This is a genomic window from Lagierella massiliensis, assembly GCF_001407835.1.
In the GTDB taxonomy this organism is placed as follows: domain Bacteria; phylum Bacillota; class Clostridia; order Tissierellales; family Peptoniphilaceae; genus Mediannikoviicoccus; species Mediannikoviicoccus massiliensis.
Genome location: NZ_CYUO01000004.1, coordinates 660,687 through 718,357 on the forward strand (window position 1 = coordinate 660,687; position 57,671 = coordinate 718,357).

Below are 57,671 nucleotides of genomic sequence, written 5' to 3' on the forward strand. Positions count from 1 at the left end.
TATTTCAAGACTTCAGACTTTTAGATAACAAAACCGTTTATGGTAATTTGCAATATGCAATGGAAATATTGGGATACTCAAGAAAGGCTATAAAAAATAAAATTCCAGAGCTTTTAGAAACTGTAAATTTAACAGGCAGAGAAAAAGCATATCCTCATGAATTATCAGGTGGGGAACAGCAAAGAGTTTCTATTGCAAGGGCACTGATAGTTGATCCTAAACTACTCATTGCAGACGAACCTACTGGGAATCTCGATCCAGTTACATCATGGGAAATTGTAGAAGCTTTAGAGACCATAAACAAAAAAGGCACTACAGTAATTATGATTACACACGAGAAGGATATAGTTGATAAGTTGAAGAAAAGAGTTGTACATTTGCAAAAAGGTAAGATAGTAAGAGATGAGATAGGTGGTAAATATGAAGAAGATTAGAGTATTTTTTGCCACACTAAAAGAGGGGATAAAAAGTCTTTGGAGTCATAGAGCCATGGGATTTGCTTCAATTATCTCAATAATGCTTGCACTTGCCATACTTGGAACAATTCTTATTTCTGCACTAACTTTGAATCAATATGTAGTAGACCTGAAAGGTAAAGTAGATCAAGTTATTCTCTACTTAAAGCCTGATGAAGAAGAATATAGAATTGATGAAATACAGACTGAGCTTGAAAACAACGATTTAATAAAAAATGTAAAATTCAAGTCAAGTAAAGATGCACTTGATGAATATAAAAAGACAATTGGAGAATCTGATAGCTACATATTAGAAGGACTTGAAAAGGCATTACCACCTTCATTTGTAGTTTCTCTAAAAAAGCTTGATGATGCAGATAATTTTGCAAAAGAAGCTAATGAAATAGAAGGCATTGTAAAAGTAGAGTATTACAAAGATACTGTAGACAGAGTGATGAAGATTTCTCGATACGTTCACGTTGGAGGAGCTGTAGGAGTAGGAGCACTTGTAATAATATCAATATTTATAATATCCAACACAATAAAACTTACAGTTTATGCCAGAAAAAATGAAATAGAGATAAAAAAATACATTGGTGCTACTAATAGAGTCATTACAGGTCCATTTATAGTTGAAGGTTTGGTTTTTGGACTTATAGGTTCAATGCTTGCATTTTTAGCCATATATTTTGGCTATGATTTTATATTTAAAAAATTTGCCGATTCAATACAGAGAACTTTAGCGGGATATTTAATACCGATGGAGTTTCTAAAGTTAGATATTTTAGTTATATTTTTGACTTTAGGCGGAGGAATTGGTACAATAGGTTCATTAATATCAATAAGAAGATATTTAAAGGTTTAGGGAGGATAAAATTGGAGAGTAATCATTATAAAAAGTTATTGACAATTACACTTGCTGCGTCAATGACAATATCGTCTTGTTTTGCATTTTCAAGTAAATCACTTGCTCAATCAATCAACGAGATGGAATCACAAAAGAATAAAGCTATCCAATCAGTTGACGACTTGAGAAATAATATAGATTCGCTTGAGTCTGAAAAGAAGCAATTAAACAACGAAGTAGTAGATTTAGACGCTAAAATTGCAGAGTTGGAAAAACAAATCGCTGAATTAGAAAAACAGATTGCAGAATTAGAAGCTGATATAGAAAAAACTGAAAAAGAGATAGAAGAACTTGAAAACAAGATTACTGAAAATCAAAAAGAGTTTGAAGAAAGAGTTTCAGTTATGTATATGAATAGTCAAGTTGGATATTTTGATATAATATTTTCATCTAAGGACATAGACGACTTATTATCCAAAGCTTCAACTATGAAATTCATTACACAATACGATAAAGACATAATAAATGATCTTAAAGACAATAAATTACTTATTGATGCTAAAAAAGATGAGCTAAACGGAAAGAAGACAGCTTTAGAAGTTACAAAAACTTCACTTGATGATAAAAATGCTGAACTTTATGAATCAAAGGCTCAAAAACTTGCTCTTATAACAGAAAAATCTGGACAACAAGAACAAAATTTTGAAGAGATAGCAAAGCTTGAAGGCGAAATACAACAATTGGAACAAAGTATTTCAAAAGAAAAACAAGCACAAGCTGAAAGAGAGAGAAGAGCAAGAGAAGAAGCTTTAAGAAAAGCTAATGAAGCTAAAGCTAAAAAAGCTCAATATTCAAATAGAAGTTCTGTATCATCAACAACAGCATATTCAGCTCCATCATATAAAAATTCATATACTGGCAATTTAGGATCAGGTATGTTAGGATGGCCAGTTCCAGGTGCAAGAAGAATTTCAAGTGGATATGGATATAGATCCATTTCAATTCATTCAGGATTCCATACAGGAATAGACATTCCAAGTCCTATGGGAACACCAGCAGTGGCGGCTGAATCAGGTACCGTAATATTTGCGGGCTATAGTGGAAGCTATGGAAACTTAATGAAGGTACAACATTCAAATGGTATAGTAACATACTATGCACATCTATCAGGATTCGTCGCATCAGTAGGAAGTTCAGTATCAAAAGGACAGACCATTGCACTTATTGGTTCAACAGGAAACTCAACAGGACCACATCTACACTTCGAAGTTAGAATAAACGGGGCACATACAAACCCATTAAATTATGTAAGATAAAATAAAACCTCCAGGTTAATCTGGAGGTTCTTTTAATTTAGTTTTGATTTCAAACTAAGATCTATTCTTGAAACTATTAGTGGAACTAATATAAGTTGTATTGCTATTCCAGGGAATGATTTGACGAAAGAACCTGTGAACCACACAAGAGGATTAGCATCAAACCCTGTCATAGTTTGAACGAGAATAAAGACAATAATTGCAGCAACTATCCTACCGATTACAAGTGAAGCCAGTAGAGATATAAATAATCTATTAGATTTCTGATATAAAAAACCTGTAAAAAATCCATATGCTCCAAGTTCAAATATCATAATATAAAGCATTGGAACTGGTGGCATGTTAGTTAAAAAGAAGTTTAAAATAGGAGCTAACATACCTATAATCAGACCATATACTGGACCAAGAAGAAGTCCACCTACGAGAACAGGCAGATGCATAGGCAAAAATATATTTCCAGGAAGAGCTGTAAAGTGAAAAATTGCAGGAATGGCAATTGACAGTGCAAGTATCACTGCAGCATACACTGTTTTTCTGGTATTCATAGAAACCTCCTTTCTAAATTAATTATACATAAATCTATAAGTTTTGTATAATAGATTTAACTGTGTTACAATTCCATTTATATAAAGGAGGCATAATGAGACCTAACTTTTTTAAATCCTCAGTAATGATATTCACAATAGGACTTATATCCAAGGTAATGGGGATATTAAGACAATCACTAATAGGTTATTACTATGGCCAGTCAGTTTACACCGATGCATTTAACTATGCCAACGAAATTGCATTAATTCTAACAGTGGTTTTAAATACAACTATACACTTGGTTATAATACCCATGCTATCGAAGACGAAAGAAAATTACAGTCCAGAAGAAGGAGAAACTTACTTTAGCAAAATTGTAAACCTTGTAACCCTAATCAATATAGCACTTGTTTTATTCGTAATTATATTTGCCAAGCCGATGGTCAATTTAATAATTCCAAATTTTCCAAAAGAACATTTAGAATTAACAGTAAAAATGGTTAGAATAATTGCGCCATCCATAATATTTTTAGGGCTTTGTTCTTGCTTTGGAGCATATTTGAACTCACTTAACATATTTGCCCCATTTGCAGCCTTGGGAATTGTAGTAAATTTAACCTTTTATATTGGACTTTTTACCTTAGGAAAATATAACAATATAATAAATCTTGCATATATCACAACTGCAGGAGCGGTTACACAAGCTATATTTTTATTTATATTCCTTAAGAGACAAAAATATAAACACAAAATAACATTAAATGACGATAAAGGTTATTTAAAAGAAACAATGTATTTGATGTTGCCACTAACATCAAAAGAAATAATATCGCAAGGTGCAAATGCAGTAATAAATAGTATAATATCAGGACTTATGGAAGGAAGTAAGACTATACTTAGAACATCATACAACCTGTTTGGCGCAGTCTTATCACTGTCCATAACATCAGTGTCCACAGTATTATATCCTTCACTTGCAAAAGCATTTAACTCAGGAGATAAAAAATTTATAAAAAAAGTCATAGACAAGGGAATAGTTATAACCATAATGGTTTTAATACCATTTACATTTGGAGTTATAATACTGTCAAAGCCACTTATAGCATTTATTTACGAGGGAGGTAAATTTACAAGAGAAAACACATTGTTAACAGCAACTGCACTAAAACTTTATGCAATTGGATTTACAGCTGCTGGACTTAGGATCTATTTGAATAGAGTCTACTTTGGTCTACAAGATACAAAAACACCATTTGTAAATCAGATAATAACGAGTGGAATATATATTGTTTTAAGTTTCACCTTAACAAAAAAACTTGACTACAAAGGTATTGCAATGGCATTTACAATATCTTGTATAATAGAAGTCTTGATACTTATAACTCTACTAAAAAAGAAAATAAAAGAACTCGATTTAGTATACTACGCAAAGAGTTTTGTAAAAGTATTACTTAGCTCATTAGTAATGGCAACAGCAGTATACTATGGAGACAAAGGACTAAAAACTATACTTCCAAGCTCAAAAAACATATTTTTATTAAGGCTTTTTATAATGGCAATAGTTGGAATAATTTGTTATTCCTTAGTATTAAACTTATTAAAATTAGACGAATTTAACGAATTAAAAAGCGTTGTAAAAAAGAAGTTAAAAAAATAAAAAGAAATCTTAAAAAAGACTTGACAATGATAAATAAAGTTGATATTATAATTAGGCACTCACATGAGTTGCCTTTTTTAATACAAAATTTCAAAAGAAAAAATATTAAAAAGTGCTTGACAATATATTTTAACAATGGTAATATAAAATAGTTGTCACTCAAAGCGAGTGCAAAAGAACCTAAACAAGTAAAAAAGTGTAAAAAACTTTTGAGTAAGTACAACCAAACAATAATTCGGTGAAAAAATAAAAGTCAGCGAAAGAGCTGATCAAACATTTAATAGAGAGTTTGATCCTGGCTCAGGACGAACGCTGGCGGCGTGCTTAACACATGCAAGTCGAACGATGAACCTCGAAATGACATCTTCGGAAGGATTTTCGAGAGGATTAGTGGCGAACGGGTGAGTAACGCGTGAGCAACCTGCCTTAGACAAGGGGATAGCCTCGGGAAACCGTGATTAATACCCTATGAGACTCCGCCTACGAGTGTAGAAGAAGTTAAAGCGATAGCGGTCTAAGATGGGCTCGCGTCTGATTAGCTAGTTGGTGAGATAAAAGCCCACCAAGGCAACGATCAGTAACCGGCTTGAGAGAGTGAACGGTCACATTGGAACTGAGACACGGTCCAAACTCCTACGGGAGGCAGCAGTGGGGAATATTGCACAATGGGGGGAACCCTGATGCAGCGACGCCGCGTGAGCGATGAAGGAATTCGTTTCGTAAAGCTCTGTCCTTGGAGAAGATAATGACGGTAACCAAGGAGGAAGCACCGGCTAAATACGTGCCAGCAGCCGCGGTAATACGTATGGTGCGAGCGTTGTCCGGAATTATTGGGCGTAAAGGGTACGTAGGCGGTTAAACAAGTCAGATGTAAAAACTTGAGGCTCAACCTCATGTAGCATTTGAAACTGTATAACTTGAGTAGTGGAGAGGAAAGTGGAATTCCTAGTGTAGCGGTGAAATGCGTAGATATTAGGAGGAATACCAGTAGCGAAGGCGACTTTCTGGACACAAACTGACGCTGAGGTACGAAAGCGTGGGGAGCAAACAGGATTAGATACCCTGGTAGTCCACGCTGTAAACGATGAATGCTAGGTGTTGGGAGTCAAATCTCGGTGCCGAAGTTAACACATTAAGCATTCCGCCTGGGGAGTACGGTGGCAACACTGAAACTCAAAGGAATTGACGGGGACCCGCACAAGCAGCGGAGCATGTGGTTTAATTCGATGCAACGCGAAGAACCTTACCAGGGCTTGACATATGGGTGAAAAGTATAGAGATATACTCCTCTATTTTATAGACATCCATACAGGTGGTGCATGGTTGTCGTCAGCTCGTGTCGTGAGATGTTGGGTTAAGTCCCGCAACGAGCGCAACCCCTATATTTAGTTACCAGCATTAAGGATGGGGACTCTAAATAGACTGCCGGTGACAAACCGGAGGAAGGTGGGGATGACGTCAAATCATCATGCCCTTTATGTCCTGGGCTACACACGTGCTACAATGGCAAGTACAGAGGGAAGCGAAGTAGTGATATGAAGCGAATCTCAGAAAGCTTGCCCCAGTTCGGATTGTAGGCTGCAACTCGCCTACATGAAGTCGGAGTTGCTAGTAATCGCGGATCAGAATGTCGCGGTGAATGCGTTCCCGGGTCTTGTACACACCGCCCGTCACACCATGGGAGTTAGTAATACCCGAAGCCAGTGACCTAACCATTGGAAGGAGCTGTCGAAGGTAGGATTAATGACTGGGGTGAAGTCGTAACAAGGTAGCCGTATCGGAAGGTGCGGCTGGATCACCTCCTTTCTAAGGAGTACAACAAAGTTTTTTACACTTAACTTAGGTTCAAAACCTTATCCATGTGGGGGTGTAGCTCAGTTGGGAGAGCGCCTGCCTTGCAAGCAGGAGGTCAGGAGTTCGACTCTCCTCATCTCCACCATATGGGCCTGTAGCTCAGGTGGTTAGAGCGCACGCCTGATAAGCGTGAGGTCGGTGGTTCGAGTCCACCCAGGCCCACCATATTGAACATTGAAAACAGAATAAAAGCAATAGACGAAAGCAAAAAATGGAAAAGTAAGAAATATTTCCGGTCAAGCGACAAAGGGCATAAGGCGAATGCCTTGGCACTAGGAGGCGAAGAAGGACGTGACAAGCAACGAAAGCGACGGTTAGGAGCAAATATCCATCGAGCCGTCGGTATCCGAATGGGGAAACCCACTTAGACAAACTCTAAGTATCTGTAGCCCAACCAATTAAGCTACAGAAGCGAACCGGGCGAACTGAAACATCTAAGTAGCCCGAGGAAGAGAAAGAAAACTCGATTCCCCCAGTAGCGGCGAGCGAAGAGGGAGAAGCCCAACTTAAGGAAAAGATAGGAAGAAGTTAGAAGAATCAGCTGGAAAGCCGAGCCAAAGAGAGTGACAGCCTCGTAATCAAAAACAGAAACCTACACCTTAGAAAGAGTACCACGGAACACGAGAAACTTTGTGGGAACACGGGAGGACCACCTCCCAAGGCTAAATACTACCTAGTGACCGATAGCGAATAGTACCGTGAGGGAAAGGTGAAAAGAACCCCGGGAGGGGAGTGAAAGAGAACCTGAAACCTTATGCCTACAAGCAGACAAAGTCGAGCACTCAACTTTGCAAAGATTTGGAGGAGTTAAATGTTTTACGTATACGTACTAACCATGAAAAATGGAGAGATTTATATAGGATTTTCAACAAATCTTAAAAACAGAATCAAACAGCATTACGAAAACAAAGTGATATCCACAAAAAACAGAGAACCAAAATTAGTTTACTACGAAGCATATATGTCAAAAAAAGATGCAATGGAAAGAGAACAGAAACTAAAGCAAAGAGGAAATGCAAAAAGATGGTTAAAAGAAAGAATATCCAATAGCTTAAACCAAGACACAAACAAAGAATAAGATTTGTGTGCAAAGTTGAGTGCTCGATGATGTCGTACTTTTTGTAGAACGGGCCAGCGAGTTACGATATGCAGCAAGATTAAAGATTTAAGATCTGAAGTCGTAGAGAAATCGAGTCTTAATAGGGCGCAAGTTGCATGTTGTAGACCCGAAACCAGGTGATCTATCCATGTGCAGAGTGAAGTAGAGGTAAAACTCTATGGAGGCTCGAACCGGGTAACGTTTAAAAGTTATCGGATGACATGTGGATAGGGGTGAAAAGCCAAACGAACTTGGATATAGCTGGTTCTCCTCGAAATAGCTTTAGGGCTAGCCTTATCGTAGTAATTGAAGGGGGTAGAGCACTGAATAGTCTAGGGGCATATAATGTTACCGAAACTTATCAAACTCCAAATACCATCAAATTAGCGATAGGAGTCAGACTATGAGGGATAAGCTTCATAGTCAAAAGGGAAAGAGCCCAGACCACCAGCTAAGGTCCCAAAATATAGATTAAGTGGAGAAGGATGTAACACTACTCGGACAACCAGGATGTTGGCTTAGAAGCAGCCATACATTTAAAGAGTGCGTAATAGCTCACTGGTCAAGTGGTGATGCGCCGAAGATAAACGGGGCTAAAATCTAATACCGAAGCTGTGGATGCGTGTAAACGCATGGTAGAGGAGCATTGTGTAAGGAGCGAAGACAAGCTGTAAGGCGAATTGGACCAAACACAAGAGAGAATGCTGGCATGAGTAGCGAGAAGGTGAGTGAGAATCTCACCCGTCGAAAGCCAAAGGTTTCCTGGGGAAGGCTCGTCCACCCAGGGTAAGTCGGGACCTAAGCCCAGGCCGAAAGGCGTAAGCGATGGACAACAGGTAGAAATTCCTGTACTATCTTTAGCGTTAAGAGAGAAGTGTTGACGCAGGAGGATATGGGAAGCGTGCGAACGGTAGAGCACGTTCAAGTAAGTAGGAGGTAGAAGTAGGCAAATCCGCTTTTACAAAACTTCGAGATACGATGAGGAGCGAAAAACAAGTAGCGAAGTTCCAGATTCCACACTGCCAAGAAAAGGCACTATCCAGCAAAGAGATACCCGTACCACAAACCGACACAGGTAGGCGAGGAGAGAATCCTAAGACGCGCGGAAGAACCTTTGTTAAGGAATTCGGCAAAATGACCCCGTAACTTAGGGAGAAGGGGTACCGAGAATTGTATATGTAAAACACAAAAAGCAAAACTTGGTCGCAGAGAATAGGCCCAAGCGACTGTTTACCAAAAACACAAGTATCTGCTAAATCGAAAGATGAAGTATAGGTGCTGACACCTGCCCGGTGCTGGAAGGTTAAGGGGAAGACTTAACCGGCATTCAATTCTATGCATAATGTAAGGAGAAAAAAATGTATTACGTTTATGTAATAAAAAATGAAATTGGAGAAAGATATATAGGATACTCAAAAGACTTAAAACAAAGAATAAAAAGTCATAATGGAGGATTCAACAAATCAACAAAAAATCACCAATGGGAATTAGTATATTACGAAGCATATAAAAACGAACAAGATGCAAGGAAACGAGAAAGAACATTAAAGAACTCAGGACAAGGAAGAAGATTCCTCTGGGAAAGAATAGAAAAATCTCTGAAATAACATTGTGTAAGGAATTGAGTGCCGGTGAAGGTTAGAACTTAAGCCCCAGTAAACGGCGGCCGTAACTATAACGGTCCTAAGGTAGCGAAATTCCTTGTCGGGTAAGTTCCGACCCGCACGAAAGGTGTAACGATTTGGGCACTGTCTCAACAAAGGATCCGGTGAAATTGTAGTAGTCGTGAAGATGCGACTTACCCACGGTAGGACGGAAAGACCCCGTGGAGCTTTACTGCAAGCTGACATTGGATTTTGGTATTGAATGTACAGGATAGGTGGGAGACGAAGAAGTTAGGTCCCAAGACTTAACAGAGTCAAAAGTGGGATACCACCCTTTCAATGCTAAAGTTCTAACTTGGCACCTTGAAACAGGTGTGAGGACACTGTCAGTTGGGCAGTTTGACTGGGGCGGTCGCCTCCAAAAGAGTAACGGAGGCGTTCAAAGGTTTCCTCAGAATGGTTGGAAATCATTCAAAGAGCGAAAGAAAAGGAAGCTTAACTGCGACACCCACAAGTGGAGCAGATACGAAAGTAGGACTTAGTGATCCGGTGGTACCGAGTGGAAGGGCCATCGCTCAACGGATAAAAGCTACCCCGGGGATAACAGGCTTATCTCCCCCAAGAGTTCACATCGACGGGGAGGTTTGGCACCTCGATGTCGGCTCGTCTCATCCTGGAGCTGGAGAAGGTTCCAAGGGTTGGGCTGTTCGCCCATTAAAGAGGCACGCGAGCTGGGTTCAGAACGTCGTGAGACAGTTCGGTCCCTATCCACCGTGGGCGTAAGAAATTTGAGAGGAGCTGCTCCTAGTACGAGAGGACCGGAGTGGACAGACCGCTGGTGTATGAGTTGTACCGCCAGGTGCACAGCTCAGTAGCTAAGTTTGGAAGGAATAAGTGCTGAAGGCATCTAAGCACGAAGTCCACCTCAAGATGAGATTTCTTTGTAGAAATACGAGAGAAACCAGGGAGAAAAGCTGGTAGATAGGTCAGAGGTGTAAGAGTAGTAATACTTTAAGCTAACTGATACTAATATATCGAAAGCTTGACCGGGAATATTTGTTACTTTTCAAGAAGTTGCAAAAGAAATGGGCGAAGATAGCGAAAGGGATACACCTGTACCCATCTCGAACACAGAAGTTAAGTCTTTTAGCGCCGATGGTACTATGGGGGAGAGCCCATGGGAGAGTAGGTATTCGCCCGTCTATAATCCTAGGTAGCTCAATGGTGGAGCACCCGGCTGTTAACCGGTAGGTTGTGGGTTCGAGTCCCACCCTGGGAGCCAACCATGCCGGAGTGGCGGAACTGGCAGACGCACAGGACTTAAAATCCTGCGATCCTTAAAAGATCGTACCGGTTCGATTCCGGTCTCCGGCACCAAGGCAATATGACGCGGGATGGAGCAGTTTGGTAGCTCGTCGGGCTCATAACCCGAAGGTCGTAGGTTCAAATCCTACTCCCGCAACCATTGATTATATAGATGTTTTAGTAAGAATTTTATTTTATACTAAACATCTTTTTTTATTGCTTAAAAAGATTGAAGTTATCCTATTTTTAAACTAAAATAGATAGGTGTATTAAAGAAATTTATATAAACATAAAGCGGTATAAAAATAGATGGAGGTAGTTATGCTTACAGTTAATAATCTCTCAGTAGCTTTTCCTGATAAAAAGTTATTTGAAGATGTTAATTTAATATTTAGTGATGGAAATGTATATGGTGTTATTGGTGCGAATGGTGCTGGTAAATCTACATTTTTAAAAATTTTGAATGGTGAAAAGGAACCAACTACTGGAAATATAACTATGGGTGAACATGATAGGCTAAGTAAACTAAATCAAGATCACTTTGCCTTTGAAAATTACAAAGTGATTGATACTGTTATCATGGGTAATAGGGAACTTTATGATATTTCTGTAGAAAAGGATTTAATTTATTCAAAGGAAGATTTCACTGAAGAGGATGGAATTAGGGCAGCAGAACTTGAAGGAAGATTTGGCGAACTGAATGGATATGAAGCAGAGGGTGAAGCATCAACGATTCTTCAAGGTTTAGGTATAAGTACTGATAAACATGGTTTATTTATGAAGGATTTGATAGAGGCTGATAAGGTTAAGGTTCTTCTTGCTCAAGCATTATTTGGAAAGCCAGAAATCCTTTTACTTGATGAACCTACTAATGGTATTGATTATAAGGCTGTTAAGTGGTTAGAGGATTTTCTTTTTGATTTCGAAGGGATAGTAATTGTTGTATCTCATGATAGATATTTTTTAAATGAAGTATGTACTCATATGGTTGATATTGATTATGGAAAGATTCGTATGACCCTTGGTAATTATGATTTTTGGTATGAATCAAGTAAGCTTGCAGAGAAGATGATAAAGGAAGCAAATAAGAAAAAGGAAGAAAAGATTAAAGAGCTTGAAGATTTTATTAGAAGGTTTTCTGCTAATAAATCAAAGTCTAAGCAGGCGACTTCAAGAAAAAAATTGCTTGACAAGATTACTTTAGATGATATTGCTCCATCTCTTAGACGTTATCCTTTTGTTGGATTTGAGCTTTCAAGAGAACCAGGAAATGAAATTTTGAATTTTGAGAATTTGACTATAAAAAATGGAGAAAAAATACTATTAAATGATTTTGATTTGAGAGTTTTAAAGAATGAAAAAATTGGTTTTATAGGGAATGAAATTGCAATAACTGAACTTTTTGAAGTTATTACAGGTAATAGAGAAGAATATGAAGGTTTTTACAAGTGGGGACAAACAATATCATATGATTATTTTCCTAAGGATAACACAAAATACTTTGATACTAAAGGGTTAAATCTACTTGACTGGTTAAGGCAATATTCTAAAGAAAATTCTGAGATATTCATAAGAGGATTTTTAGGAAAAATGTTATTCTCAGGTGATGAAGCATTAAAGGACTCATCAGTACTCTCTGGTGGAGAAAGAGTTAGAATGATGTTTTCAAAGATGATGATTGAGCCAAGAAATATGTTAATTTTCGACCAACCTACTAATCACTTAGACCTTGAAAGTATTGAAGCTGTAAATAATGGACTGATTTCATATAAGGGAAATATTTTATTTACGTCATTGGATCATCAATTTGTTTCCTCTGTTGCAAATAAAATTGTTGAAATATTTGATGATGGAAGTTATAGAGTTGAAGAAGGTGGATATGAAGAATATATTGAAAAATATATGTCTTAAATAAAGTTAGCATAGAAGTTAAATGTATTTTATAATTTAGTCTTAAAAATATGTTAAACTAAGGAGAGAATAACATCGAGGTGGCCTATGAAAAATCTTTCTAATTCTGACGGAAATAAAAAAGAATATATCATCCTTTACGCTTTTGGGTTTTATCTTCTTATATGTTCTTTTTTCCTTAATAATCCAAGGGATATATTTGATGGGATGAAGATAATTTTCTTTTCTCCAAGCAATTTAGTTACAGATTATATTGAAATAGCGAATTTAGGAGCAGCTGTATTCAATAGTGGTATAATGACAATTCTTTCAATATTTCTTTCTAAAAGGTCTGGTTCTATGGTAAATGGACCACTTATAGCAGGTATTTTTATCGTTTCAGGATTTTCTTTTTTTGGGAAGAATATATTAAACTCCATACCTATAACTTTTGGTGTATATCTTTACGCAAAATCTATCAGGATGCCATTTAAAAGTTATATATTACCTGCACTTTTTGGATCTTGCTTAGGGCCTTTAGTTAGTGAAATTGCTTTTGGAATGAATTTACCACCTTTGAAAGGTATATTAATAGGATACCTTGCTGGAATATTTGTTGGATATATTATACCTCCTCTTGCCCAAGCTTTTTTAAGATTTCATAGAGGTTTTAGTTTGTATAATGTTGGATTCACAGCTGGTATTATAGGTATGTTTATAACTGCAACCTTTAAGATGTTTAATGTTAATATTGAAACTGTTAATTATATTTCAAGTGGGCATGATTTTGAACTGTCCATAATACTCTATATTATTTTTACAGCCATGATTTTTATTGGCATATTAAACAGTGGAAATATAGTAAAAGAGTATAGAGAATTATTAAAGAATACAGGACAGCTTGTTGCAGATTTTTTTGACCTTTATGGATATGGAATAACTCTTTTAAATATGGGAGTTATGGGAATAATTTTTACAACTTATATACTCCTAATTGGTGGCGAGTTATCAGGACCAGTTGTTGGAGGTATATTAACAGTTGTAGGTTTTTCAGCTTTTGGTAAACATCCTAAAAACACAATTCCAATTCTTGTTGGAGCAAGACTGGCAGTTCTTTTAAATATTTATGAGGAAAATTCTGCATCATCACTTATGATTATGCTTTTTGGAACTAATTTAGCTCCAATTTGTGGTAAATATGGTTTTATCCCAGGTATGATAGCAGGTTTTGTGCATGTGGCTGTTGTTTCAAACCTTGCTTATTTACATGGAGGGCTAAACCTTTACAACAATGGGTTTGCAGGTGGGTTTGTAGCGGCTACACTTGTTCCACTATTTGATTCGATTATATTGGCTTACAAAAGGAGGAAGTATGATTTTAGACGATGAGGCAATAATTTCAAATAAAATAACGATATCTCTTCTAACCTATATGTATAGCAATGGGGTAAGAGATATTACTGTGAGAATTCAAAATGAGGAAGATAAAATTATTATTGTAGCTGAGGGTAAAGCAGATAGGAAGCCTTCAGATATAGATGAGTTCAATAAGCTTTTGAATAATAAAAGATTACCTTCAATTGCAGGATTTTATAGCAATATGCTGGGTATAAGTGAAGATGTTAACGATATTAATTTACTTAGCTCCTTGGTAGATGAAGGAATGATAATTTATCATGATAAAATACTTTCTTTTTATGCATCAAGATTTAAATAATGTTGAAATGTTGTAGATTTTCATTGTACCTGTTCATGATATAATAAATTCAGGAGGTAGAAATGAATACAAAAATTAAAAAAACTTTAGCAGGTGTTTTTGCATTTAGCTTATTATTTAATGCAACTATGTCAAAAGCTGCTGAAATTGACACAGAAGTTATAAATGAAAGATGGGGTAAACCAACATTTGCATATGGGGAAACCTTAAACGAAAATCAAAAGGAAAGCACAATGAAGTTACTTGGAGTTAAGGATAAGGAAAATATTAATTCCATAAAAGTAACCTATAAGGACTTAGTTAAGTACATTGGTGGGGACCTTTCTAATCCAGCAAATATGATTTCATCTGTACTTGTCACAAAGGAAAATGAGGGCAAAGGAGTGGAAGTTGAAATAAAGACTCCAGAAAACATAACTCAAATAACAGCAGAACAATATAGAAACGCTGCACTAACTGCAGGTGTAGAAGATGCCACAATTCTTGTTGGTGCAATAAGGCCTGTAACTGGAGAGTCTGCACTTACAGGAGTGTATAAGGCCTTTGAAGCAAATGGCGAAACCTTGGATAAGGAGAGAATGGAAGTTGCCCAAGACGAGCTTGACACTGTTAATGAAATTAGCCAAGAGAACAAGGCCAAGGAAGGATTTGACACAGACAAGCTCGACGAAGCAATTACTGACATTAAGTCAAGCCTTGGGGATATAAAAAATAACCAAGACAAACAACCAACCCTTGAAGACATTAGAAGAGTTGTTGAAGAGTCATTGGTTAAATATGACTTGGATAAAGTTGTAACCCAAGACCAAATGGACAAACTTATTTCCTATTTTGAAAAATATGCAAACACTGATGCAATAACTTCAGAAGAAGTTGCAAAGCAATTAAAAAAATGGGGAGGAGCCATTCTTGATGGAGCAAAACAAGCTTATGATGAAGCTGAAAAGAGTGGACTATTAGATCAAATCTCTGCATTTTTAAGAGATGTGTTCGGTAAAATTGTAGAATTATTTAAATAGAATCAAAAAATACCTTTTTTATCATTTAGTGGTAAAGAAGGTATTTTTTCAATTTTTACAAGCTTAAGATTCAATGATATAATAGTATCGAACGAATGTTCATAAGAGGTGAGTTATGGATTTTAAAATACATTCAAAATTTAAACCTACAGGCGATCAACCAGAAGCTATTGCAAAGATCGTTGATGGAATAGAAAATAATATGAAGGCTCAGACTTTAAAAGGTGTTACCGGCTCAGGAAAGACCTTTACCATGGCAAATATTATAGAAAAAGTTCAAAAGCCTACACTTGTCATAGCACATAATAAGACCTTGGCATATCAACTGGCAGGAGAGTTCAGGGAGTTCTTTCCCGAAAATGCGGTTGAATTTTTTGTGTCCTATTATGATTACTATCAACCGGAAGCTTATGTTGTTCAGTCTGACACATATATTGAAAAAGACAGTTCCATAAATGATGAGATAGATAAACTTCGTCACTCTGCAACCATGTCCCTATTTGAAAGAAGAGATGTAATAATAGTTGCTTCCGTTTCGTGCATCTATGGCTTGGGAGACCCAATTGACTATGAAAATTTAGTTATTTCCCTAAGACCTGGAATGATAAAGGACAGAGACGAGATAATGAAGAAGCTAATTGACATCCAATATGTTAGAAATGATATAAATTTTGAAAGGGGAACCTTTAGAGTCAGAGGAGACAGTTTAGATATATTTCCAGCATATGAAGAAAAACATTCAGTTAGAGTTGAGTTTTTTGGTGATGAGATTGACAGAATTACAGAGATTGATGCACTTACAGGTGAAATTATTGCAGAGAGAAATCACGTTGCAATTTACCCTGCATCTCACTTTGCTACTTCACAGGAAAAGGTAAAGAGGGCCCTTGGCACAATTGAAGAGGAGCTTGAAGAGAGAATAAAATATTTTGAAGACAAGGGAAAACTGCTGGAAGCTCAGAGGATTGAACAGAGAACCAGATATGACCTTGAAATGCTTTCAGAAATGGGATTTACAACTGGAATTGAAAACTACTCAAGGCATTTAAGTGGAAGAGCTCCAGGGTCAAGACCATATACATTAATTGACTACTTTCCAAAGGACTTCCTTACCATAGTGGACGAGTCCCATGTTACCTTGCCACAGGTTAGGGGTATGTATGAAGGGGACAAATCGAGGAAGACAAACCTTGTAGACTATGGATTTAGACTTCCTTCCGCATTGGATAATAGACCGCTTAAGTTCAATGAATTTGAGTCAATGATGAATCAAATCCTATTTGTGTCTGCAACTCCAGGACCATATGAAAGGGAACACGAAGAACAGGAAGTTGAACAGATTATTAGACCGACTGGGCTATTAGACCCGATTATTGAAGTTAGACCAACAAAGGGTCAAATTGATGACCTTGTTACGGAGATTTATAAAAATGTTGAAAAGGACGAGAGGGTTCTTATAACCACATTGACTAAGAAAATGGCAGAGGACTTAACCAAGTATCTTGAAGAGCTTGATATAAAAGTAACCTATCTTCACTCGGATATAGACACATTGGAGAGAATGGAAAAAATTAGAGACCTAAGACTTGGAGAGTATGATGTTCTGGTTGGTATAAACCTTCTTAGAGAGGGCTTGGACTTACCAGAAGTATCACTTATTGCAATACTTGATGCAGATAAGGAAGGCTTTTTAAGGTCAGAGACATCACTAATACAGACAATCGGTCGTGCTGCAAGAAACTCTGATGGTAGGGTTATTATGTATGCCGATAACATTACAAAGTCTATGGATATAGCTATATCAGAAACTAAGCGTAGAAGGGAAATTCAAGATGAGTACAATAAAGAACATAATATTACACCTACTACCATTAAAAAGGATATAAGAGACTTAATTGCAGTTACAAAAGTTGCTGAGGAAAATGATACTTATAAGATATATAAAGAAGAGATTACAGCTGATGACATTAAAAAGATTATCATCAACCTTGAAGAGGAGATGTACAGAGCCGCAGAAGTGTTAGACTTCGAAAGGGCTGCTGTGCTTCGTGACCAACTAAAGAAGTTAAAGAGAGAATATTAGGTGATTAATTGAGTTTAAATAAAATTGTAATAAAAGGTGCTAAGGAAAATAATTTAAAAAACATCGACCTAACCATACCAAGGGATAAGATGGTGGTTATTACAGGGCTTTCCGGGTCTGGGAAGTCATCCTTAGCTTTTGATACCATATATGCAGAGGGACAGAGAAGGTATGTAGAGTCATTGTCCAGCTATGCAAGACAGTTTTTGGGTCAAATGGAAAAACCAAATGTGGAATATATAGAAGGACTTTCTCCTTCTATTTCTATTGACCAAAAGACTACAAGCAAAAACCCACGTTCCACAGTTGGAACTGTAACAGAAATATATGACTATTTAAGACTATTGTACTCAAAGGTGGGAACGCCATACTGTCCAGTTTGTGGCAAGGAGATAACAAGCCAAACAGTGGACCAAATGGTGGATAAGGTCATGTCCTACGAAGAGAGGACAAGGCTACAAGTTCTTGCACCAATTGTGTCGGGGAAAAAGGGAGAACATAAAAAACTCCTTGAGAACATGAGAAAGGAAGGCTACATTAGAGCCGTTATAGATGGTGAGATGTTTGAACTTTCTGAAGATATAAAGTTAAGCAAGACTAAAAAGCACGATATAGACGTAGTAATAGATAGAATTATCGTAAAAGAAGGAATAGAGTCAAGACTTACAGACTCAATCGAACAGGGACTTAGACTTTCAGACGGAGTTATAAAAATTTCCATAATCGACGGAGAAGAGTTACTACTAAGTTCAAAGCTTACTTGTCCCGAAGGCCATGTGTCCTATGAAGAGATAGAACCAAGATCATTTTCATTTAACAATCCCTATGGAATGTGTGAGGAATGTAACGGAATTGGCCATCATCTAAAAATTGACCCAGATTTGGTTATACCAAACTACAACCTTTCCTTTGAACAGGGCGCAGTGGATCCATTTGCTACTTCAAAGCCTGGAACCTATTACTATGAAATGATAAAGGCAGTTCTCGATAAACACAAATTCCCAATAGACAAGCCCTTTAAAGAAGCGCCAAAGAAGATGATTGACGAAATTCTATATGGGACAAAGGATGAGATTACAATTTCCTTTGAAAGCCACTTCTCTGGTTTCAAAAGATATCGTGGAAGGTTTGAAGGTGTCGTAAATAATCTTGACAGAAGATATAGAAGTGCTTCAGATAATATGAAGGACAGAATCGGCGAATACATGACGGAGATAGAGTGTTCAAAGTGTAAGGGTAAGAGGCTAAAGGATAAATACCTTTCCATCAAGATAGAAGACAAAAATATCATTGATATTACAGATATGCCTATAACTGAAAGCTATGAGTGGTTTAGCAATTTAAAACTAACAGGAGCAAAGGAAGTTATTGCCCATGATATAGTAAAAGAAATCAAAAATAGATTAAAATTCTTAGATGACGTAGGCCTTGGATACTTGACCATGTCCAGGTCCTCAGGCACATTGTCTGGAGGAGAGTCACAGAGAATTAGACTTGCAACCCAAATTGGATCTGCCCTTGTGGGTGTTGTATATGTACTGGATGAGCCGAGCATTGGACTACATCAAAGGGACAACAATAAATTACTGGAAGCCCTTCGTTCACTAACAGACATTGGGAATACACTTATTATAGTGGAACATGACGAAGACACCATGAGAATGGCAGACTACATTGTGGACATTGGTCCTGGCGCAGGGATTCATGGTGGTCATGTGGTGGCAGAAGGAACCATTGATGACATCATTAAAGTAGAAGATTCCATTACAGGACAATATCTTTCAGGCAAGAAGAAGATAAAGGTGCCATCAACAAGAAGGGAACCGAAGGGTTTTGTTAAAGTAAAGGGCGCCAAAGAAAATAATTTAAAAAACATAGATGTTGATTTTCCCTTAGGTGTACTAACCTGTGTTACAGGAGTTTCTGGGTCAGGTAAAAGTTCCCTCGTAAATGAAATACTTTACAAAGTTTTAGCCAAGGAACTTAATCGAGCAAAGGCAAAACCAGGTAAGTTCAAAGACATAGAGGGAATTGAACAGCTGGACAAAGTTATACAAATTGACCAATCCCCAATTGGACGAACCCCAAGATCCAACCCTGCAACTTACACAAAGGTCTTTGACAGCATCAGAGACTTATTTGCATCTACAAACGAAGCCAAGATGAGGGGATATAAAAAGGGAAGATTTTCCTTCAATGTTAAGGGTGGAAGATGTGAAGCTTGTAAAGGTGATGGTACGGTAAAGGTGGAAATGCATTTTTTACCAGACATCTACGTGCCATGTGAAGTTTGCCATGGAAAGAGATATAACAGAGAGACCTTGCAGGTTAAGTATAAGGGAAAAAATATTTATGATGTGCTTGATATGACTGTTGAAGAGGGGGTTGAATTCTTTAAAAATATTCCAAGCATTGCAAATAAACTGCAAACTTTAAACGATGTTGGGCTTGGATATATAAAGATTGGACAATCTTCTACAGAACTTTCCGGGGGAGAAGCCCAAAGGGTAAAACTTGCAACAGAACTTTCTAAAAGGTCCACAGGAAAGACCATCTACATCCTTGACGAACCAACAACAGGACTACACACTGCAGACATTCACAAGCTCGTAAAAGTTTTAGACATGCTTGTAGAACAGGGCAACACAGTAATTGTAATTGAACACAACCTTGACGTTATAAAGACTGCGGACTATATCTTGGATCTAGGTCCAGAAGGTGGCAGTGGAGGAGGAACTCTAATTGCAAAGGGAACTCCAGAAGAAGTTGCAAAGGTAAAAAAATCTTACACAGGACAATTTTTAAAAGATATTTTAGCAAAATAGGCTTTCTCATTGAGAAGGCCTTTTACACTTTCCCCCTTTTAAACTATAATAAATTCATATGGAGGTTAGTATGATAAGTTTTGTAGTTCCCGTATATAACGAAGAAGACTCGCTAAATCTTTTTAACGAAAGACTTACGAGAGTTTTACACAGCATAGATACGAGTTATGAAATCATCTACGTAGATGATGGAAGTTATGACAATAGTTTAAATATAATAAAGAACTTTGCAAATGACAGCAAGGTGAAATTTATTTCATTCTCAAGAAACTTTGGAAAAGAATCCGCAATGTTGGCAGGGCTAAAGTTTTCAAAGGGAGACTTAGTATGTGTAATGGATGCAGACTTACAACACCCTCCTGAACTAATACCACAGATGCTTAGTGAAATTGACGACAATACAGACGTGGTTGCAACAATTAGAATAAATAGAAATTCCACCAGTAAATTCTACAACTTTGGTGCAAAGAAATTTTATAAGATAATGAATCGAACAGGTAAAGGAGTGAAACTTACCCCAGGCGTTCAGGACTTTAGAATAATGAAGAGACAAGTTGTAGAGTCAATCCTTAGCCTTAACGAAAAGAGACGATTTTCAAAGGGCATCTTCAACTGGGTGGGATACAACACAAAATATATCGAAATAAAGGACTATAAGAGACTTAGGGGAAAGACCAAGTGGAAGTTTATGGATTCCTTCAGATATGGTATAGATGGAATAATTTCCTTCTCCACAGCCCCATTAGATCTTGCAATTTTCTTAGGGACAATACTTTCAGCCATCGGATTTTTTTATGCTCTATACATTGCCATAAAGACCTTGGTACTGGGAAAAGACGTTCCAGGATTTGCAACAATAGTATGTCTACTTTTAATAATCGGTGGAGTAAACCTAATCTTTTTAGGAATCATCGGCTCATACATTGGAAGAATATATGAAGAAGTAAAAAATAGGCCTTCATATATCATAAAAGAAAAATCAGAAGACCTATTTAAAGACAATTAATTTTTGACCAAAATAATTTAAAATAGAAAAAATTCCAAGGCCAATGAGCATTGCGATATTTTCTTGAATTTTAACAGGCTGCCCTTTTAAAAGCCACATGGTAAAAGGCTTAGCCATACCATATGCAACGAGGTAGCAAATTGCAATGTTTAATGCAAAGCGAATTGCCTTTGTTCCGGTATTCCCCTTTGACTGAAAAGTAATGTTCTTATTTAAAAAGAAAGATAAAATACTTGCCATAGAGAAGTTCAAAAACGAGGACAACCAATATCCAAGATGTAGAACATTGTAGGAAATAAACATTATGCTCATTCCAACAATTGTATTTACAACGCCGACAATGGCAAATTTTATAAAAGTTGAATTAATTTTTTTCAATACATTCACCCCACAAGTATTATAGCATAGGGAGGTAATAAAAATGAAAATAGGAATAATATCAGACACACATGGTGACATAGTTCAAGTGGAAAAAGCACTAAAACTATTAGAAGATTGCAAGTACATTATACACTGTGGAGATGTGTTATATCATGGTCCAAGAAATGACCTACCAAAAAATTACAATCCAAAAGAACTTGCAAAACTACTTTCAAAAATAGAAAACATTTACTACATTAGGGGTAACTGCGACTCAGATGTAGATGAAATGGTTATAGGAAAAGACCTAAGCAAAAAAGAACAGCTTTTTAAATTTGATGATATAAAAATCTATGGAATCCATGGCTACGAAGAGAGCGAAGAAGAGAGAGTTCAAAGAGCGAAAGAAAAGGGAGCAAAGTTTTCAGTGTCTGGCCACACCCATGTGAAGGTGTTAAAAGAAGAAGACGGAGTAATAGTAATTAATCCAGGATCAACCACAATACCAAAAGATGAAAGTGCATCAGTTGCAGTTATAACAGAAAAAGATGTTAGGATGATAGATGTTGAAACTGGAGAAATAATAGATACATTAGAATACTAAAAGAAACCCTCACTACTGGAATGGTAGAAGGGTTTTTGTTTTTTCGCTTTCCACTTCTCACATCTCACTTTCTCCCTTTCCAATAAAAAAAGTAGAGCATCTCATCAATACTCTACTTTATAAAATATTAAAATTTGAATTTACTAGCAACAGCAACAACCTGAATTATTATCTTCTCTCACATCAAATGTAGAACAGCTACATTTAAAAGGACCATAGTGGACATCTCTGTTTCCATAGATTGTAAAGTAGTCTTTAAATCTTGTGTTTTCAACCATAGCACAGGTATTTCCACAAACAGGCACTGGAAGCCCTTTCTCGAAAGTATGATGGTCATCTAATTTAAATGAAAATTCTGCACCTTCAATTCCACCATTATATGTTGCAATTTGTCCATATTGTTCACAAATATCCTCTTGTAAATCTGGTAACTTAAATGCTCTAACAGTTCTTGAAGTAAATTTTATATTTTCAACAGCTTCTTCAATTTCTGGATTATTAATAGGTGAATCAGTAATGGACATATATCTAAAGTCTTTCCAGCCACAATTATTTAAAATTCGTCTAAAATCTTCCACATACATTGCTCCACCAAGGCATTCTCCTCTTAGCACAGGGTTATTTGAAATGGACTTAGGAACTCTTCTATCTGCAAAAATATCGGAGAAATATAATTCTCCACCATTTTCAAGAACTCTCCATATCTCTTTAAACACTTTTTCTTTATCTGATGAAAGGTTAATAACACAGTTTGAAATTACTACGTCTACAGATTCATCTTCTATACCTAAAGATTTCAAATCTTCAATATATCCCTTTTTAAATTCCACATTAGATTTTTCGTAATTAAACTTTTCTGCCATTTCATCTTGATATTTTTCTGCTACCATAAGTTGATGTTTAGTCATATCAACGCCAATGACCTTTCCTTTTTCACCAACTAGTTTAGAAAGAGTATATACATCAAGACCAGTTCCACAGCCTAAGTCTAAAACAGTACAACCTTCCAGTTGAAGAGGTATAGGAGAACCGCAGCCATAGAATTTTTTTATAATCTCAGGACTAATTTGATTACGAATTTTTTGAATGTGAGGTGGAAAATCATCAATAGAGCAAGAGCACACTGAAGTTTTCATTTTTCCATCCTTATTAGTAGTTACATCACTATAATAATTTTCAACATCTTTTCTAATATCAGACATTTTATCAATCCTTTCATAATATTTATTATAAGCCTACATTTATAAATTTAACCAATAAGATACAAGGTAAACACAATAATATATTTTTCACTTTCAACCTCCCACTTTCCGCTTCTCACTTCTCATTTGCTTTAACCCCACAGTATTATATAATTTTATTATACAAATAACTAAGGAGCGAAAATGAAAACTTTAATAATAGATAACTATGACTCATACACCTATAACTTATTTCAACTGGTGGCGGAGGTCACGGGAAACAAACCAACCGTTATAAAAAATGATGAGGTTACTTTCGATGAACTTTCTAAACTTGACTTTGACAATGTAATTATTTCTCCAGGGCCAGGGCGTCCCGACCGTGAAGAGGATTTTGGAATTTGTAAGCGTGTTATAGAGAAATTGAACAAACCAATACTTGGAGTTTGTCTTGGTCATCAGGGCATTTGGTACTTAAATGGTGGAGAAATTGCTCTATCACCAAGACCAGTTCATGGAGAAATTTCGAAAATATATCATAACGACAGTGGGCTATTCAGCGGATTAAAACACGGATTTGAAGTGACGAGGTACCACTCTTTAATTTGTAAACCAGAAGAACTTCAAGATATTAATGTGGATGCAAAGACGGAAGATGAAATAATTATGGGAATATCCCATAAAACTAAACCCATTTATGGAGTTCAGTTTCATCCTGAGTCAATCTGTAGTGAATTTGGCAGGGAGATTATAGAGAACTTCTTCAAACTATCAAAGGAATTTTACGGTGAAAACAGATTAAAATATAGCAAAGTAGAATATGATGGTGATGACCTTGCATTTTTCAAATCACTACATGATTACGATCACAATGTTCAGTGGTTAGACAGTTCCCTTGTAAAGGAAGGACATTCAAGATTTTCCATATTTGGTCTTACAAATGGAAAGAGGAGTCATATAATTAAGTACAATGTGGAAGAGAACCAAGTTACTAAAATAGAAAAAGATACTACAACTACAATTGAAAAAGATATTTTCAGTTATTTAAAAGAAAATCTAAAAAATTGGGAATATGTTGATGAAATTCCATGTGATTTTCAACTTGGCTACATTGGCTACCTGGGATACGAACTAAAAGGATGTCATGTGGTAAAAAATAAAAAAGTTTATGAATACCCAGATGCTTATTTAAGATATATTGATAGAGCTGTAATAGTAGACCATAGGGAAAATGAAATCTATATTCTGTCATATAACGATGATGAAGAGTTTCATAATGAAATAGTGGAAGTTTTAAAGAAAAATGTAGAAAGGATTCCAGAAAATATTAAGGGAGAGCTTCCAAAGATTTCACTTGTAAGAAATAGGAAACAATACATTTCAGATATTAAAAAATGTAAGGATTTTATTGTAGAGGGAGAGTCCTACGAAATCTGTTTAACAAATCGAATTGACATTGACTATTCATTCAATCCCATTAGGTACTACGAAATTCTTAGACAAATCAGCCCAGCACCATACTCTGCACTTTTAAAATTTGACGAAATTGCTGTGGCATCTTCCTCCATGGAGAGATTTATAAAGATAGATAAACATGGAGTGATGAATACAAAGCCAATAAAGGGAACCATTAGAAGGGGTGTGGACAAAGAAGAAGATGAAAAGCTAATTGAAAGCATGAGACAGGACGTTAAAACAAAGGCAGAAAACTTGATGATAGTTGACCTTCTTCGTAACGACTTGGGAAAAATTTCAAAAATTGGGACAGTGAAAGTGCCTAAGCTAATGGACGTAGAAACCTACTCCACACTGCACCAACTGGTGACAACGGTGTCGGGGAAACTGGACGACGAATACGATATAATTGACGCGTTGATGGAGGTATTCCCAGGAGGATCCATGACGGGAGCTCCAAAGAAGAGAACCTTGGAGATTATAGACGAATTAGAGCACTGTCCAAGGGGAGTCTACTCCGGGGCAATTGGATATATTTCAAATAACAATACAATGGATTTTAATATAGTTATAAGAACTGCAGTTATAGAAAAGGACAAAACCACCTTGGGAGTCGGCGGTGCCATAGTAAATTTGTCTGACGAAGAGGAAGAATTTGACGAGATACTTTTAAAAGCAAAGGGCGCCCTTGGAGCAGTGAAAGAATATTTTGGATTGGATAGGGATGATGAGATAGAAATGGAATAAAAGAATTATCTTTCAGAAAATAAATCTAAAGACTTATTAAGTGAACCTAAAAACAGTAAGAAAGAGACTATTTAGATAGATCTTTTAAAAGTAAGTGAATAATGATGAATAGATAAAATGAGATACCAACTTTACAAGTTAGCATCTCCAATAGATTATTTAGAGCCATTAATAGAGAGTTTGGGAATTCCTAAGCTCTTTTTTTGTTTTAATTATTCAGGGAGAAAAACGAGATCCTTCGGCTCGCTGTCGCTCGCTCAGTATGACAGGGTGGGTTTATTTTTCTAAACTACCAAATTTATTGATATAATATATTTAACATAATACTGAAAGGAAGTCATATGGAAAAAATAATTTTAGATAGTGGTTTTTTCTTTGGAATGGGTTTTTTTGAAACAATTAAGATTGTAAATGGAAAGCCTATTCTTTTAAAGGAACATCTGAATAGGATTAACAACAGTTTGTCTTATTTTAATATTGATCAAGTGGTTTTGGAAAATGAAATATTTGATTTTATTGACAAGAATGATAAGAAGTCATATGCGTTAAAGATTTCTGTTTCGGACGAAAATAAAATAATCACTACAAGGGAGGACCCTTATAATCATATTATTGAAGAAAAAATTAAATTAAATTTTGCAACAACTTTAAGAAATTCAACGTCGCCTATGGTTTATCATAAGTCTTTTAATTATATGGATAATATTTTGGAGAAGAGAAGGGCTAAGGAACGAGGATTTTTTGAGCCGATTTTTTTAAATGAAAATGGATATATTGCTGAAGGAGCTGTTTCTAATATCTTTTTTATTAAAAATGAAAAATTATTCACGCCAAAGATTTCTGTAGGAATCTTAAATGGTGTTATGAGGGATTTTTTTATAAAACATTTTGATGTTGAAGAAGTCTTTATTAAACCAGAAGATTTAATTGATTTTGACTCGGGATTTATTACAAATTCTCTTATGGGTTATGTTGAGTTTGACAGTTTGGGAGATTTTAATTTTAAGAGAAATTCTCTTGCGAAAGAGTTTGACAAAAGACTGATGGATTTAGGGTTTATTAGATAAATTTATTGAGTAACAACATGTTGATATTTTTATCAATATGTTATATTCTAATAAGTAAGATAAAGGAAAAATTTATATTAAATGGAAGGAATGTTATGAGATATATTTGTGTTGACATCGGTACTACAACTATCAAGGGAATAGTATATGATGAAAAAGGAATTATTGTAAATGAAAGTTATAGAAATTCAAATCTTGTAAAGCCAGAAAATGGATTTATGGAGCAAGAACCGGATTCTATTAAATGGAATCTCAGTTCTGTTTTAAAGGAATTGGTTTCTAAAATTCATATTGAGAGAGAAGAATTGGGCTTTATTTCTCTATCTGCTTACATGCATTCTTTGGTTGCAGTGGATAAGGAAAACAAAGCTTTGACAAATGTTATGCTTTGGAATGACAGGAGGAGCCAAGAATTTGTTGAGATAGCTAAAAAAGATGGAAAAGGTCTTGAGATTTATAAAAAGACAGGAACTCCTGTACATCCTATGAGCCCTCTTTATAAAATTATTTATTTAAGAGAAAAAGAAAGAGAAATCTTCGAAAAATCAAAATTATTTGTTGGTATAAAGGAAATTATTTTACATTGGATGACTGGCGAGTGGGTTGTTGATGAGTCAATAGCTTCTGCTACAGGAATGTACAATATTCATGACAGAAAGTGGGAGAAGACTGCTCTTGATTATGCTGGAATAACTGAAGAGAACTTGCCTAAAGTTTTTAGCACAACCCATGTGATGGATGTGTTAACTGATAAATTTAAAAAGGATATTGGACTTGAAAAAGATATTCCTATAGTTCTTGGAGCAAGCGACGGTTGTCTTGCGAACCTTGGATCTCATGGTCTTAACAAGGGAACTGCTGTATCTACAGTTGGAACTTCTGGGGCTCTTAGAGTTGTTACTGATCACCCTCTTATTGACGAAGATGGTGCGATCTTTTCATATATATTAAATGATGAGTTATATGTTTCTGGTGGTGCTATAAATAATGGTGGAATCTTCTATGAATGGATTCGAAAGAATTTGAAGATGGAAAAGCACCTCGATGAAATTTTCGATGGACTTAATCCAGAAGATTATGGAAATGGAATTGTATTTTTACCTTTTATCTCTGGTGAAAGGGCGCCTTATTGGGATGCAAAGCTTAAAGCTTCAATTTTAGGATTATCTCATGGCCATTGTTCAAAGGATATTTTAATTGCTGGTATTAGAGGTGTTTCATTTTGTTTAAGGGATGTTTTTGAAGTTCTATTAAAAGCAACTGATACAAAAATAAATGAGTTTTATGTAAATGGTGGATTTACTAATTCGGATATTTGGGTTCAATCTTTTTGCAATATAGTTGACAGACCTGTCTTTGTCACTGAGCAGGGAGACGGACCACTTTTTGGTGCTTTTTTACTTGGTATTTTAGCAATTGGAAAGATAAATAATTTGGATGAAGCAAAGGACTACTTCATATCTGGTAAAGAATTTTTACCTATTAAGAAGTACAGAAGAGATAAGGAGTTTGATATATATAAAAGGGCTATAGCACAAAACAGGTCATTATTACATGAACTTGCAGACCTATCAAGTTCTGTAGATGATAAATAAATTTTAAGGAGGACACTATGTCTACAACATCTTTAATACTGTTATTACTTGTAACGGTAGCAATTTTATTGTTTTTAGTTATGAAGGTAAAACTTCATGCGTTCATTTCCCTGTTGATAGTCAGCTTGTTCATGGGGATTATGACAAAGATGCCACTTGGAGATATTATTAACTCTATGGTATCTGGTATGGGAGGAACCTTAGGCTTCTTGGCAACTGTAATTGGTCTTGGAGCGATGTTTGGTAAGATGCTTGAAATCAGTGGAGGAGCTGAAAAACTTGCAAGAACTTTCTTAAAGTCTTTTGGCGAAGATAAAGCTCCATGGGCAATGCTTATAGCAGGGTTTTTAGTTTCTATACCAGTATTTTTTGACGTTGGATTTATTATTTTAGTACCACTTGTTTATGCACTTGCAAAGAGTTCTAAAAAATCAGTACTTATTTATGGTATTCCACTACTTGCGGGTCTTGCAGTAACTCATGCCTTTGTACCACCTACACCAGGACCTATCATGGTTGCTGAACTTGTAGGAGCAGACTTGGGTAAGGTAATACTTTATGGTATCATCTGTGGTATTCCAGCAGCCATCGTAGCTGGACCTATTTGGGGAAATCATATTGGTGGAAAGATAATGGCAGAAGTTCCTGAGTACATGGATATTGATAATAATGTTATTGATGCTAAGGAGCACGAACTTCCAGGATTTGGAACTATAATGTTCTTAATAATATTCCCAATACTATTAATCTTATTAAACACAGCAACAACTGCTGCTCTTCCTGAAGGAAACACAATGAGAACTATATTTTCATTTATAGGTCATCCAATAGTAGCTCTTATAATTGCATGTCTACTTTCATTTATAATTCTTGGAAGATTTAAAGGACTTACAATGGACGAGATACAATCAGTTTCAAACGCTGCTCTTAACTCAACAGGTATTATAATTCTTGTTACAGGTGCTGGTGGAGTGTTCAAACAAGTTCTTGTAGACTCAGGAATTGGAGATGCTGTTGGTAAGTCATTTGCTACACTAAGTTTAAGTCCATTAATCTTAGCTTTTATAATTGCGGTAGTAGTAAGAATTTCAGCTGGTTCAGCTACAGTTTCAATGGCTACAGCAGCAGCTATCGTAGCTCCTATCATCGAAGGCTCAACAGTAGAACCTGCACTTATTGTAATTGCTATTGCAGCTGGAGCAACAGCCTTCAGTCATGTTAACGACTCAGGTTTCTGGTTAGTTAATAGATATTTCGGAATAAGTACAAAAGATACATTACGTTCATGGACAGTTATGGAGACCTTAATAGGTATTGTAGGTCTTATAATGGCTTTGATATTAAGTTTAATTGTGTAAATTAGAAAAATAGTTAGAGGAGGAAAAATGTCTAAAAATCAATTAGGAATTATCGGAATGGCTGTAATGGGTAAGAACTTAGCACTTAACTTTGCAGATAAGGGCTATAAACTTGCTGTATACAATAGGTCAGAAGAACCATTAAGGAAAGCTATAGAAGAAGATAGTACGGGTAACTTAGAGGGTTTTTCCTCCTTGAAAGATTTTGTGGAAAGTTTAGAAAAACCAAGAAGAGTACTCCTTATGATTAAGTCTGGAGATCCAGTTGATGAAATGTGTAATGAGCTTTTAAAATATTTAGATAAAGGCGACATTATAATGGATGCAGGTAATTCGTATTATAAAGACACTATTAGAAGAACTAAAGAGCTTTTAGAAAAAGATATAAACTTTTTGGGTGTTGGAGTTTCTGGTGGCGAAGAGGGAGCGAGACGTGGTCCTGCAATAATGCCAGGAGGAGACCAAGATGCCTACGCTCATGTAAAAGAGCTTCTTGAAGCGGTATCTGCAAAAAATGAAGATGGCGGAGTTTGTTGTAAGTATGCAGGCACTGACGGAGCTGGTCACTATGTTAAGATGGTTCACAATAGTATCGAATATGGCGATATGCAAATCATTGCAGAAACCTATTTGATTCTTCGTGAGGCTTTTGAAATTGACAATGAACTTATGGCAAAAGAGTTTGAGTATTATAAAGATGGTATTCAATCTGGATACTTACTTGATATAGCTGTCAATGTTTTGAGAGAAAAGGATGAAGATGGTTCTTACTTGTTAGAAAATATTAAAGACAAGGCTAAACACAAGGGCACTGGAAAGTGGGCAGCTCTTGAAGCAATTGACTTAGGAGTTGAAACTTCTGAATTGGTAGCTGGTCTAAATGCAAGAGTTGTCTCTTCGATGTTTGATGAGAGAAAAGAATTTAATTCACTCTATCCAAGAGGGGACTATGAAAAACTTGATATAGCTGAGTGGAGAGATGATATTAAAAAGGCGATGCTACTTTCAAAAATCATAGCATATGCTCAAGGCTTTGCACTTTTAAAAGAAGCTGCTAAGGAATACAATTGGGACTTAAATTACAAATCAATTGCTGAAGGATTTACAGCGGGATGTATTCTTCAAGGAAGGTTATTAAAAGTTATTATGAAAGCCTATGAAGAAGATAAAGAGCTTTCAAATCTTTTACTTAGCCCTGTGCTTGAAGATATCGTTAAGGATTGCTATCCTTCACTTAGAAAAGTGGTTTCAAAAGCGATTGAACTTGAAATACCAATACCAGCATTTAGTAGTGGCCTTTCATACTTTGATAGCCTTAGAACCTATCCAGGATCAGCGAATATGATTCAAGGGCTTAGAGACTACTTTGGAGCTCATACTTTTGAAAGATATGACAGAGAAGGAACTTTCCATCACAAATGGAGTAAATAAAATATTATATTAAAAAAGCCCCTCTAATCAGGGGCTAAAACTTTACTTTTTTACAATTCTTTTGATTCCTCTTGTCTTGTCCAAAAGTCCACTTAGTGAAATATCTAAGTTTATATGATGGATAAATGTTGCTAAAAGTTTTGACATATTAACTTGTTTGAACCAAGGTCTATTTTTTACTTCTTCAGGGACATAGGTTAGGTTTGTTGAGTAAACTGCATCAAGAAGTCCCTTTTCATAGAATTCATCAAACTTTGCAGGTCCTTCTGTAAATAGTGAGAATGAAACTGCAGCGTATACTCTCTTTGCACCTTGTTCTTTAAGTTGGGAACAGATGTCAAGTACAGATTCTCCAGAGGCTATCATATCATCTACTATCAATATATCTTTATCAGTAACATCTTTACCAATGTACTTGTGTTCTACTATTGGATTTTTACCGTCAACTATCTTACTGTAGTCTCTTCTCTTGTAAAAGATACCGATGTCTTGTTTTAAAACATTTGAATAATAAACGGCTCTTGCCATCGCTCCAGTGTCGGGGCTTATGATAATCATATCTTTTTTTTCTAATTCATCTTGAGTTATATTTTCGTTTTCCACAAAATTTTTTACAATTTCTGCAGTTGGATATATATTTTCAAAAGTAAGTAGTGGAATTGCATTTTGAACGTTTGGATCATGTACGTCAAATGTATAAATTCCATGTACTCCCATATGTTCAAGCTCATGTAATGCCATCGCATTATCCAATGACTCTCTTGCCTTTCTTCTGTGTTGACGACTTGAATACATTAAAGGCATGATTACATTTATTCTTCTTGCCTTTCCATTTATTGCGGAAATTACTCTTTTGATGTCAGCGAAATGTTCATCTGGACCAATTCTTGTTTCCATGCCATACATCTTATAAGTAAGTCCATAGTTTCCGATATCTGCTAAGATGTAGATATCTTTCCCTCTAACGGTTTCGTTGATCGTAACCTTTCCTTCTCCATTTGAAAATCTTACTTCAGAAATGTCGGTAATAAATGTAAAATCTGGATCCTTTATCCCGTACTGTTCTTTTAGAAATTCATCAACTTCTTTACCTAATTGACAACAACTCTTTAATACTATTAGCCCCAATTCTCCATAAGGGGTATCAGAAAAAAATTCTTCAGACATTTATAGCTCCCTTCAATTTTACTTTAATTTAAGAATATCACAGTTAGTGTTAATTCTCAAACATAAATAGGATAAATATTTCTAAATGTACTATAATAAACAATAGGTGGTTTAATGGAAGATAAAAAAATAATATTTATGAAAGAGGCATTGAAGGAAGCAGAGAGGGCGTTTGAACTAAAAGAAGTGCCGGTTGGATGTGTAATAGTCAAGGATGACGAAGTAATTGCAAGAGCACATAACCTGGTGGAGTCTTTACAAAATCCTTTGAAACACGCAGAGCTTATTGCTATTGAGAAGGCAAGTGAAAAAATAAAAAGTTGGAGACTTATTGACTGCGAACTATACGTTACTTTGGAACCTTGCGCCATGTGTGCCTCTGCAATGGTCTACTCAAGAATAAAAAAAGTTTATTTTGGTGCATATGATATAAAGCGTGGTTTTGTAGGCTCAGTTGACAACATTTTACTTAGACCAGAACTTAATCATAGGGTTTCCTTTGAAGGTGGAATATTAAAAGAAGAATCCTTGAATCTTATGCAGAACTTTTTTAAAGATTTAAGAAAATCTTAAAGAATATGTGTTATATTAATAAAATAAGTGTGAAGATATGCAAAGATATAACAATTTATCAACTTATATGAAAAAAACTTTTGGAGAAAAAATTTTAAAAGTATCCATTGATGGTGGGTTACTTGTCCAAATAGGTTAAACGGAAAAAAAGGTTGTATTTTTTGTGGTGATGAAGGTGCAGGAGAGTTTGCAGGAAGTAGGAGACTATCTATAACTGAACAAATTGACTCACAGATTAAATTTTTAAAACATAAGAGCAAATCCGATAAATACATTGCTTACTTTCAGTCCTTCACGAATACATTTGCACCAGTAGAAGTTTTAAGAAAAAAGTATTATGAAGCTTTAAATCATCCGAATATAGTTGGCATTTCAATAGCTACAAGACCCGACTGTATAGATGAGGACATAAGAAACCTTCTTTCAGAAATTTCGAATCAGTATGAAACTTGGGTAGAACTTGGATTTCAAACTTCAAATGAAGAAACTGCAAAAATAATAAATAGAGGCTATGAGAATAGTATTTTTAAAGAACAGGTTTTGTTATTACATAATAGGGGGATTAAAACAATTACCCATATAATTTTTGGGCTACCCTTTGAAACTCATGAAGACTTTATGAATACTGTAAAGTATATTAACGGTCTTCCCATATGGGGCGTTAAGTTTCACAGCCTTTACATTTACGAGGATAGTCCACTCTATAAATACTATTTAAACACTATGTTTAAAATTATAGAGAGGGAAGAATATATTGATGCAGTTTGTGATGCAATCGAGATTCTAAGACAGGATATTATAATACATAGGATCACAGGTGATCCTGATAAAAACAAATTATTTAAACCAATTTGGCCTAAAGACAAGATTAAGGTCATAGGAAATATCAATAAAGAGTTAAAAGAAAGAGACATTATGCAGGGCAATGCCCTTAGTAGGAGGTAATCGTGACTTATAATGTTGGGCTTGATGTTGGATCAACTACAGTCAAACTGGTTGTGATTGATGAATCCGACAAATTAGTATATAGAGAATACAAAAGACATAAATCAAATGTTGAAGAGACAGTTAAGTCTGTTATTTTTAAAGCATATAAAGAATTTCCTGACGCCAATATAACTATTATGGTTACAGGCTCTGGAGGTATGTTTGTAGAAAAGTATTGGGATATAAATTTCATTCAAGAAGTTGTCTCTGGAACTACTGCTATAAGAACCTTTATACGTGAAACTGATGTTGCAATCGAACTTGGTGGAGAAGACAGCAAGATAACATATGTTACTGGCAACGTGGAACAGAGAATGAATTCGATTTGCGCTGGAGGAACGGGAGCATTTATAGACCAAATGGCATCCTTAATCGAAACTGACGCATCTGGTTTAAATGAATATGCAAAAAACTACAACAATATTTTTTCAATAGCATCTCGTTGTGGGGTATTTGCAAAAACCGATATTCAGGCATTGATAAATCAAGGAGCTTCAAAAGAAGATATCGCAGTTTCAGTATTGCAGTCGGTAGTTAATCAAACTATTTCAAACCTTGCATGTGGAAGACCAATCAAGGGAAATATTGCACTACTTGGAGGACCATTACACTTTTTAGATCAATTAGCTGAAAGGTTTAAAGAGACGCTTGGAAAGGAAAATAATCGCTTTATCATTCCTGATAACTCAGAAATATTTGTTGCTATGGGTGCAGCTATTGCATCAAGGGAATTAAAAGCATTACCTTTTAAAGAACTTCTTGAAAAGATAAATAAGCCTATTGAAGTAGAAGTTGATAAGGAACAGGTTCTTGAACCTCTATTTAAAAGTGAAGAGGAATATGAAGAATTTTTAAAAAGCCACAAGGGAGCTTACAGTAAGAAAAATGATATAAGTAGATATGAAGGACCATGTTATTTAGGGATAGATGCCGGTTCAACTACTTCAAAGGTGGTTCTAATTGATAAAGATGATGACATTCTATTTACTAAATATGGAAATAATTATGGGAAACCCCTTGAACTTGTAATTGAAGTTATTAAGGAAATATATGACAGACTAAATCCGAAGGCAAAGATTGTAAGTTCTGGCATTACAGGTTATGGGGAAGACTTTATTAAAGCTGCTCTAAATGTTGATGTGGGCGAAGTTGAAACTTTGGCACATTATAAAGCTGCCTCATATTTTAAAAATGACGTTGATTTTATTTTGGACATTGGTGGCCAAGATATGAAGGCTATGCACATCTCCGATGGAATAATTGACTCCATACAACTTAATGAAGCTTGTTCATCAGGATGCGGTTCATTTATTGAAACCTTTGCGAAATCCCTTGGATACACCGCTGAAGAGTTTCAACAAGAGGCAATTAAGTCAAGAAATCCTGTAGACCTTGGTTCAAGGTGTACTGTTTTTATGAATTCTAAGGTAAAGCAGGCTCAAAAGGAAGGCGCCAGCGTACCGGATATTGCCGCGGGACTTTGCTACTCAGTAATCAAAAATGCAATACAAAAGGTTATAAAAGTTCGTGATCCAAAGAGACTTGGGAAAAGTATAGTTGTTCAAGGTGGAACTTTTTATGGTGATGCGGTTCTAAGAGCTTTTGAAAAAGTAACTGGAAGAACTGCAGTAAGACCAGAGATAGCAGGGCTTATGGGAGCTATGGGAATGGCTTTAATGGCGAAGGAAAAAAGTACAGGAGCGACAAGCCTTTTAAATAAAGAAGAGCTGGAAGCTTTCACATATACTCAAAAAAATGCACAGTGTAATAGATGTTCAAATCACTGTAAGCTCTCTATAAATATTTTTAACAATGGAAAAAGATATGTAACCGGAAATAGATGCGAAAGAGGAGCGGGAGTAGATGTTTCAAATGATTCTAAGCTTCCAAACATGTATGAATACAAGTACAACAGGCTCTTCAACTACTATAAGCCACTTTCAAAGGAAAAGGCATTTAGAGGGAAGGTAGGTATACCAAGAGTTTTAAATATGTATGAGAACTACCCATTATGGTTTACATTCTTTACATCACTTGGATACGAAGTTGTTCTCTCTGGAAAATCTGACAGACAGATGTATGAAAAGGGAATAGCCTCCATAACAAGTGAGACAGCATGTTTTCCTGCGAAGATGGTCCACGGTCATATTGAAGACCTTATAGAAAAGGGAGTTAAATTTATTTTCTATCCTTCAATATTCTACGAAAAACAGGAATTTGAAAATGTGGACAACAATATAAACTGTCCTGTGGTAACTGGTTATCCTGAAGTGATAAAAAATAATTTGGAGAACCTGGATGAGGAAAATGTTAAATTTTTAAATCCATTCCTTTCACTTCAAAATAAAAAGAAATTGGCGGATAGACTTTTTGAAGAACTACAGTCAGAGGAAATAAAAAAATCTGAAATAAAAAATGCTCTTGACAGGGCTTGGGATGAGTTCCATGCTTTCAGAGAAGATATAAGAATGGAAGGGCAAAAGTCCTTGACTTATATAAGAGAAAATAAAATTAATGCAATTGTACTTGCAGGCAGACCTTACCACACAGACCCAGGAATCAACCACGGTATTCCTGAACTTATAACGTCTTTAGGTTGGGCAGTGCTTTCAGAAGATTCGATTTTGACATATGAAGACGATATAGAAGGTAAACTTAGGGTTTTAGATCAATGGGTATATCACTCAAGACTTTATAGAGCTGCACAGGTTGTTTCCAACTCAAAGGACTTACAACTGGTTCAATTAAACTCCTTTGGATGTGGAATTGACGCTGTAACTACTGACCAAGTTTCAGAAATTTTACAGTCAAAGGGAAAGATATACACTTTGATTAAAATAGATGAAGTTTCAAATCTTGGAGCAATAAAAATAAGATTAAGATCGTTAACACAGGCTCTAAAGGATAAGAAACCAAGTTTAAAAGATGAAGACTTCCAAATTGAGGCAATTGACTTCACAAAGGAAATGAAAAAGTCATATACTATTTTAGCACCTCAAATGGCACCTGATCATTTTGAAATTATGCAGTCTGCCTTTGAAACAGCTGGGTATAATGTTGAGTTTTTGAAAGACGTGGACTCAAAAGTCATTGACGAAGGTTTAAAGTATGTAAATAATGATTCGTGTTATCCTTCTATAACAGTTGTCGGTCAGATGATGGAAGCTATAAAATCAGGACGATATGACACAGACCACCTTGCACTTCTTATGACTCAAACAGGGGGAGCTTGTAGAGCTTCAAACTACGTTGGGTATATCAGAAAGGCCCTTTCTGAAGCAGGATATCCAAACATACCTGTAATAGCTCTTTCTGCACAGGGAATTGAAACTAATTCTGGCTTTGAAATTTCAGCACCACTTGCTCATAAGATGTTGATTTCTATGCTCTATGGGGATGTTATTATGAGACTCTCCAACGCAACAAGACCATACGAACTAATCAAAGGAGAAACTGATGCTTTAAAGAAGGATTGGATAAATAAGTGTCGAGAAGATGTTAAGGGCAATACCACAATCAATTTCAAAAGAAATGTTGATGAAATTGTAAAAGATTTCTCAGCCATAAAAATAGATGATACAAAAGTAATACCTAAGGTAGGTATAGTCGGTGAAATTTTGGTTAAATATCTACCACAGGCAAATAATAATTTGCAACAAATTTTGGAAGAAGAAGGCAACGAAGTTGTGCTTCCAGATTTAACGGATTTTGTGCTTTATTGTTTAAGGAACACTACCCATAAAGCGGATTTATTATCAAAAGGTAAATTCTCTGCATTTGTTTCAGAAATGGGAGTAAAGTATATTGAACACTACAGAAAATATATTAGAGAAGCACTTGAAGGTAGTAGATACCACAGTCCACTTTATATAACTGACTTAGAGGAAAAGGCAGAAAAAATTGTGTCTTTAGGAAACCAATACGGTGAAGGATGGCTATTAACAGCTGAGATGGTAGAGCTTATAGAAGTTGGTGCAAACAATATCGTATGTATTCAACCCTTTGGATGTTTACCAAATCACATTACTGGTAAGGGTGTAATAAAAAAAGTAAGAGAAATTTATCCTGATGCAAATATAGTTCCGATTGATTATGATCCAGGGGCAAGTGAAGTAAATCAGGTTAATAGAATAAAACTGATGCTATCACAGGCAAAGGAAATACTGAAAAGAAACAATACTGTAACTGAAATGTAGTAAAATTGTAACATTTCAAATTAGAAAATTAGGTGATTTAAGCCTAATTTTCTAATTTTTGCTATTGAAAAATAAGCCCTCAATGATATAATTAATTAGAACATTTTGGTATTTGGAGGAAAAATGAAAGCAAGATCAGTAATAATATTTTTAATATCTTTGATAATTTTTGGTGGAGGCTATTTTGTAGCAAGCGAGCTTAAAGATCTACAAGAGAGATCCACCGTTGAAATAGATGGAACAGATATAGGAACAGATAATCAAATAGAGCAAAAGCTTGAAGGGGATTTACTTTTTTTACTTGTTGGAGTTGACAAGAACATAGAGGCACAAGGGGAAGCCATGGATCAACATGTTAGAACCGACACAATGATGCTATGTAATGTAAATTTTAAAACAGGTGAAATAAACACAGTTTCAATTCCAAGGGACACAAAAGTAAATTATGACGGAAGCGACGTCAAGATAAACGCAGCCCACGCCTATGATGGAATAACAGGTGCATTAAAAGCTGTAAGAGAACTAACAGGTCTTGACGTGGATTACTATATGAGTGTTGATTATGACGCTGTTACGAGAATTGTAGAGGCTGTTGGGGGAGTTGAAGTAGATTCTCCTGTAGAATTAAATGTTCCATCAATAAATTTATATATTCCAAAGGGACATTCTACACTAAACGGACCTCAAGCACTTTATTTTGTTAGGGCAAGAGAACTTTTGGAAACAGGAACAGACTTGGAGAGAGTTCAAAACCAACAATACTTTTTGAAGCAACTTATGAAAGCCGTACTTAAACCTTCTAACATTTTAAACATTGGTAAGATTTTGGATGTATATAAACAAAACGTTGAAACAAATATTGATTTAGGTAATTTAGGAGCAGTTGCATTAAAAGCGATAAACTTCAGCGAAGACAAACTTCACTCCTACACCTTAGAAGGTACTACTGGAGATGAATATCCAAATGGAGTAAGAGTAGCTTATTTTTATGCTGACGAAAAGAAGATGAATAAACTATTTTCAGATATATTTAGGGACTATTTTATAGATCCAAGTGAAATAGATAAATATAAAGATGAAAATAGCTATAACGACGATAACGATAATAACAACGATAATAACAACGATTATAACGATAACAACAACGATTATAATAGCAACTATAACGATGACGGCAACAACGATTATAATAGCAACTATAACGATGACGGCAACAACGATTATAATGACAACGACTATAATAATGACGACAATGGGTATGACGAAGAAGACGACAATGAATATAACTAATAATTTTTAATTAGCAACTTGTACTTAAAAATCTATTCAAAAAGATAAAAGGAATTGAGGTTTAGATGAGACAAGAAAGAAAAAGAGAGCATGTGGAAAGCTATTTGAAAACTGAATATGTGGGAGACAATCTTTTTAAGGATATATACATTGAAAACAACTCGCTTCCTGGAATTAATTTTGAAGAAATTGATACAAAAGTTTCTTTTTTAGGAAAGACTGTTGACTTTCCACTGATGATAAACGCTATGACTGGTGGAGCAGATGAACTTTCTTCAATAAACGAGGACCTTGCAAGAATAGCGAGAGATTTTAACATTCCTATGGCTGTTGGATCTCAAAAAATAGGAATTGAGTATCCAGAGTGCAAAGAATCATTTAAAATTGCAAGGGATATCTTAGGAAAAGACGGTATCTTGATAGGAAATCTTTCGGCAAATGCAAGCTTAGAAGAATTAGAAGAGGCGTCATCTATGATAGATGCAGATGCTATGCAGTTACATTTAAATGTTTGCCAAGAGATGTTTATGGACGAGGGAGACAGAAACTTTAAAGATATTGAAAAAAATATTGAGTATCTTTCAAAAAACTATGAAAAACCAATTATTATTAAAGAAGTTGGATTTGGCATTTCAGCAACAGTTTCAAAAAAACTTACAAAGCTTGGAATAAATCATATTGACATAGCAGGAACTGGTGGGACCAATTTCATAGAGATTGAAGATATGAGAAATTTTAATAAAGATTATTCTGATATGTATCACTGGGGGATACCAACAGCGAAAGCTCTTATAGACTGTAAAAGAGAAAATCCAGATAACTTTTATATCAGTAGTGGTGGAGTTAATAATGCAGATAGTATTATAAAATCATTTATTCTTGGAGCTAATTTTACAGCAATTAGTGGAGAAGTATTAAGATACCTAATGCATGGTGGTTTTGATGAGGCTGAAAAATATGTAGAGGATATTATAGAGAAGTCAAAGATTATTATGATGCTTTTAGGTGTTAAAAAAATAAAAGATTTAAAAAATGTTAACTACACTTTGACTGGAAGGTTAAAAGAGTTAATACAAAAATAACAGGTAGGAATAATCCTTACCTGTTTTTTATTTGAACTCCCTATAATTTTTCATTACTGCAGAAAATATCTCAGAGCTTGAAGGTGGGGTATAGGTGATGGCATTTGCCCCAGATTCAATAGTTTGAAGTATTGATTCTTCAGTCTTTCCACCAGTTGCTATGATAGGAAACTCCTCTCCAAAAATATCTCTAACTTTTTTTACTATTTGAATTGTATTTTTACCACCAGACACATTAAATATTTTTGCTCCAGCATTTGCCTTTCCTTCAAAATCGTCATTTTCAGAAACAACAGTTGCTACAACTGGTATATCCAGTGAAGATGATATATCTTTAATTACTTCATTTTTGATTGGGGCATTTACAACTACGCCATAGGCTCCAAGAAGTTCAGCTTGAAGAGCTAAATAAACAGACCTGTTCCCTGATGTAAGTCCACCTCCAACTCCAATAAAAAGTGGAACAAAAGATGCAGACATAAGGGCTTGAGTAATTGTCAGTGTTGGCGTAAAAGGATATACTGCCATAACTGCATCTGGATTGCTATTATGAATTACAGCTATATCAGTAGAGAATATTAAAGACTTTATTCTCTTGTTTAATATGATAATACCACTGGCGTTTCTAATAACCTGAGGCATTGATACAGATCTTCTGCGAAGTTCTGACTCAACCACAGGAACATAAACTTTTTTATTCATCTTGACCTCCTCCAACTACAAATGATTATACCATTTAATAAAATTTAATTAAATATTTGAATTTTATTTTGATTTGTGATAATATACTTAAGTATCCTTGCCGCGTAAGCGAGCCAGAGACCAAAAGGAGGTGTATAGACATGAGAAATTACGAAGGAGTTGTTGTATTCAAACCAGATCTTGAAGACGAGGTAAGAAACAAAGCCCTTGATGTTATCAAGAGTACTATTGAATCAAATGGTAAAGTTGTTGAAGTAGATGAATGGGGTAAGAGAAAACTTGCGTATGAAATCAACTATATAAAAGAGGGATACTACGTTATAATTGATTTTGAAGCAAACCCTGAATTAATTTATGAACTTCAAAGAAAATGTAAAATATCTGATCACATTATCAGATATATGTTCGTGGTTAAAGAAGCCTAAGGAGGGCAAAGTTGAATAGCGTTAATTTAATAGGAAGACTTACCAGAGATCCTGAACTTAGATATGCAGCTGGATCAGGTATGGCTATTTGCAGATTTACATTAGCGGTAGACAGAGGCATGTCCAAAGACAAGAAAATGGAAGCTGAACAAAAAGGACAACCTACAGCTGATTTTATTGGGATTACTGCATTTGGAAAGACCGCAGAGCTTGTATCAACTTACATGACCAAGGGAAGAGAATTAGCTGTTTCAGGAAGAATTCAAACCAGTTCATTTGATGGTCAAGATGGTAAAAGAGTTTACAGAACAGATGTTATTGCAGATAGAATTTACTTCATTGGTGGTTCAGGTCAAAGGAATAATCAAGGTAATTCAAACTATAGCCAAGGCAATTCAAATTACAATCAAGGAAATCAAAATTTTAATCAAGGAAATAACTACAATAAGGATATTGGATTTAGTCAAGATTTTCCAGAGGATGATTTTGGATTGGGTGGAGATGCTTTTCCTTTAAATGATGACGATATACCATTTTAGATAAGGAGGTACTTTGATGCAAAGAAGATTTAGACCAAGAAGAAGAGTATGTGCTTTTTGTGCAGATAAGAACAAAAAGATCGATTACAAAGATATAAATACTTTAAAAAAATACGTTTCTGACAGAGGTAAAATCCTTCCAAGAAGAGCTACTGGATGTTGTGCAAAACACCAAAGAGCTGTTACTGAAGAGATTAAAAAAGCAAGACAAGTTGCATTATTACCATATTCTGCAGACTAATTAGATAAAATTATCTCCTGAATTTTTCTTCGGGAGATTTTTTATTCTATTTATTTAATAAAGAATAGGAGAGTAAAACATTTATCTATGGTATAATTTCATTAGAAATGGAGAAGAAAATGAAGATTTGTTTTTTAGCTGATTCAACTTCTGCTCATACTAAAAAATGGTGCGATTATTTTTTGAGTAGAGGTTATGAAATAATTATAATATCTCTTACTGACGGAAATATACCTGGATGTAAAGTGTATAATTTTAATGTTGGAGAAACCATTTATAACAATGATATAAAGAAACTTTTTTCATATTTTGGAAAGATAAAGAGAGTAAAAAATATTATTAAAGAAGAGAACCCTGATATAGTACATGCTCACTATGCTACAAGTTATGGTCTCTTGGGTTCATTAGTAAATTTCAAACCATATATTCTCTCTGTATGGGGTTCTGATGTATATGACTTTCCAAGAAGGTACTTTATTCACAGAGGATTACTTAAATATAATTTGAAAAAACCTTCTGTATTAATGTCTACATCAAATGACATGAAAGATGAAATTCAAAAGTATAATAACAGAGATGTTATGGTTACATACTTTGGAGTTGACCCAAATGTTTTTAAACCTATTCCAAATTTAAAAAATAATAATGTATTTACTGTGGGAACAATAAAATCACTTTTTAAAATATATGGACTTGAATACTTACTGAAGGCATTTAAAGAGCTTACAGATAAATATAAAAATGATAAATTCAAACTTATCATTGCTGGAAAGGGAGAAGAAGAAGAAAATTTAAAAAAACTTTCAAAAGAATTGGGTATAGATAAATTGGTTGATTTTAAAGGTTTTTTAAAAAAAGATGAACTTGTAAACACATATAATCAGATGGACATAGCTGTATTTCCATCCTTACAGGAAAGCTTTGGAGTTTCTGCTGTAGAAGCCCAAAGCTGTGGAGTTCCAGTTGTATGCTCTAATGTAGGAGGTCTTCCTGAGGCTACAAACCCAGGATATAGCTCCATACTTGTAGAGCCTAAAAATACTAATGAACTTTTCAAAGCTTTAGAGAAACTTTATTTAAATAAAGAACTAAGGGAGAATATGGGGAAAAATGGCAGAAAATATGTTTTAGAAAAGTTTGTGTTGGAAGAGAACTTTGCTAAAATAGACGATGTTTATCAAAGTTTTAAGAGGAGAAATAGATGAGATATTTGAGAACGATTACTTTAGTTTTGCTTGATATAATAATTATAAATTTCAGTTATCTCTTTGGACTATATTTGAGATTTGATGGTTCATTACCAGATATATATTTGAAAATTTACTTAAAACATGCTCCCTATATAACGGTGTTTTGCATACTTGTATTCTTTGTAATGGGCTTATATAAAACACTTTGGAGATATGCCAGCATTGAAGAATTTATAAGGGCAGAATTTGCAATTGTAATTGCCAATATAATCGTTGTTGCTGGAATGTTAATTTCAATCAACATGGACTTGCCAAGATCAATTTATGTTATAGGTCTTGTTTTCCAATCTGCATTAATTCCAGGAGTTAGACTACTATCAAGAGCAAAGTATAGCCTTTTTGATACTAAGGCACATAATAAACCCGGAAAGAAACCAAAGAAAACCCTAATAATAGGTGCAGGAGAAGCGGGAGTCTTGGTAGTAAAGGAACTTAACAAACACTCAGAGATTTTAAATATTCCCATTGGATTTATTGACGACGACATAAATAAGAAAAACAAAAATATAAAGGGAGTTCCTGTTCTTGGTACAAGAGATGATATTGAAAAGATTGTAAAGGACTATGGCATTGAAGAAATAATCGTGGCTCTTCCATCCGCAAAGGAAAATGACACAAGAGAGATTCTTCAAAGATGTAATAGGACAAAGATAAAAACAAAGTTAATACCAGGATATTATACTGTAATAGACGAGAAGAATTTTGACTTATCTAAAATGAGGGAAGTTCAAATCGAAGACCTTTTGGGAAGAGATGAGGTACATCTTGATCAAGAATCGTTAAAGGATTTTATTAATGACAAGGTGATTCTTATAACTGGAGCAGGAGGTTCAATAGGATCAGAACTTTGCAGACAGATAATAAAGTTTAATCCAAAGAAGATGATTATGCTCGATATTTACGAAAATAATATTTACAATATTCAAATGGAGCTTGTTAGAAAGTACAAAAATCCACAAATTGAAGTATTAATTGACAGCATAAGAGACAAAGAGAGAATGGACAGTGTATTTGATAAATATAGACCTGAGATAGTTTTTCATGCAGCTGCACACAAGCATGTTCCATTGATGGAAGATTCACCAATATCTGCAGTTAAAAACAATGTATTTGGGACTTTGAATATTTTAAAATGTTCAGATAAGTACAATGTTAAGAAGTTTGTAAACATATCCACTGACAAGGCAGTTAATCCAACTTCTGTAATGGGATGTACAAAGAGAATTTGTGAGATAATGATACAGACAATGAACGTAGAGTCAAAAACTGACTTCGTTGCAGTAAGATTTGGAAATGTATTAGGCTCAAATGGTTCAGTTATCCCTCTTTTCAAAGAACAAATTAAAAATGGAGGACCAGTAACAGTTACACATCCCGATATAATTAGATATTTTATGACAATTCCTGAAGCTTGTCAGTTAGTTATGCAGGCTGGGGCCATTGCCAAGGGTGGAGAGATATTTATACTTGATATGGGAGAGCCTGTAAGAATTGTAGACTTAGCAGAAAAGCTTATAGAACTTTCTGGATTTATACCAAATCAGGATATAAAAATTGAATTTACAGGACTTCGTCCAGGTGAAAAACTTTATGAAGAGTTGATTTTGGACTTAGATAATTCCACAAAGACTGAATTCGAGAAGATATTTATTGAAAAACCCGTTATACATGATAAGGAAAAATTAGAAGAGGGTCTAAATAAACTTAAAGGTGATTTAAATCAAAAAGATTATAATGTAATCCTCAAAGATTTAAAGTATATAGTACCTAACTTTACACCTGAAAGGTTGGAGAAATAATAATGAAAGTATTGATGGCAACTCAAGGTATTCCAAACTCCAAGACTCCAATGTATGGCATACATCAATTTGAATATGCTAAAGCTTTAAAAGAAGCGGGAATTGATGTATATATGGTGTCACTGGATTTAAGATCACTAAGACGATGGAGAAAATGGGGATATAGTGAAGGGGAGTACAACGGGATAAGATATTATAACATCAGTGTCCCAGTTGGTAATTTTAATGAACTTACTCAAATGAAATATGGGACAGCTATTTTAAAAAAACACCTTCATGCCATCTTGGAAAAAGAAAAGAAAACTGAAATTTTGCATTCACATTTTTTAAATCATTCCTATCCTTTTGTAAAAGTGATTAGAGATGAAAATATAAGTATTCCAATTATAATTTCCGAACACTCTTCTCATGTGAATAAGAAAGATATTAATGAAATTTCAAGGGAGAAGAGAATAATTGGAGACTATGTATATAATAATTGTGATAGGCTTATTGTAGGAAGTCCATACTTTAAAAATGTTATGAAAAAAAACTTTGGAGTAGTTCCTATAGTCTCTCCAACTGTAGTTGATACAAATGCTTTTACTTTAAAAAATTATAATTTTGATGAAGATGTATTTCATGTGGTGTCAACGGGAAATTTAATAGAGGACAAGGGACATTTTGAAGTTATTGAAGCCTTTGCAAATGTGTTTAAAGATAAGAACGCCACATTAAAAATATTTGGACAGGGTCCTGAAAAGGAAAAATTACTTAAATTAATCTATGATAAAGGAATGGAAAATAAAATATTTTTGATGGGACATAAGAGTTTAAATGAAATTAATGAAGAGTATAATAAGTCAGACCTTTTCATATTGGCATCTCGACATGAAACCTATGGAAAGGTGTATATTGAGGCGATGTCCAGTGGCTTACCTGTTATAACTGTAAATAATGGTGGATCGGAACACTTTATTAAGAGCTTTAATGGTGTGGTGGCAGAAAAAAACAATGCTTTAGACTTAGCAAATAAGATGGAATTAATGTATAATAATATAAAAGGATTTAACAAGTTGGAAATCAGAGAGTATGTTAACTTGAACTTTTCAAAAGAGGCAAGTATAAGAGATTTATTAAAAATATATTCTGATGTTTTAAAAGGAGAGAAAAATGTCTAAGAGAAGAAAGAGTTTTAAAGATATTAATGAAAAATACAGTTTCTTAGATGAAGGTGTGGACGGATTAAAAAATAGAAATTCCACCAGAGATGAAGAATCCAGACAGAGAGCTCAAAGAACTGAAGACTATAGAAGCAGAAGAAATTCTTCAAATAGAAATACTTCTGATGAAAAGAATCAGGACTTTAGAGATCACACCATAAAAATGGATGCTCAAGCCATTGAAAAAGAGAGACGTAGACTTCAACATATCGCTATGAAAAAAAGACAGGAAAAACAAAAAAAGACCAGAATGATTACAATAGGTATATCTATTTTAGTTGTGATAATTCTTGCTCTTTTAATCAAGTCGGTTCTTGATGCAAAAAACAAGGGAAATGTAGCTTCTTCAGAATCTTCTAACATTGTAGAAACTATTAACAGCAATGAAACTACAAGCCTTAAAGGATTTGTATTGGTTACAAAAGCTGCTAAGTATTATCAAGAAAGCAATACTTCATCTACAGAACTTGGGGAAATCGCGGCTGGAGAATACCTTGAAAATTATGGAGTTACAGATGGTTTTAACAAGGTTAGATACAATGGTATTGATGGATACATTGAAAGCTCAAACCTTTCAACAGTAAACAACCAAGATCAATTGAAAGTTATTAAAGGAATACTTGTTGTAAATGATCAATATAGTCTTCCAGAGGACTTCCAACCAGGAATGAATGTTCAGGCAAAAACTAATTTTGATATCATGGCAAGAAAAGCTAAAAATGATGGTGTAATCATCAAGATTGCAAGTGACTTTAGAAGTTTTGAACAACAAAAGACAAATGGTTACACTGATGGAGAGTCTGCTTTTGGAGAATATATGGCAGATGGCTCACAAGTTGACCCAGGAAAGAGTGAACACCAAACAGGACTTGCATTTGATGTTGTTGGAGAAGATTACGAAAACAAATACAATGAAAACTTTGGAGAGAGCAAAGAATATAAATGGTTAGTTGAAAATGCACATAAGTACGGATTTATAATCAGATATCCAAAAGACAAAGAAAATGTGACAGGAAGAAAGTTTGAGCCATGGCATATCAGATTTGTAGATCCAACTGTTGCCGATGAGATGCATAGAAACAATTTGTGCTTAGAAGAGTATTTAGGTCTTGCTAAAGTAAGTAATGAAAACAATCTAAGTACATTAAACAATCAAAACGACGATAATCAAGATAATGATGAAAATAACAATTCTGATAATTCTAATTTGAATAATGATAATTCGAATGACAATTCAAATGATAATTCAAATGACAACAATGATTATCAAGATGATTCAAATGAAGAAAATAGAACAGATAATAATTATAATAACGATAACGATCAAAATAATGATGACAACTCAAATGAAGACAATGAATATTAATTGGTGATATTATGGAGATTGTTACAATTATTATAGCTGTAGTCCTTATGATGCTGTTTTTTGGAATCTTAGGATTTTCCATAAAGGCTTTTGGTAAGTTAATTATTAATAGCATCTCAGGCATATTGTTACTGATTATTTTCAATTTTATAGGTGGAATTTTTGGTATAACATTAGATTTGACATTTTTAAATGCAATAGTTGCAGGAATATTTGGCATTCCAGGCATAATTGTGTTATTATTGTTAAAGTCTTAATATTTTATATGGAGGTAAGCATGACAGATTTTAGAATTAATGCCCAAGTGAGAATGGGTACAGGAAAAAATAAAGTTGATAAGTTAAGAGCAGAAAAGAAGGTTCCAGGCGTTATTTATCAAAAGGGAGAAGAAAATATAAACTTAGTTTTTGAAGAACAAGATTTAGAAAAATTATACCTTTCAGCAGGTACTTCTAACCTTGTTACTTTGGAAATTGAAGGTAAGGAAAGAAAGGCTCTTATAAAAGACGTTCAAAAACATCCTTTCAAGAACCAATATGTTCACGTTGACTTCGTTGGTGTTGACATGAATACTAAGATGAGAGTTGTTGTTCCAGTTGTTTGCGAAGGAAGAGACAATATTCACGAACAACCATCAGTATTGATGCAACTATTAAATGAAATTGAAGTAGAATGTCTTCCTGCAGATATCCCTTCAGATGCTATTGTTAATGTAGAAAATATGAAAATTGGTGATACATTAACAGTTGCTGATTTAGATATTTATGGAAATGATAAGATTGAACTATTTGAAGAAGCTGATGAACCAGTTGCAATTCTATCTGAACCAAGAGAAGAAGTTATAGAAGAAGAGGAAGAAGAAGTTGATGCAGCTGATGTTCCTACTGTTGACGAAACAGAAGAAAAAGAAGAGGAAGAAGAATAAAAAGCTTGACAGATTAAAAAACATCTGTCATAATATACAAGGTAATTAAATACTGCCAAAGACAGTAGGTGTAAAAAACTTAATTTCCTACCGAGGTGGATAAGATTGAAATATATATCTTTCTGCCTTATTAGGTAGAAAGATTTTTTTATATCAAATATTTTTGGCAACAAACAGTAGTGGAGGTGAAATTTTTTGAAAGATCACGTTTTACAGCAAAAAGAATCAGTAGTATCTGAAATTACTAAGAACATTGAAGATTCTAAAGCGATAGTTTTAGTTGACTATAGAGGATTAAATGTTGAAGAGTTAACAGAACTAAGAGAAAAATTTAGAAATGAAGATGTAGTTTACAAAGTATATAAGAACACAATGATGAATATTGCATTTAAAAATCTTGGACATGATTCTATACTAGAACATTTAAACGGTCCAAATGCAATAGCATTCAGCATGAAGGAAGAAACTGCAGCTGCGAGAATTGCTAATGATTTTGCAAAAGATCATGAAAACTTAGAAATCAAAGCAGGCTATATTGATGAAAAATTCCTTGATGTGGAAGGTGTTAAAGAATTGGCATCTATACCTACAAAAGAAGTTCTTATTGGTAAGTTACTTGGAAGCTTAAAGGCTCCAGTATCTAACTTCGTATACTTGATAGATGCTATAGCTAAGAAGAAAGAAGAAGGATCAGAAGAAGGTCCAGCACAAGAAGCAGAAGAAGTTACTGCAGAATAAATTAAAATTAAATTGGAGGTATAGAATGGATATTCAACAAATATTAGAAGCAATTGAGAACATGTCAGTTCTTGAATTAAATGATTTAGTTAAAGAAGCAGAAGAAAAATTCGGAGTATCAGCTTCAGCACCAGTAGTTATGGGTGGAGTAGTTGCAGCAGGCGGAGAAGCTGGCGCAGCAGAAGAAAAATCTGAATTCGACGTAGTATTAGAATCAGCAGGAAGCCAAAAGATTAAGATTATCAAAGTTGTTAAAGACTTACTTGGTCTTGGATTAAAGGATGCTAAGGAATTAGTTGACGGAGCTCCTAAGACTCTTAAAGAAGGCGTAGCTAAGGCAGAAGCAGAAGAAATGAAATCTCAATTAGAAGAACTTGGAGCTACTGTAGAATTAAAGTAATTACCAATAATTAATGGTACTGAGCTAAGGCTTGGTACCATATTTTTTTTAAGAAATTGTTTGGTTTTGAGAGTAAAGTGAACAGTTTCTTTTTTACTTTTAATTAGCTCTTTAAATTTAAGAAATCTTTTAGCATATGATACAATTTATTCAGGAGTGGAAAGACATGGATAATTTATTTACTCATCTACATGTTCATACAGGATATAGTTTGCTCGATGGTTTTAGTCCCATACCCAAACTACTTGATAGAGTTAAGGAATTGGGAATGAAAAGTTGTGCTATAACGGACCATGGATGTATGTTCGGTGTAGTTGAATTTTATAAAGAAGCTAAAAAAAGAGACTTAAAACCTATAATAGGTTGCGAAGTATACACAGTCAATAAAAATTATATGGACAAGAGTCCTCAAAATAAAAATTATAATCATCTTATACTACTTGCTGAAAATAATACTGGATATAAAAATCTGATGAAAATAGTATCACTTGGTTACTTAAATGGTTTTTATTATAAACCGAGAGTTGATAAGGATGTCCTTAGAAAATATAGTGAGGGATTAATTTGTCTATCGGCATGTTTAAAGGGAGAAGTTTCTGAAAAACTTGTTAATAACAATTATGAATCGGCAAAAAAAGCTGCCATGGAACTTGAAGATATATTTGGAAAGGGAAATTTTTTCTTAGAAGTTCAAAATCATGGAATGAAAGAAGATGAAATTGTTCTAAATGGAATGAAGCAAATTTCAGAAGAACTTGGTATTCCAATTTGTGGGACAAATGATGTTCACTATATAAAAAAAGAAGATTGGAAAAATCATAAGGTGCTTCTATGTGTTCAAACAGGACAAACATTAGACGACACTAATAGCGAGAACATGCACTATGCACCAGGAGAATTTTATTTGCGTTCTCCAGAAGAAATGAGTGAACTTTTTAATAATCCAGAATATTTAGAAAACACAGTTGAGGTAGCTCAAAGATGTAATGTTACACTTGATTTTGAACATATGCACTTACCTTATTTTAAAGTTCCTGAGGGTTACACTAACAAGGATTATTTAAGAAAGCTCACATGGACTGGTATAGAAAAAAGATACAACCAAGTAGACGAAGTTATTAAAGAAAGACTTGAGTTTGAACTAAATACAATTGAAAATATGGGATATGTTGATTATTTTTTAATAGTTTCTGACTTTATAAGATTTGCTAAGAGTAAAAATATTCCAGTTGGACCAGGAAGGGGATCTGCAGCAGGTTCCATCGTGAGTTTCGCCCTTGGAATTACCGATATAGATCCGATTAAGTATGATTTGCTCTTTGAAAGATTTTTAAATCCAGAGAGGGTATCCATGCCCGATATTGATATAGATTTCTGTTATGAGAGAAGAGAAGAGGTTATTGACTATGTTGTCGAAAAGTACGGAGAGAATAAAGTTGCACAGATAGTTACTTTTGGAACCATGGGTGCAAGAGGCTGTATTAGAGATGTAGGTCGTGTTATGGGGCTTCCTTTAAATTTAGTGGACAAGGTTGCTAAAAACGTACCTAACGAGCTAAATATAACCATTGAGAAAGCTTTGGATACAAGCGAAGAGTTTAAAACTATATACAATAGTTCTGAGGAGATAAAAAAACTTGTGGATGTTGCAAATGATCTTGAAGGAATGCCAAGGCATACTTCTACCCATGCGGCAGGTGTTGTTATTTCAAAAGAGCCTATAGTAGAATATGTCCCTCTTGCCAAAAACAAAGATTCTATCATAACACAGTTTAATATGACGGAACTTGAAGAACTGGGTCTTTTGAAAATGGATTTCTTAGGGCTGAGGACTCTAACGGTTATAGATGATACTATTAAGCTGATTAAGAAAAACAGAAATGTTGAAGTTGATATAAACAAAATTGACGTAAACGATAAGAAGGTATTAAAACTTTTTTCAAGTGCAGAGACTTTAGGAATATTTCAGTTTGAATCACCTGGTATGAGAAACTTTTTGTCCGAGTTAAAGCCAACGGTTTTTGATGACCTTATTGCGGCAAACTCACTTTTTAGACCAGGACCGATGAATGAGATTCCAAACTATATTAAAAATAAAAACAATCCAGAACACATAGAATATTTACATCCACTTTTAAAACCAATACTAAACGTAACTTATGGAACAATTGTCTACCAAGAACAAGTTATGCAAATAGTTCAAAAGCTAGCAGGCTATTCCCTTGGAGCAGCTGATAATCTTCGCAGGGCAATGGGTAAAAAGAAGATGGATGTAATGGAAAAAGAAAGGGTAAACTTTATCTACGGTTTAAAAGACAAAGAGGATAATATTATTATAGACGGCGCCATAAGACGAGGTGTTGATGAGAACATAGCAAACAAAATATATGATCTTATGATTGACTTTGCAAAATATGCCTTTAATAAATCTCACTCTGCAGCCTATTCTCTTGTAGCAATGAGGACGGCGTGGTTAAAGTATTATTACCCAGTTGAATTTATGGCGGCACTTCTATCTTCAATAATGGGAGATAGTAAAAAAGTATCCCAGTACATTCAAGAGTGTAAAAGACTTAAGATAAAGATTTTACCTCCAGATGTAAATAGAAGTTATAAAAAGTTTTCAGTTGAAAAAGATGATATAAGATTTGGACTTTCAGCGATAAAAAATGTTGGAACAGGACTAATAGATACAATTGTTCAAGTTAGAGAAGATAGTGGAGAGTTTAAGAGCTTTAGAGATTTTGTTGAGAGGGTAGCTTCAAAAAATTCTCAAGCCCTAAATAAAAGAGCGGTAGAATGTTTAATAAAAGCAGGAGCATTCTCAGCTATTTCTGAAAACAGAAACTCTCTTATGATGGAATGTTCTATGGTTATAGATTCTGTTCTTAAGGACAAAAGGACAAATGTGCCAGGGCAATCAAGTTTATTTGATGATTTTAGCTCTAAAGTTGAAGATGAAAAAAATAGTTTATATAATGTAAAAGAATATCCTAAAAAAGAACTCTTAAAGATGGAAAAGGAAGTTTTAGGAATATATCTTTCAGACCATCCACTAAGGGAATATGAAGAGTATATTTTAAAGACTCAGGAGTTCTCAAGTTTAGAGTTGGACTCTGAAAATCAAAATGCAGAAGAGAACTGGGATAACAAGACAGTCGTAGTTTCTGGTGTGCTAAATCAAGTTACGAAACACTACACAAGGAAAACTCACTCTCCAATGGCTACTGCAATACTTGAAGATCTTTATGGAACTATACCCCTTGTAATTTTTCCTAAGGCCTATTCAGATTATAAAGATTTAATTGAAGAAGATAGAATAGTAAATATCATCGGAAGGGTAAGTATAAATGAAAAAGGTGAAGGAGATATTCTTGTAGAAAAAATAGGAAACACTGAAGATATTTTCAGACAGTATAAGGAAGTTACAAAGGATATCAATAACGAGAAGTCACTTGAACTAACTTTTGAGAGAGGAAATGAAAAAGAAAAAGTTGAACTTGTAAAGAACTTGCTTAAGGGTAAACAAGGAAATTCCAGGGTGAAACTATTTTTTAAAAAAACAAATACAGGATTTATGTTCAACGAAGAATATAATGTAAATCTTGAAGATAAAGAGGTATTGAATGAACTTAAATCAATACTGGGAAGTAAAAACATAAGAATTATTTAGAGGTGTATATGAAGACAATTGCCATTTTAACCAGTGGAGGAGATGCTCCAGGAATGAATGCTGCCATTAGAGCGGTGGCGAGAACTGCCATATTTAATGGTCTTAGAATAATGGGAATTAGATTTGGATATGACGGTCTTATAAATGGTGACATTTATGAAATGAATGTGTCATCAGTCGCGGATATTATACAAAGAGGTGGAACTATTCTTGGTTCTGCAAGGTCAGAAGAGTTTCAAACGGAAAAGGGTCAAAAACAAGCTTTTCAAATTTTAAAGGATTTTGGAATAGATGGACTTGTGATATTAGGAGGAGATGGCTCTTTTAAAGGTGCAAAAGTACTTAGTGATATGGGAGTTAAAGTTATAGGTATCCCATGCACTATTGACAACGATATGGGATATACTGATTCAACTATAGGTTTTTACACTGCTGTAAACACAGTTACAGAAGCTGTAAGCAAGCTAAGAGACACTTCCTCTTCCCATGGAAGGGCAAATATAGTTGAAGTAATGGGAAGACGTTGTGGAGATTTGGCGCTTTATGCAGGTGTTGCATCAGGGGCTGAAAGTATAGTTATACCTGAAAAGCCACTTGATTTAGAATCCATTATGAATAAGATAAAAAGAGGCAGAAAAAGGGGTAAATTACATCATATTATAGTTATGGCTGAGGGAGTAGGAAGACCATATGTGTTAAAAGAAAAAATAGAAGAGATAACGGAAGTTGACACAAAGGTTACAATATTGGGTCATGTTCAAAGAGGAGGTTCACCAAGCCCTCACGACAGACTTCTTGGTAGTGAAATGGGAAATCGTGCAGTAAAACTTCTTATTGATGGGCAATCTGCACTTGCAATGGCGCATAAGGATGGAGAAATAATAGCTGTTGAGCTCGATAAAGCTATTGAAACCCCTCATGTTTTGAATGAAGAGCTATATGATATGGCACAGGAAATATCTATTTAAAATCAGGAGGATTTTATGAAGAAGACAAAGATTGTATGTACAATAGGACCTGCATCAGAGAGCTTAGAAACATTAAAAGAGTTGATGCTTTTGGGAATGAATGTATGTAGATTAAATTTCTCCCATGGTAATCATGAAGAACATTTACAAAGAATAAAAAACATAAAGCAAGCGAGAGAAGAACTAAATCTTCCAGTTGCAATAATGCTTGACACAAAAGGTCCAGAGATTAGACTTGGAGATTTTTCAGTAGAGCAAATTCAACTATCTATTGGAGATAAATTCACTTTAACAACAAGGGAGGTTCTTGGAGATCAAAGTCAAGTTTCAGTTTCCTATAAAGATCTTCCAAAAGATGTGCATATAGGTGGACATATTCTTATAGATGATGGTTTGGTTGATTTAAAGATAGTTGATATAACTGATACAGACATAGTAACTGAAGTTTTAAACTATGGAATATTGAAGAGTAGAAAGGGTGTAAATGTACCTGGAGCAAAGATAAATCTACCATCTATAACTGAAAAAGACTATGGTGATTTGGTGTTTGGAATTGAAAATGGTATAGATTTTGTAGCAGCATCTTTCATTAGAAAAGCAGATGATGTAATAAATATAAGAAAAATTCTTGAAGAAAACGGTGGGAGTGATGTTCAAATCATATCTAAGATAGAATCTCAAGAAGGCGTTGATAACTTAATTGAGATTATAAATGCTTCCGATGGGATTATGGTTGCAAGGGGAGACCTTGGCGTTGAAACAAGAACAGAAGTAATGCCACTGGTTCAAAAAGAAATAATAAGAAAGGCTAACATTACAGGTAAACCAGTTATAACTGCTACACAGATGTTAGACTCTATGATAAGAAACCCAAGACCTACAAGAGCTGAAGTAACAGACGTAGCAAATGCTATTATAGATGGATCAGACGCTATAATGCTTTCGGGAGAAACTGCAGCAGGTTCCTATCCAGTAGAAGCGGTCAAAGTTATGAGCGAAATTGCCATTTCAACTGAAAATTCCAAAGATTTCAAAGATAGTACAAAGGTAAGGGCAACATGGGTCGATGGATACACAACAAGTTCCATAAGTCATGCTACAAAGGACCTTTCTGAACAACTTGGTGCTTCCGCTATATTAACAGCTACAACAACAGGCTCAACTTCAAGGGCAGTTTCAAGACTAAGACCAAATATGCAAATTATAGCAGCAACTTACGATGAATCGGTTATGCGTAAGCTTGCACTATCTTGGGGAGTATATCCTGTAATATCAGAAATGTGTGATAGCACAGATGAAGTTATAGATAAATCCATTAAAGCAGCCCTTGAAAAAAATCTTGTAAAAGAAGGAGATTTAATAGTTATTACTGCTGGAGTGCCTGCAGGCATTGGAGGTACTACTAACTTAATAAAGGTTCACACAATTGGTGAAGTTGTAGTTAGTGGACAGGGAATAGGTAGACAATCTGTAATTGGTCTTGTTAAAAAGGGAAATACTGAAAAAGAACTATTAAATAAGTTTAAAGATGGAGATATTTTAGTTACAAGTTCTGTAGACAAAGAGATTGTACCTTTCTTTGAGAAAGCAGGAGCTGTCGTTATAGAAGAAGGGGGATTGACATCACATGGTGCAATACTCGCACTACATTTCAAAAAGCCTACAGTAATAGGAGCAAAAGATGCTATGTCTATTTTAAAAGAGGAAATGATTGTAACGGTAGACTCATCATCTGGTTCTGTATATAAAGGATCAGCAAGAGTTTTATAGGAGGATTTAATGAGAATAGCAATGGGAAGCGACCATGGTGGCGCAGAGTTAAGAATTGAATTGATAGAATATATTAAAGAATTGGGACACGATGTTACAGATTTTGGTGTTGAGCTTGGAGAAAAAGCAGACTATCCTAACATTGGAATTGAAGTTGCAAAAGAAGTAGCTAATGGTAATTTTGATTGTGGAATTATACTTTGTGGTACTGGAATTGGAATTTCAATTGCTGCAAACAAGGTTAAGGGAATAAGATGTGCTGTGACAAATGAAGTTTATTCTGCAAAGATGGCAAAGATTCACAACAATGCAAATATAATTTCACTTGGTGGAAGAGTTGTAGGTTTGGAAGTTGCAAAGATGATAGTCTCAGAATATTTAAATGCAGAATACGAAGGCGGTAGACACGAAAACAGATTGAAGATAATTTCTGATTATGAGGAGAATTTATAGGTAATGATTAAAGGGGTTATTTTTGATATGGACGGAGTGCTTATTAATAGTGAAATATACTATTACAACGCACTTATCCGCCTTATTGAATCCGATGGTAAAAAGGTTGATAGAGAAGATTTTAAGAAGATTGTTGGACTTTCTGGAAAAGCTTCAAGAGATGTAATTGCTTATTATTATGAAGAAGACTTTGATCATAAGGACTTTATGAAGCGATTTAGAAAAAGTTATATGGGAGAAAATATAGATTATAAAACAATACTCTTTCCCTATGTTTGTGAAACTTTACCAAAGCTAAAAAGCAGAGGATTAAAACTTGCCCTTGCATCATCTTCTTCCATGAGGACAATTACACAAGCCATAGAACAGACAGGAATTAAGGATTACTTTGATTTTATAATTGGTGGAGATAAGGTAGAAAATCCAAAACCAGACAGTGAAATATATTTAAAGGCAATGGAAGGTCTTGGATTAAATAAAGATAACTGCATAGCGGTTGAAGATTCTTTTGTGGGAATAAAAGCGGCAAAGAACGCTGGCTTATTTACAATTGCAAAGAAAGACTTTGATTTCTCCATGAATCAAGCACAAGCCAATATAATCTTAGAAGACATGACTCTATTGAATACGATTATAGAAATTATAGAAAAAAATAAAACAGATTTTGAATATTCCTCATTAGACTATGGAAGCAAATTATTTTTACAAGCTCATATACTTGACAAGGAAATTAAAAAATCAAATCTTTCCGATAAAGATTTATTTAGGCTTGCGTTAAAAGACGACTCAAGACTTGCTGGATATTTAGAAATAGATTTAAAGTCAAAGGAAGAAAAAGGACAAGTTATAGTAAATCCACTTTATGAAGAAACTTCTATAGAGGGAGAACTTTTAGATAGTTTAAAAATAATTAATGATTTTT

At 34.8% G+C, this 57,671-nt stretch carries 43 protein-coding genes, 5 tRNA genes, 3 rRNA genes and 1 other annotated feature (2 of these 52 cut by a window edge); of the genes, 46 read left to right on the top strand and 5 right to left on the bottom strand.

Annotated elements, in window-relative coordinates; genetic code table 11:
- The 3 genes in view from ftsE to BN2746_RS03120 are tightly spaced (at most 11 nt apart) and all read left to right on the top strand, a layout consistent with a single transcriptional unit that may run on beyond the window.
- Positions 1 to 434, top strand: the 3' portion of a protein-coding gene (gene ftsE, locus BN2746_RS03110; protein ID WP_055078381.1) for a cell division ATP-binding protein FtsE. Its footprint begins 250 nt before the window's first position; only the last 434 of its 684 coding nucleotides appear in the window; its start codon lies off the left edge, out of view; its stop codon occupies positions 432 to 434.
- Positions 421 to 1,320, top strand: coding sequence for a permease-like cell division protein FtsX (gene ftsX / locus BN2746_RS03115; RefSeq protein WP_055078382.1), 900 nt, complete (start codon positions 421 to 423; stop codon positions 1,318 to 1,320). Before ftsE ends, ftsX begins: the two co-directional genes overlap by 14 nt.
- An 11-nt stretch (positions 1,321 to 1,331) precedes the next feature.
- Positions 1,332 to 2,618, top strand: coding sequence for a murein hydrolase activator EnvC family protein (locus BN2746_RS03120; protein WP_055078383.1), 1,287 nt, complete (start codon positions 1,332 to 1,334; stop codon positions 2,616 to 2,618).
- A gap of 32 nt (positions 2,619 to 2,650) precedes the next feature.
- Here the strand turns inward: BN2746_RS03120 and BN2746_RS03125 are convergent, their stop codons facing one another.
- Positions 2,651 to 3,163, bottom strand: a complete 513-nt coding sequence (locus tag BN2746_RS03125) for an ECF transporter S component (protein ID WP_055078384.1) — start codon at positions 3,161 to 3,163, stop codon at positions 2,651 to 2,653.
- A gap of 95 nt (positions 3,164 to 3,258) precedes the next feature.
- On the opposite strand from BN2746_RS03125, the gene murJ reads away from it, so the two are divergent.
- The 16 genes from murJ (at position 3,259) to BN2746_RS03205 (ending at position 21,205) form a co-directional block, all read left to right on the top strand.
- The gene (murJ, locus tag BN2746_RS03130; protein WP_055078385.1) at positions 3,259 to 4,803 is read left to right on the top strand and encodes a murein biosynthesis integral membrane protein MurJ; all 1,545 of its coding nucleotides are present in this window, start codon (positions 3,259 to 3,261) and stop codon (positions 4,801 to 4,803) included.
- 277 nt (positions 4,804 to 5,080) lie between these two features.
- Positions 5,081 to 6,609, top strand: a 16S ribosomal RNA gene (locus tag BN2746_RS03135).
- A gap of 57 nt (positions 6,610 to 6,666) precedes the next feature.
- Positions 6,667 to 6,742: transfer RNA gene (locus BN2746_RS03140), tRNA-Ala, on the top strand.
- A 3-nt stretch (positions 6,743 to 6,745) separates the two neighbouring features.
- Positions 6,746 to 6,822, top strand: a tRNA-Ile gene (locus BN2746_RS03145).
- Between the two features lie 69 nt (positions 6,823 to 6,891).
- Positions 6,892 to 10,410: ribosomal RNA gene (locus BN2746_RS03150) — 23S ribosomal RNA — on the top strand.
- Between the two features lie 35 nt (positions 10,411 to 10,445).
- A 5S ribosomal RNA gene (gene rrf / locus BN2746_RS03155) occupies positions 10,446 to 10,562 on the top strand.
- The 16S, 23S and 5S rRNA genes sit together here with 5 tRNA genes alongside, the layout of an rRNA operon.
- Before the next feature lie 5 nt (positions 10,563 to 10,567).
- Positions 10,568 to 10,642, top strand: a tRNA-Asn gene (locus BN2746_RS03160).
- 5 nt (positions 10,643 to 10,647) lie between these two features.
- Positions 10,648 to 10,737, top strand: a tRNA-Leu gene (locus BN2746_RS03165).
- Between the two features lie 11 nt (positions 10,738 to 10,748).
- Positions 10,749 to 10,825, top strand: a tRNA-Met gene (locus tag BN2746_RS03170).
- 161 nt (positions 10,826 to 10,986) lie between these two features.
- On the top strand, positions 10,987 to 12,576 hold the full coding sequence (locus BN2746_RS03175; RefSeq protein WP_055078386.1) for an ATP-binding cassette domain-containing protein: 1,590 nt from the start codon (positions 10,987 to 10,989) through the stop codon (positions 12,574 to 12,576).
- Between the two features lie 87 nt (positions 12,577 to 12,663).
- On the top strand, positions 12,664 to 13,944 hold the full coding sequence (locus tag BN2746_RS03180) for a DUF1576 domain-containing protein (RefSeq protein WP_055078387.1): 1,281 nt from the start codon (positions 12,664 to 12,666) through the stop codon (positions 13,942 to 13,944).
- Positions 13,928 to 14,272: a hypothetical protein gene (locus BN2746_RS03185; protein WP_055078388.1), complete on the top strand. Its 345-nt coding sequence runs from the start codon at positions 13,928 to 13,930 to the stop codon at positions 14,270 to 14,272. Before BN2746_RS03180 ends, BN2746_RS03185 begins: the two co-directional genes overlap by 17 nt.
- A gap of 62 nt (positions 14,273 to 14,334) precedes the next feature.
- Positions 14,335 to 15,291 carry a DUF1002 domain-containing protein gene (locus tag BN2746_RS03190; RefSeq protein WP_148445327.1) on the top strand — a complete coding sequence of 319 codons (957 nt, stop codon included), beginning with the start codon at positions 14,335 to 14,337 and terminating at the stop codon, positions 15,289 to 15,291.
- Positions 15,292 to 15,406: 115 nt separating this feature from the next.
- Entirely contained in the window at positions 15,407 to 17,374 is a 1,968-nt protein-coding gene (gene uvrB, locus BN2746_RS03195; RefSeq protein WP_055078389.1) for an excinuclease ABC subunit UvrB, read from the top strand.
- A gap of 8 nt (positions 17,375 to 17,382) precedes the next feature.
- The gene (gene uvrA, locus BN2746_RS03200; RefSeq protein WP_055078390.1) at positions 17,383 to 20,199 is read left to right on the top strand and encodes an excinuclease ABC subunit UvrA; all 2,817 of its coding nucleotides are present in this window, start codon (positions 17,383 to 17,385) and stop codon (positions 20,197 to 20,199) included.
- Positions 20,200 to 20,269: 70 nt separating this feature from the next.
- Positions 20,270 to 21,205 (top strand): glycosyltransferase family 2 protein, encoded by a 936-nt coding sequence (locus BN2746_RS03205; protein ID WP_055078391.1) that lies wholly within the window; start codon positions 20,270 to 20,272, stop codon positions 21,203 to 21,205.
- Here BN2746_RS03205 and BN2746_RS03210 read toward each other — a convergent pair.
- The gene (locus BN2746_RS03210) at positions 21,188 to 21,583 is read right to left on the bottom strand and encodes a GtrA family protein (protein WP_197273083.1); all 396 of its coding nucleotides are present in this window, start codon (positions 21,581 to 21,583) and stop codon (positions 21,188 to 21,190) included. The two genes, BN2746_RS03205 and BN2746_RS03210, sit on opposite strands and share 18 nt — an antisense overlap.
- A gap of 43 nt (positions 21,584 to 21,626) precedes the next feature.
- Here BN2746_RS03210 and yfcE point away from each other — a divergent pair, with 43 nt between their 5' ends.
- Entirely contained in the window at positions 21,627 to 22,169 is a 543-nt protein-coding gene (gene yfcE, locus BN2746_RS03215; protein WP_055078392.1) for a phosphodiesterase, read from the top strand.
- Between the two features lie 143 nt (positions 22,170 to 22,312).
- On the opposite strand, the gene BN2746_RS03220 is transcribed toward yfcE, so the two are convergent.
- Positions 22,313 to 23,371 (bottom strand): methyltransferase domain-containing protein, encoded by a 1,059-nt coding sequence (locus tag BN2746_RS03220; protein ID WP_055078393.1) that lies wholly within the window; start codon positions 23,369 to 23,371, stop codon positions 22,313 to 22,315.
- Positions 23,372 to 23,554: 183 nt separating this feature from the next.
- Here BN2746_RS03220 and pabB point away from each other — a divergent pair, with 183 nt between their 5' ends.
- From pabB to gnd, 5 genes are all read left to right on the top strand, one after another.
- Positions 23,555 to 25,552, top strand: coding sequence for an aminodeoxychorismate synthase component I (gene pabB, locus BN2746_RS03225; protein ID WP_055078394.1), 1,998 nt, complete (start codon positions 23,555 to 23,557; stop codon positions 25,550 to 25,552).
- Positions 25,553 to 25,893: 341 nt separating this feature from the next.
- On the top strand, positions 25,894 to 26,619 hold the full coding sequence (locus tag BN2746_RS03230; RefSeq protein WP_055078395.1) for an aminotransferase class IV: 726 nt from the start codon (positions 25,894 to 25,896) through the stop codon (positions 26,617 to 26,619).
- 95 nt (positions 26,620 to 26,714) lie between these two features.
- Positions 26,715 to 28,214, top strand: a complete 1,500-nt coding sequence (locus BN2746_RS03235) for a gluconokinase (RefSeq protein ID WP_055078396.1) — start codon at positions 26,715 to 26,717, stop codon at positions 28,212 to 28,214.
- Positions 28,215 to 28,231: 17 nt separating this feature from the next.
- On the top strand, positions 28,232 to 29,572 hold the full coding sequence (locus tag BN2746_RS03240) for a GntP family permease (RefSeq protein ID WP_055078397.1): 1,341 nt from the start codon (positions 28,232 to 28,234) through the stop codon (positions 29,570 to 29,572).
- Between the two features lie 27 nt (positions 29,573 to 29,599).
- Positions 29,600 to 31,003: a decarboxylating NADP(+)-dependent phosphogluconate dehydrogenase gene (gnd, locus tag BN2746_RS03245; RefSeq protein ID WP_055078398.1), complete on the top strand. Its 1,404-nt coding sequence runs from the start codon at positions 29,600 to 29,602 to the stop codon at positions 31,001 to 31,003.
- A gap of 42 nt (positions 31,004 to 31,045) precedes the next feature.
- Here the strand turns inward: gnd and BN2746_RS03250 are convergent, their stop codons facing one another.
- Positions 31,046 to 32,170, bottom strand: a complete 1,125-nt coding sequence (locus BN2746_RS03250; RefSeq protein ID WP_055078399.1) for a ribose-phosphate pyrophosphokinase — start codon at positions 32,168 to 32,170, stop codon at positions 31,046 to 31,048.
- A 114-nt stretch (positions 32,171 to 32,284) separates the two neighbouring features.
- Here BN2746_RS03250 and tadA point away from each other — a divergent pair, with 114 nt between their 5' ends.
- From tadA to fni, 5 genes are all read left to right on the top strand, one after another.
- The gene (gene tadA / locus BN2746_RS03255; protein WP_055078400.1) at positions 32,285 to 32,743 is read left to right on the top strand and encodes a tRNA adenosine(34) deaminase TadA; all 459 of its coding nucleotides are present in this window, start codon (positions 32,285 to 32,287) and stop codon (positions 32,741 to 32,743) included.
- Between the two features lie 156 nt (positions 32,744 to 32,899).
- On the top strand, positions 32,900 to 33,688 hold the full coding sequence (locus tag BN2746_RS03260; RefSeq protein WP_231718315.1) for a TIGR01212 family radical SAM protein: 789 nt from the start codon (positions 32,900 to 32,902) through the stop codon (positions 33,686 to 33,688).
- A 2-nt stretch (positions 33,689 to 33,690) separates the two neighbouring features.
- Positions 33,691 to 37,926 (top strand): 2-hydroxyacyl-CoA dehydratase, encoded by a 4,236-nt coding sequence (locus BN2746_RS03265; RefSeq protein ID WP_055078401.1) that lies wholly within the window; start codon positions 33,691 to 33,693, stop codon positions 37,924 to 37,926.
- A gap of 123 nt (positions 37,927 to 38,049) precedes the next feature.
- On the top strand, positions 38,050 to 39,216 hold the full coding sequence (locus tag BN2746_RS03270) for an LCP family protein (protein ID WP_055078402.1): 1,167 nt from the start codon (positions 38,050 to 38,052) through the stop codon (positions 39,214 to 39,216).
- A 65-nt stretch (positions 39,217 to 39,281) separates the two neighbouring features.
- A complete protein-coding gene (gene fni, locus BN2746_RS03275; protein WP_055078403.1) occupies positions 39,282 to 40,298 on the top strand; it encodes a type 2 isopentenyl-diphosphate Delta-isomerase in 1,017 nt (338 codons plus the stop codon).
- 27 nt (positions 40,299 to 40,325) lie between these two features.
- Here the strand turns inward: fni and BN2746_RS03280 are convergent, their stop codons facing one another.
- Positions 40,326 to 41,000 carry a beta/alpha barrel domain-containing protein gene (locus BN2746_RS03280; protein WP_055078404.1) on the bottom strand — a complete coding sequence of 225 codons (675 nt, stop codon included), beginning with the start codon at positions 40,998 to 41,000 and terminating at the stop codon, positions 40,326 to 40,328.
- A gap of 140 nt (positions 41,001 to 41,140) precedes the next feature.
- Here BN2746_RS03280 and rpsF point away from each other — a divergent pair, with 140 nt between their 5' ends.
- From rpsF to BN2746_RS03360, 16 genes are all read left to right on the top strand, one after another.
- Complete coding sequence (rpsF, locus tag BN2746_RS03285) at positions 41,141 to 41,425, top strand: 30S ribosomal protein S6 (protein ID WP_055078405.1); 285 nt, start codon at positions 41,141 to 41,143, stop codon at positions 41,423 to 41,425.
- Between the two features lie 11 nt (positions 41,426 to 41,436).
- Positions 41,437 to 41,964, top strand: a complete 528-nt coding sequence (locus BN2746_RS03290) for a single-stranded DNA-binding protein (RefSeq protein ID WP_055078406.1) — start codon at positions 41,437 to 41,439, stop codon at positions 41,962 to 41,964.
- Positions 41,965 to 41,980: 16 nt separating this feature from the next.
- Entirely contained in the window at positions 41,981 to 42,205 is a 225-nt protein-coding gene (gene rpsR, locus BN2746_RS03295) for a 30S ribosomal protein S18 (RefSeq protein WP_055078407.1), read from the top strand.
- Between the two features lie 119 nt (positions 42,206 to 42,324).
- Entirely contained in the window at positions 42,325 to 43,410 is a 1,086-nt protein-coding gene (locus tag BN2746_RS03300; protein ID WP_055078408.1) for a glycosyltransferase family 4 protein, read from the top strand.
- Entirely contained in the window at positions 43,407 to 45,254 is a 1,848-nt protein-coding gene (locus BN2746_RS03305) for a polysaccharide biosynthesis protein (RefSeq protein WP_055078409.1), read from the top strand. Before BN2746_RS03300 ends, BN2746_RS03305 begins: the two co-directional genes overlap by 4 nt.
- 2 nt (positions 45,255 to 45,256) lie before the next feature.
- Positions 45,257 to 46,414 carry a glycosyltransferase gene (locus tag BN2746_RS03310; protein WP_055078410.1) on the top strand — a complete coding sequence of 386 codons (1,158 nt, stop codon included), beginning with the start codon at positions 45,257 to 45,259 and terminating at the stop codon, positions 46,412 to 46,414.
- The gene (locus BN2746_RS03315; RefSeq protein WP_055078411.1) at positions 46,407 to 47,822 is read left to right on the top strand and encodes a D-alanyl-D-alanine carboxypeptidase family protein; all 1,416 of its coding nucleotides are present in this window, start codon (positions 46,407 to 46,409) and stop codon (positions 47,820 to 47,822) included. The genes BN2746_RS03310 and BN2746_RS03315 overlap by 8 nt, the downstream gene beginning before the upstream one ends.
- Positions 47,823 to 47,833: 11 nt before the next feature.
- On the top strand, positions 47,834 to 48,079 hold the full coding sequence (locus BN2746_RS03320; RefSeq protein ID WP_055078412.1) for a pro-sigmaK processing inhibitor BofA family protein: 246 nt from the start codon (positions 47,834 to 47,836) through the stop codon (positions 48,077 to 48,079).
- A gap of 20 nt (positions 48,080 to 48,099) precedes the next feature.
- Positions 48,100 to 48,747 carry a 50S ribosomal protein L25 gene (locus tag BN2746_RS03325; protein ID WP_055078413.1) on the top strand — a complete coding sequence of 216 codons (648 nt, stop codon included), beginning with the start codon at positions 48,100 to 48,102 and terminating at the stop codon, positions 48,745 to 48,747.
- Between the two features lie 37 nt (positions 48,748 to 48,784).
- Positions 48,785 to 48,905: a sequence feature (ribosomal protein L10 leader region), on the top strand.
- 37 nt (positions 48,906 to 48,942) lie between these two features.
- Positions 48,943 to 49,485, top strand: a complete 543-nt coding sequence (rplJ, locus tag BN2746_RS03330) for a 50S ribosomal protein L10 (protein ID WP_055078414.1) — start codon at positions 48,943 to 48,945, stop codon at positions 49,483 to 49,485.
- 25 nt (positions 49,486 to 49,510) lie between these two features.
- Positions 49,511 to 49,885 (top strand): 50S ribosomal protein L7/L12, encoded by a 375-nt coding sequence (gene rplL, locus BN2746_RS03335; RefSeq protein WP_055078415.1) that lies wholly within the window; start codon positions 49,511 to 49,513, stop codon positions 49,883 to 49,885.
- Positions 49,886 to 50,051: 166 nt separating this feature from the next.
- The gene (locus BN2746_RS03340) at positions 50,052 to 53,558 is read left to right on the top strand and encodes a DNA polymerase III subunit alpha (RefSeq protein ID WP_055078416.1); all 3,507 of its coding nucleotides are present in this window, start codon (positions 50,052 to 50,054) and stop codon (positions 53,556 to 53,558) included.
- A gap of 8 nt (positions 53,559 to 53,566) precedes the next feature.
- Positions 53,567 to 54,526 (top strand): 6-phosphofructokinase, encoded by a 960-nt coding sequence (pfkA, locus tag BN2746_RS03345; protein WP_055078417.1) that lies wholly within the window; start codon positions 53,567 to 53,569, stop codon positions 54,524 to 54,526.
- A 15-nt stretch (positions 54,527 to 54,541) separates the two neighbouring features.
- On the top strand, positions 54,542 to 56,296 hold the full coding sequence (gene pyk / locus BN2746_RS03350; protein WP_055078418.1) for a pyruvate kinase: 1,755 nt from the start codon (positions 54,542 to 54,544) through the stop codon (positions 56,294 to 56,296).
- A gap of 9 nt (positions 56,297 to 56,305) precedes the next feature.
- On the top strand, positions 56,306 to 56,749 hold the full coding sequence (gene rpiB / locus BN2746_RS03355; protein ID WP_055078419.1) for a ribose 5-phosphate isomerase B: 444 nt from the start codon (positions 56,306 to 56,308) through the stop codon (positions 56,747 to 56,749).
- 3 nt (positions 56,750 to 56,752) lie between these two features.
- On the top strand, positions 56,753 to 57,671 hold the 5' portion of the coding sequence (locus BN2746_RS03360) for an HAD family hydrolase (protein WP_055078420.1). The gene runs 11 nt beyond the window's last position; only the first 919 of its 930 coding nucleotides appear in the window; its start codon is at positions 56,753 to 56,755; its stop codon lies off the right edge, out of view.

Coding starts and splice junctions, on each gene's coding strand:
- BN2746_RS03185 (WP_055078388.1), top strand. CDS start 13,928: ATGATTTTAGACGATGAGGCAATAATTTCAAATAAAATAACGATATCT.
- tadA (WP_055078400.1), top strand. CDS start 32,285: ATGGAAGATAAAAAAATAATATTTATGAAAGAGGCATTGAAGGAAGCA.
- BN2746_RS03125 (WP_055078384.1), bottom strand. CDS start 3,163: ATGAATACCAGAAAAACAGTGTATGCTGCAGTGATACTTGCACTGTCA.
- BN2746_RS03325 (WP_055078413.1), top strand. CDS start 48,100: ATGACAGATTTTAGAATTAATGCCCAAGTGAGAATGGGTACAGGAAAA.
- BN2746_RS03315 (WP_055078411.1), top strand. CDS start 46,407: ATGTCTAAGAGAAGAAAGAGTTTTAAAGATATTAATGAAAAATACAGT.
- BN2746_RS03300 (WP_055078408.1), top strand. CDS start 42,325: ATGAAGATTTGTTTTTTAGCTGATTCAACTTCTGCTCATACTAAAAAA.
- BN2746_RS03180 (WP_055078387.1), top strand. CDS start 12,664: ATGAAAAATCTTTCTAATTCTGACGGAAATAAAAAAGAATATATCATC.
- BN2746_RS03175 (WP_055078386.1), top strand. CDS start 10,987: ATGCTTACAGTTAATAATCTCTCAGTAGCTTTTCCTGATAAAAAGTTA.
- BN2746_RS03190 (WP_148445327.1), top strand. CDS start 14,335: ATGAATACAAAAATTAAAAAAACTTTAGCAGGTGTTTTTGCATTTAGC.
- murJ (WP_055078385.1), top strand. CDS start 3,259: ATGAGACCTAACTTTTTTAAATCCTCAGTAATGATATTCACAATAGGA.
- BN2746_RS03230 (WP_055078395.1), top strand. CDS start 25,894: ATGGAAAAAATAATTTTAGATAGTGGTTTTTTCTTTGGAATGGGTTTT.
- pyk (WP_055078418.1), top strand. CDS start 54,542: ATGAAGAAGACAAAGATTGTATGTACAATAGGACCTGCATCAGAGAGC.
- BN2746_RS03250 (WP_055078399.1), bottom strand. CDS start 32,170: ATGTCTGAAGAATTTTTTTCTGATACCCCTTATGGAGAATTGGGGCTA.
- uvrB (WP_055078389.1), top strand. CDS start 15,407: ATGGATTTTAAAATACATTCAAAATTTAAACCTACAGGCGATCAACCA.
- yfcE (WP_055078392.1), top strand. CDS start 21,627: ATGAAAATAGGAATAATATCAGACACACATGGTGACATAGTTCAAGTG.
- rpsF (WP_055078405.1), top strand. CDS start 41,141: ATGAGAAATTACGAAGGAGTTGTTGTATTCAAACCAGATCTTGAAGAC.
- BN2746_RS03305 (WP_055078409.1), top strand. CDS start 43,407: ATGAGATATTTGAGAACGATTACTTTAGTTTTGCTTGATATAATAATT.
- fni (WP_055078403.1), top strand. CDS start 39,282: ATGAGACAAGAAAGAAAAAGAGAGCATGTGGAAAGCTATTTGAAAACT.
- pfkA (WP_055078417.1), top strand. CDS start 53,567: ATGAAGACAATTGCCATTTTAACCAGTGGAGGAGATGCTCCAGGAATG.
- BN2746_RS03280 (WP_055078404.1), bottom strand. CDS start 41,000: ATGAATAAAAAAGTTTATGTTCCTGTGGTTGAGTCAGAACTTCGCAGA.
- rpiB (WP_055078419.1), top strand. CDS start 56,306: ATGAGAATAGCAATGGGAAGCGACCATGGTGGCGCAGAGTTAAGAATT.
- ftsX (WP_055078382.1), top strand. CDS start 421: ATGAAGAAGATTAGAGTATTTTTTGCCACACTAAAAGAGGGGATAAAA.
- pabB (WP_055078394.1), top strand. CDS start 23,555: ATGAAAACTTTAATAATAGATAACTATGACTCATACACCTATAACTTA.
- gnd (WP_055078398.1), top strand. CDS start 29,600: ATGTCTAAAAATCAATTAGGAATTATCGGAATGGCTGTAATGGGTAAG.
- rplL (WP_055078415.1), top strand. CDS start 49,511: ATGGATATTCAACAAATATTAGAAGCAATTGAGAACATGTCAGTTCTT.
- BN2746_RS03270 (WP_055078402.1), top strand. CDS start 38,050: ATGAAAGCAAGATCAGTAATAATATTTTTAATATCTTTGATAATTTTT.
- BN2746_RS03205 (WP_055078391.1), top strand. CDS start 20,270: ATGATAAGTTTTGTAGTTCCCGTATATAACGAAGAAGACTCGCTAAAT.
- BN2746_RS03240 (WP_055078397.1), top strand. CDS start 28,232: ATGTCTACAACATCTTTAATACTGTTATTACTTGTAACGGTAGCAATT.
- BN2746_RS03340 (WP_055078416.1), top strand. CDS start 50,052: ATGGATAATTTATTTACTCATCTACATGTTCATACAGGATATAGTTTG.
- rpsR (WP_055078407.1), top strand. CDS start 41,981: ATGCAAAGAAGATTTAGACCAAGAAGAAGAGTATGTGCTTTTTGTGCA.
- BN2746_RS03310 (WP_055078410.1), top strand. CDS start 45,257: ATGAAAGTATTGATGGCAACTCAAGGTATTCCAAACTCCAAGACTCCA.
- BN2746_RS03320 (WP_055078412.1), top strand. CDS start 47,834: ATGGAGATTGTTACAATTATTATAGCTGTAGTCCTTATGATGCTGTTT.
- BN2746_RS03220 (WP_055078393.1), bottom strand. CDS start 23,371: ATGTCTGATATTAGAAAAGATGTTGAAAATTATTATAGTGATGTAACT.
- BN2746_RS03235 (WP_055078396.1), top strand. CDS start 26,715: ATGAGATATATTTGTGTTGACATCGGTACTACAACTATCAAGGGAATA.